Source organism: Streptomyces incarnatus (assembly GCF_001027185.1).
Classification (GTDB): Bacteria; Actinomycetota; Actinomycetes; order Streptomycetales; family Streptomycetaceae; genus Streptomyces; species Streptomyces puniciscabiei.
In genome coordinates this window covers 5,369,278-5,425,538 of sequence record NZ_CP011497.1, presented here as the reverse complement: position 1 = coordinate 5,425,538, position 56,261 = coordinate 5,369,278, and the positions used below count along the sequence as shown (strand labels likewise).

Annotated in this window: 50 protein-coding genes and 2 tRNA genes (1 of these 52 running past the window's edge); 31 read left to right on the top strand and 21 right to left on the bottom strand. The window is 71.3% G+C overall.

Going from position 1 to position 56,261, the window contains the following annotated elements:
* Positions 1 to 1,186 carry the 5' portion of a purple acid phosphatase family protein gene (locus tag ABB07_RS24465; protein ID WP_208900717.1) on the bottom strand. 380 nt of this gene lie to the left of the window's left edge, so the window shows 1,186 of its 1,566 coding nt (coding positions 1-1,186); the start codon lies at positions 1,184 to 1,186; the stop codon falls past the left edge of the window.
* 165 nt (positions 1,187 to 1,351) lie between these two features.
* Between ABB07_RS24465 and ABB07_RS24460 the strand changes: the two genes are divergently transcribed.
* Together ABB07_RS24460 and glmS are read left to right on the top strand one after the other, a co-directional pair.
* Positions 1,352 to 1,609 (top strand): hypothetical protein, encoded by a 258-nt coding sequence (locus tag ABB07_RS24460; protein WP_208900716.1) that lies wholly within the window; start codon positions 1,352 to 1,354, stop codon positions 1,607 to 1,609.
* A gap of 12 nt (positions 1,610 to 1,621) precedes the next feature.
* Positions 1,622 to 3,439 (top strand): glutamine--fructose-6-phosphate transaminase (isomerizing), encoded by a 1,818-nt coding sequence (gene glmS, locus ABB07_RS24455; RefSeq protein WP_208900715.1) that lies wholly within the window; start codon positions 1,622 to 1,624, stop codon positions 3,437 to 3,439.
* 70 nt (positions 3,440 to 3,509) lie between these two features.
* Here the strand turns inward: glmS and ABB07_RS24450 are convergent, their stop codons facing one another.
* Together ABB07_RS24450 and ABB07_RS24445 are read right to left on the bottom strand one after the other, a co-directional pair.
* Positions 3,510 to 4,052, bottom strand: a complete 543-nt coding sequence (locus ABB07_RS24450; RefSeq protein WP_208900714.1) for a GPR1/FUN34/YaaH family transporter — start codon at positions 4,050 to 4,052, stop codon at positions 3,510 to 3,512.
* Between the two features lie 129 nt (positions 4,053 to 4,181).
* Entirely contained in the window at positions 4,182 to 4,709 is a 528-nt protein-coding gene (locus ABB07_RS24445; protein WP_208900713.1) for a universal stress protein, read from the bottom strand.
* Positions 4,710 to 5,037: 328 nt separating this feature from the next.
* Here ABB07_RS24445 and ABB07_RS24440 point away from each other — a divergent pair, with 328 nt between their 5' ends.
* The 7 genes from ABB07_RS24440 (at position 5,038) to ABB07_RS24410 (ending at position 10,736) form a co-directional block, all read left to right on the top strand.
* The gene (locus tag ABB07_RS24440; RefSeq protein WP_208900712.1) at positions 5,038 to 5,328 is read left to right on the top strand and encodes a hypothetical protein; all 291 of its coding nucleotides are present in this window, start codon (positions 5,038 to 5,040) and stop codon (positions 5,326 to 5,328) included.
* Positions 5,329 to 5,707: 379 nt separating this feature from the next.
* A complete protein-coding gene (locus tag ABB07_RS24435; RefSeq protein ID WP_208900711.1) occupies positions 5,708 to 6,919 on the top strand; it encodes a helix-turn-helix domain-containing protein in 1,212 nt (403 codons plus the stop codon).
* Between the two features lie 113 nt (positions 6,920 to 7,032).
* Positions 7,033 to 7,635 (top strand): oligoribonuclease, encoded by a 603-nt coding sequence (gene orn, locus ABB07_RS24430; protein ID WP_208900710.1) that lies wholly within the window; start codon positions 7,033 to 7,035, stop codon positions 7,633 to 7,635.
* 129 nt (positions 7,636 to 7,764) lie between these two features.
* Positions 7,765 to 7,837 (top strand) — tRNA-His (locus tag ABB07_RS24425).
* 63 nt (positions 7,838 to 7,900) lie between these two features.
* A complete protein-coding gene (locus ABB07_RS24420) occupies positions 7,901 to 8,119 on the top strand; it encodes a hypothetical protein (RefSeq protein WP_208900709.1) in 219 nt (72 codons plus the stop codon).
* A gap of 398 nt (positions 8,120 to 8,517) precedes the next feature.
* On the top strand, positions 8,518 to 9,120 hold the full coding sequence (locus ABB07_RS24415; RefSeq protein WP_208900708.1) for a TetR/AcrR family transcriptional regulator: 603 nt from the start codon (positions 8,518 to 8,520) through the stop codon (positions 9,118 to 9,120).
* Between the two features lie 95 nt (positions 9,121 to 9,215).
* The gene (locus tag ABB07_RS24410) at positions 9,216 to 10,736 is read left to right on the top strand and encodes an MFS transporter (protein ID WP_208900707.1); all 1,521 of its coding nucleotides are present in this window, start codon (positions 9,216 to 9,218) and stop codon (positions 10,734 to 10,736) included.
* A gap of 64 nt (positions 10,737 to 10,800) precedes the next feature.
* Here the strand turns inward: ABB07_RS24410 and ABB07_RS24405 are convergent, their stop codons facing one another.
* From ABB07_RS24405 to ABB07_RS24380, 6 genes are read right to left on the bottom strand one after another with little or no spacing between them, the layout of a single operon-like run.
* Positions 10,801 to 11,916 carry a zinc-binding dehydrogenase gene (locus ABB07_RS24405; RefSeq protein WP_208900706.1) on the bottom strand — a complete coding sequence of 372 codons (1,116 nt, stop codon included), beginning with the start codon at positions 11,914 to 11,916 and terminating at the stop codon, positions 10,801 to 10,803.
* The gene (locus tag ABB07_RS24400; protein ID WP_208900705.1) at positions 11,913 to 12,722 is read right to left on the bottom strand and encodes a phytanoyl-CoA dioxygenase family protein; all 810 of its coding nucleotides are present in this window, start codon (positions 12,720 to 12,722) and stop codon (positions 11,913 to 11,915) included. The genes ABB07_RS24405 and ABB07_RS24400 overlap by 4 nt, the downstream gene beginning before the upstream one ends.
* 46 nt (positions 12,723 to 12,768) lie before the next feature.
* Positions 12,769 to 13,509: an SDR family NAD(P)-dependent oxidoreductase gene (locus ABB07_RS24395; RefSeq protein ID WP_208900704.1), complete on the bottom strand. Its 741-nt coding sequence runs from the start codon at positions 13,507 to 13,509 to the stop codon at positions 12,769 to 12,771.
* Between the two features lies 1 nt (position 13,510).
* Positions 13,511 to 14,485 carry a TauD/TfdA dioxygenase family protein gene (locus ABB07_RS24390; protein ID WP_208900703.1) on the bottom strand — a complete coding sequence of 325 codons (975 nt, stop codon included), beginning with the start codon at positions 14,483 to 14,485 and terminating at the stop codon, positions 13,511 to 13,513.
* Positions 14,482 to 14,676: an MbtH family protein gene (locus ABB07_RS24385; RefSeq protein ID WP_208900702.1), complete on the bottom strand. Its 195-nt coding sequence runs from the start codon at positions 14,674 to 14,676 to the stop codon at positions 14,482 to 14,484. The genes ABB07_RS24390 and ABB07_RS24385 overlap by 4 nt, the downstream gene beginning before the upstream one ends.
* A 3-nt stretch (positions 14,677 to 14,679) precedes the next feature.
* The gene (locus ABB07_RS24380) at positions 14,680 to 18,594 is read right to left on the bottom strand and encodes an amino acid adenylation domain-containing protein (RefSeq protein ID WP_244189498.1); all 3,915 of its coding nucleotides are present in this window, start codon (positions 18,592 to 18,594) and stop codon (positions 14,680 to 14,682) included.
* 297 nt (positions 18,595 to 18,891) lie between these two features.
* Between ABB07_RS24380 and ABB07_RS24375 the strand changes: the two genes are divergently transcribed.
* Positions 18,892 to 19,683 (top strand): AfsR/SARP family transcriptional regulator, encoded by a 792-nt coding sequence (locus ABB07_RS24375; protein WP_208900701.1) that lies wholly within the window; start codon positions 18,892 to 18,894, stop codon positions 19,681 to 19,683.
* A gap of 32 nt (positions 19,684 to 19,715) precedes the next feature.
* Here the strand turns inward: ABB07_RS24375 and ABB07_RS24370 are convergent, their stop codons facing one another.
* Complete coding sequence (locus tag ABB07_RS24370) at positions 19,716 to 21,506, bottom strand: phosphatidylglycerol lysyltransferase domain-containing protein (RefSeq protein WP_208900700.1); 1,791 nt, start codon at positions 21,504 to 21,506, stop codon at positions 19,716 to 19,718.
* Between the two features lie 121 nt (positions 21,507 to 21,627).
* A complete protein-coding gene (locus ABB07_RS24365) occupies positions 21,628 to 23,640 on the bottom strand; it encodes an ABC transporter substrate-binding protein (protein WP_208900699.1) in 2,013 nt (670 codons plus the stop codon).
* Positions 23,641 to 23,845: 205 nt separating this feature from the next.
* Here ABB07_RS24365 and ABB07_RS24360 point away from each other — a divergent pair, with 205 nt between their 5' ends.
* The 6 genes from ABB07_RS24360 to ABB07_RS24335 all read left to right on the top strand — a co-directional run bounded on the left by ABB07_RS24360 (position 23,846) and on the right by ABB07_RS24335 (position 29,862).
* Positions 23,846 to 24,265, top strand: coding sequence for a hypothetical protein (locus ABB07_RS24360; RefSeq protein ID WP_208900698.1), 420 nt, complete (start codon positions 23,846 to 23,848; stop codon positions 24,263 to 24,265).
* Between the two features lie 116 nt (positions 24,266 to 24,381).
* Positions 24,382 to 25,071: a DUF5819 family protein gene (locus ABB07_RS24355; protein WP_208900697.1), complete on the top strand. Its 690-nt coding sequence runs from the start codon at positions 24,382 to 24,384 to the stop codon at positions 25,069 to 25,071.
* Complete coding sequence (locus tag ABB07_RS24350; protein WP_208900696.1) at positions 25,071 to 26,105, top strand: hypothetical protein; 1,035 nt, start codon at positions 25,071 to 25,073, stop codon at positions 26,103 to 26,105. The genes ABB07_RS24355 and ABB07_RS24350 overlap by 1 nt, the downstream gene beginning before the upstream one ends.
* The gene (locus ABB07_RS24345) at positions 26,098 to 26,496 is read left to right on the top strand and encodes a thiol-disulfide oxidoreductase DCC family protein (protein ID WP_208900695.1); all 399 of its coding nucleotides are present in this window, start codon (positions 26,098 to 26,100) and stop codon (positions 26,494 to 26,496) included. The genes ABB07_RS24350 and ABB07_RS24345 overlap by 8 nt, the downstream gene beginning before the upstream one ends.
* Positions 26,484 to 27,677: a M23 family metallopeptidase gene (locus tag ABB07_RS40980; RefSeq protein WP_244189497.1), complete on the top strand. Its 1,194-nt coding sequence runs from the start codon at positions 26,484 to 26,486 to the stop codon at positions 27,675 to 27,677. The genes ABB07_RS24345 and ABB07_RS40980 overlap by 13 nt, the downstream gene beginning before the upstream one ends.
* Positions 27,678 to 27,828: 151 nt before the next feature.
* Complete coding sequence (locus tag ABB07_RS24335; RefSeq protein ID WP_341845899.1) at positions 27,829 to 29,862, top strand: S53 family peptidase; 2,034 nt, start codon at positions 27,829 to 27,831, stop codon at positions 29,860 to 29,862.
* A gap of 189 nt (positions 29,863 to 30,051) precedes the next feature.
* On the opposite strand, the gene ABB07_RS24330 is transcribed toward ABB07_RS24335, so the two are convergent.
* A complete protein-coding gene (locus tag ABB07_RS24330; RefSeq protein WP_244189496.1) occupies positions 30,052 to 31,566 on the bottom strand; it encodes a DHA2 family efflux MFS transporter permease subunit in 1,515 nt (504 codons plus the stop codon).
* A gap of 98 nt (positions 31,567 to 31,664) precedes the next feature.
* On the opposite strand from ABB07_RS24330, the gene ABB07_RS24325 reads away from it, so the two are divergent.
* Complete coding sequence (locus ABB07_RS24325) at positions 31,665 to 32,282, top strand: TetR/AcrR family transcriptional regulator (protein WP_244189495.1); 618 nt, start codon at positions 31,665 to 31,667, stop codon at positions 32,280 to 32,282.
* A gap of 218 nt (positions 32,283 to 32,500) precedes the next feature.
* On the opposite strand, the gene sigJ is transcribed toward ABB07_RS24325, so the two are convergent.
* Positions 32,501 to 33,448 (bottom strand): RNA polymerase sigma factor SigJ, encoded by a 948-nt coding sequence (sigJ, locus tag ABB07_RS24320; protein WP_208900692.1) that lies wholly within the window; start codon positions 33,446 to 33,448, stop codon positions 32,501 to 32,503.
* Between the two features lie 119 nt (positions 33,449 to 33,567).
* Between sigJ and ABB07_RS24315 the strand changes: the two genes are divergently transcribed.
* Entirely contained in the window at positions 33,568 to 33,954 is a 387-nt protein-coding gene (locus ABB07_RS24315) for a DoxX family protein (protein ID WP_208900691.1), read from the top strand.
* A 29-nt stretch (positions 33,955 to 33,983) separates the two neighbouring features.
* On the opposite strand, the gene ABB07_RS24310 is transcribed toward ABB07_RS24315, so the two are convergent.
* The gene (locus ABB07_RS24310; RefSeq protein ID WP_208900690.1) at positions 33,984 to 35,039 is read right to left on the bottom strand and encodes a LacI family DNA-binding transcriptional regulator; all 1,056 of its coding nucleotides are present in this window, start codon (positions 35,037 to 35,039) and stop codon (positions 33,984 to 33,986) included.
* A 367-nt stretch (positions 35,040 to 35,406) separates the two neighbouring features.
* Here ABB07_RS24310 and ABB07_RS24305 point away from each other — a divergent pair, with 367 nt between their 5' ends.
* From ABB07_RS24305 to ABB07_RS24290, 4 genes are all read left to right on the top strand, one after another.
* Positions 35,407 to 36,741: an ABC transporter substrate-binding protein gene (locus tag ABB07_RS24305; protein ID WP_208900689.1), complete on the top strand. Its 1,335-nt coding sequence runs from the start codon at positions 35,407 to 35,409 to the stop codon at positions 36,739 to 36,741.
* Entirely contained in the window at positions 36,738 to 37,763 is a 1,026-nt protein-coding gene (locus ABB07_RS24300) for a carbohydrate ABC transporter permease (protein ID WP_208900688.1), read from the top strand. Before ABB07_RS24305 ends, ABB07_RS24300 begins: the two co-directional genes overlap by 4 nt.
* Positions 37,760 to 38,653: a carbohydrate ABC transporter permease gene (locus tag ABB07_RS24295; protein ID WP_208900687.1), complete on the top strand. Its 894-nt coding sequence runs from the start codon at positions 37,760 to 37,762 to the stop codon at positions 38,651 to 38,653. The genes ABB07_RS24300 and ABB07_RS24295 overlap by 4 nt, the downstream gene beginning before the upstream one ends.
* 93 nt (positions 38,654 to 38,746) lie before the next feature.
* Positions 38,747 to 40,177, top strand: coding sequence for a GH1 family beta-glucosidase (locus ABB07_RS24290; RefSeq protein WP_208900686.1), 1,431 nt, complete (start codon positions 38,747 to 38,749; stop codon positions 40,175 to 40,177).
* A 75-nt stretch (positions 40,178 to 40,252) separates the two neighbouring features.
* On the opposite strand, the gene ABB07_RS24285 is transcribed toward ABB07_RS24290, so the two are convergent.
* The 3 genes from ABB07_RS24285 to ABB07_RS24275 all read right to left on the bottom strand — a co-directional run bounded on the left by ABB07_RS24285 (position 40,253) and on the right by ABB07_RS24275 (position 43,956).
* Entirely contained in the window at positions 40,253 to 41,725 is a 1,473-nt protein-coding gene (locus tag ABB07_RS24285) for a glycoside hydrolase family 18 protein (protein WP_208900685.1), read from the bottom strand.
* 132 nt (positions 41,726 to 41,857) lie between these two features.
* Positions 41,858 to 43,240: a sensor histidine kinase gene (locus tag ABB07_RS24280; RefSeq protein WP_208900684.1), complete on the bottom strand. Its 1,383-nt coding sequence runs from the start codon at positions 43,238 to 43,240 to the stop codon at positions 41,858 to 41,860.
* Entirely contained in the window at positions 43,237 to 43,956 is a 720-nt protein-coding gene (locus ABB07_RS24275) for a response regulator transcription factor (RefSeq protein WP_208900683.1), read from the bottom strand. Before ABB07_RS24275 ends, ABB07_RS24280 begins: the two co-directional genes overlap by 4 nt.
* A gap of 100 nt (positions 43,957 to 44,056) precedes the next feature.
* Between ABB07_RS24275 and ABB07_RS24270 the strand changes: the two genes are divergently transcribed.
* On the top strand, positions 44,057 to 44,563 hold the full coding sequence (locus ABB07_RS24270) for a hypothetical protein (protein ID WP_208900682.1): 507 nt from the start codon (positions 44,057 to 44,059) through the stop codon (positions 44,561 to 44,563).
* Between the two features lie 24 nt (positions 44,564 to 44,587).
* On the opposite strand, the gene ABB07_RS24265 is transcribed toward ABB07_RS24270, so the two are convergent.
* Together ABB07_RS24265 and ABB07_RS24260 are read right to left on the bottom strand one after the other, a co-directional pair.
* Complete coding sequence (locus ABB07_RS24265) at positions 44,588 to 45,457, bottom strand: spermidine synthase (RefSeq protein WP_208900681.1); 870 nt, start codon at positions 45,455 to 45,457, stop codon at positions 44,588 to 44,590.
* 34 nt (positions 45,458 to 45,491) lie between these two features.
* Positions 45,492 to 45,914 (bottom strand): hypothetical protein, encoded by a 423-nt coding sequence (locus ABB07_RS24260; RefSeq protein WP_244189494.1) that lies wholly within the window; start codon positions 45,912 to 45,914, stop codon positions 45,492 to 45,494.
* Positions 45,915 to 46,179: 265 nt separating this feature from the next.
* Here ABB07_RS24260 and ABB07_RS24255 point away from each other — a divergent pair, with 265 nt between their 5' ends.
* A complete protein-coding gene (locus ABB07_RS24255; protein ID WP_208900679.1) occupies positions 46,180 to 47,640 on the top strand; it encodes an NsdA family TPR-like regulatory protein in 1,461 nt (486 codons plus the stop codon).
* Positions 47,641 to 47,679: 39 nt separating this feature from the next.
* Here ABB07_RS24255 and ABB07_RS24250 read toward each other — a convergent pair whose 3' ends face one another.
* Positions 47,680 to 48,276, bottom strand: coding sequence for a histidine phosphatase family protein (locus ABB07_RS24250; protein WP_208900678.1), 597 nt, complete (start codon positions 48,274 to 48,276; stop codon positions 47,680 to 47,682).
* A gap of 186 nt (positions 48,277 to 48,462) precedes the next feature.
* On the opposite strand from ABB07_RS24250, the gene ABB07_RS24245 reads away from it, so the two are divergent.
* The 7 genes from ABB07_RS24245 to ABB07_RS24215 all read left to right on the top strand — a co-directional run bounded on the left by ABB07_RS24245 (position 48,463) and on the right by ABB07_RS24215 (position 54,819).
* The gene (locus ABB07_RS24245) at positions 48,463 to 49,407 is read left to right on the top strand and encodes a phosphatase PAP2 family protein (protein ID WP_208900677.1); all 945 of its coding nucleotides are present in this window, start codon (positions 48,463 to 48,465) and stop codon (positions 49,405 to 49,407) included.
* On the top strand, positions 49,304 to 50,548 hold the full coding sequence (locus ABB07_RS24240; protein ID WP_425264756.1) for a hypothetical protein: 1,245 nt from the start codon (positions 49,304 to 49,306) through the stop codon (positions 50,546 to 50,548). Before ABB07_RS24245 ends, ABB07_RS24240 begins: the two co-directional genes overlap by 104 nt.
* Positions 50,539 to 52,128 carry a hypothetical protein gene (locus tag ABB07_RS24235; protein WP_208900676.1) on the top strand — a complete coding sequence of 530 codons (1,590 nt, stop codon included), beginning with the start codon at positions 50,539 to 50,541 and terminating at the stop codon, positions 52,126 to 52,128. Before ABB07_RS24240 ends, ABB07_RS24235 begins: the two co-directional genes overlap by 10 nt.
* On the top strand, positions 52,125 to 53,462 hold the full coding sequence (locus tag ABB07_RS24230; RefSeq protein ID WP_208900675.1) for an AAA domain-containing protein: 1,338 nt from the start codon (positions 52,125 to 52,127) through the stop codon (positions 53,460 to 53,462). Before ABB07_RS24235 ends, ABB07_RS24230 begins: the two co-directional genes overlap by 4 nt.
* Positions 53,463 to 53,660: 198 nt before the next feature.
* Positions 53,661 to 54,029, top strand: a complete 369-nt coding sequence (locus ABB07_RS24225) for a hypothetical protein (protein WP_208900674.1) — start codon at positions 53,661 to 53,663, stop codon at positions 54,027 to 54,029.
* Between the two features lie 156 nt (positions 54,030 to 54,185).
* The gene (locus ABB07_RS24220; protein WP_208900673.1) at positions 54,186 to 54,755 is read left to right on the top strand and encodes a bifunctional DNA primase/polymerase; all 570 of its coding nucleotides are present in this window, start codon (positions 54,186 to 54,188) and stop codon (positions 54,753 to 54,755) included.
* A tRNA-Lys gene (locus ABB07_RS24215) sits at positions 54,746 to 54,819 on the top strand. Before ABB07_RS24220 ends, ABB07_RS24215 begins: the two co-directional genes overlap by 10 nt.
* 67 nt (positions 54,820 to 54,886) lie before the next feature.
* On the opposite strand, the gene ABB07_RS24210 is transcribed toward ABB07_RS24215, so the two are convergent.
* On the bottom strand, positions 54,887 to 56,143 hold the full coding sequence (locus ABB07_RS24210) for a M6 family metalloprotease domain-containing protein (RefSeq protein WP_244189493.1): 1,257 nt from the start codon (positions 56,141 to 56,143) through the stop codon (positions 54,887 to 54,889).
* Between the last annotated feature and the right edge of the window lie 118 nt (positions 56,144 to 56,261).

Genomic DNA, 56,261 nt, shown 5'->3' with positions numbered 1-56,261 from the left:
GGTGGTTGTGGCCGTTGATGACCAGGTCCACCTGGTACTTCTCGAACAGCGGCACCCACTCCTGGCGCACGCCCCCCTCCGAGGCGTGCGCCGTGGACGTGCAGTACGCGCAGTGGTGGAAGAACACGATGACGAAGTCGATGTCGTCACGGGCCCGGAAACCCTTCAGCTGGGCCTCGAACCACTTGGTCTGCGTTCCTCCGGATATGCCCAGGTTGGCCGGGATCTCGAAGGAGACGTCGTTGGGGTCCAGCGAGATCACCGCGGTGTTGCCGTACACGAAGGAGTACACGCCCGGCAGGTTCTTCGCGTCCGGGCCGCTGTCCGGGAGGGTCCAGCGGGCCTCCTCGCCGCCGTAGCCGTTGGGCGAGTACCAGGCCTCCATGTCGTGGTTGCCGTAACTGACCATCCACGGGACCTGCTTGGCGACCGACTCGGTCTGGTACAGGAACTGGTCCCAGGTGCGCGAGTCGAAGCCCGTGTCGGTGGCCTTGCCCTGGCCGGCCGGGTCGCCGTACGCGATGTCGCCGGCGTGCAGGTGGAAGGCCGGGTTCTGGCCGAGGATCAGGGCGTTGTTGGCCAGGCCGTGGTAGCCCACACCCTCGTCGCCGAAGGCGGTGAAGGTGAACGGTGCCTTGTGGGCGGGGGCGGTGGTGAAGGTGCCCAGGGTGCCCAGCAGGTGCCGCTCGGCCGGGTCGAAGCCCTCGTGGCCGACGCCGTAGTAGTAGGTCCGGCCGGGGCGCAGGTGGGTGAGCTTCGCGTGCAGGTAGTACTGCGTGTGGTCGCCGCTCGCGCCGACACCGGCCGGGGTGTACAAGCTGCGGACCTCGGCCTCGATCCGGCGGGAGAGGTCCCAGGGGTGGGCGCCGATGCGGATGAACGGCTTCTTCACGGCGACCGGGACCTGCCAGGAGACGGTCATCTCCGTGCGCGGGTCGCTGCCGTAGGCGAGGTGGCGGCCGAAGGGGGCGACGAGGGCGCCGTCGACCGTCTCGGTGGCGGGGGCGGTGGCCTGGGTCGGCACGGCCGCCTGGGCGGTGGCGCCCGGCACGAACGCGCCACCCGCGACGGCGCCGAGCGTGACGGCGCCGCCTCTGATCATGGTGCGCCGGGAGAATCTGGCGCGCAGGTACTCGTGCTGCTCGGCCATGCTCATGCGCGCGGCCAGCTTCTCCGGTACTCCCATACGAGGAATGTCCATGGCGTCCGAAACTCGTGGGTCCGGGCAACGAGACGCAGGACGCAGCATGGACGCCGTACGAACAGAGATCCAACAGCCCTGCTCCGGGCCTCTGCCCGAAATCGGGCACGATTCTTGCGAAACCGGCTGTCGTACTCCAGGATCTACCGGGTGCACGACGAACTCGTTGATCATCTGACGCGGTCCTCGCCCCTGAGCAGGGGCGAGGCGCTGCGGGTGATCCAGGACGTGCTCGCCTTCTTCGACGAGTCGACGGAGGAATACGTCCGGCGCCGCCACCGCGAGCTCCAGGCCCAGGGCCTGGTGAACGCGGAGATCTTCGAACAGATCGCGGCGGACCTCAGGTACCGAGCGGTGGCACCGCCCGAGCTGACGCTCAGGCAGCTGCGCCGCATCGTCTACGGCTAGGAATACCTATATATGTGCGGAATTGTCGGATACATCGGGAAGCGTGACGTCGCCCCCCTCCTCCTGGAGGGCCTGCAGCGGCTGGAGTACCGCGGCTACGACTCCGCGGGCATCGTCGTCACCTCCCCGAAGACGCCCAGCCTGAAGATGGTCAAGGCCAAGGGCCGGGTGCGCGACCTGGAGGCCAAGGTCCCGGCGCGCTTCAAGGGCACGACCGGCATCGCCCACACGCGCTGGGCCACCCACGGCGCCCCCTCCGACGTCAACGCCCACCCGCACATGTCGGGCGACAACAAGGTCGCCGTCGTGCACAACGGCATCATCGACAACGCCGCCGACCTGCGCCGCAAGCTGGAGGCGGACGGCGTCGAGTTCCTCTCCGAGACCGACACCGAGGTCCTCACCCACCTGATCGCCCGCTCCCCCGCCGAGAAGCTGGAGGACAAGGTCCGCCAGGCGGTCCGCGTGATCGAGGGCACCTACGGCATCGCCGTGCTGCACGCCGACTTCCCCGACCGGATCGTGGTGGCCCGCAACGGCTCCCCGGTCGTCCTCGGCATCGGCGACAAGGAGATGTTCGTCGCCTCCGACATCGCCGCCCTGGTCGCCCACACCCGCCAGATAGTGACCCTCGACGACGGCGAGATGGCCACCCTCAAGGCCGACGACTTCCGCACCTACACCACCGAGGGCACGCGCACCACCGCCGAGCCCACCACGGTGGAGTGGGAGGCCGAGTCGTACGACATGGGCGGCCACGACACCTACATGCACAAGGAGATCTTCGAGCAGGCCGACGCCGTGGACCGCGTGCTGCGCGGCCGCATCGACGACCGCTTCTCCACCGTGCACCTCGGCGGCCTCAACCTGGACGCCCGCGAGGCCCGGCAGATCCGCCGCGTGAAGATCCTCGGCTGCGGCACCTCGTACCACGCGGGCATGATCGGCGCCCAGATGATCGAGGAGCTGGCCCGCATCCCGGCGGACGCCGAGCCGGCCTCCGAGTTCCGCTACCGCAACGCGGTCGTCGACCCGGACACCCTGTACGTCGCCGTCTCCCAGTCCGGTGAGACGTACGACGTACTCGCCGCCGTCCAGGAGCTCAAGCGCAAGGGCGCGAGGGTCTTCGGCGTCGTCAACGTCGTGGGCTCGGCGATCGCCCGCGAGGCGGACGCCGGCATCTACGTCCACGCGGGCCCGGAGGTCTGCGTGGTCTCCACGAAGTGCTTCACGAACACGACCGTGGCCTTCGCGCTGCTGGCCCTCCACCTCGGCCGCACCCGCGACCTCTCGGTCCGCGACGGCAAGCGGATCATCGAGGGCCTGCGCAAGCTGCCCGAGCAGATCACCGAGATCCTCAAGCAGGAGGAGCAGATCAAGGAGCTGGCGGAGCTGTACGCCGACGCCCGCTCGATGCTCTTCATCGGCCGCGTGCGGGGCTACCCGGTGGCCCGCGAGGCCTCCCTGAAGCTCAAGGAGGTCTCCTACATCCACGCCGAGGCCTACCCCGCCTCCGAGCTGAAGCACGGCCCGCTGGCCCTGATCGAGCCGGCCCTGCCCACGGTCGCGATCGTCCCCGACGACGACCTGCTGGAGAAGAACCGCGCGGCCCTGGAGGAGATCAAGGCCCGCAGCGGCAAGATCGTCGCGGTGGCCCACCAGCACCAGGAGAAGGCCGACCAGACGATCGTCGTCCCGAAGAACGAGGACGAACTGGACCCGATCCTGATGGGCATCCCGCTGCAGCTCCTCGCCTACCACACGGCGAAGGCCCTGGGCCGGGACATCGACAAGCCCCGCAACCTCGCGAAGTCGGTGACGGTCGAGTAGACCGAGTCGGAAACAGAACGGACCCCCACGTAGCCACCTTTACGTGGGGGTCCCTTCAGTGCTGCCCGGATCAGCCGGCGGCCGTCACCCCCCGGCCCGCAGCACGACCAGGAAGCGCCGTCGGCCAGTGCGCCAGCGCGGCCGTGGCGGCGTACCAGGCCACCGCACCCGAGACGGCTGCCACCCAGCCCCCGGCCTTGGCCAGGGAAGAGCTGTCGGCGAAGGCCGCGACGGCCAGCACCAGCATCGCCAGGAACAGCAGCCCGTGCATGACCTGACCGAGGCTGTCCCCGCCGGCGACGGTCAGGGTGAGCGCCACCAGGGCGAACAGGAGCAGGAAGAGCCCGGCCGCGTTGGCGGAGGAATGGCCGCCCACCGCCCAGGTGAACCACAGCGCGCCGAGGGCCGCGAAGCCCGTGCCGGAAACGCCGTCGCCGCCGCGGAAGGCCAGCAGGCCGACCAGGAACAGAGCAACTCCGCCCACGTAGTGGGCCACTGACACGGCATCGGACGCGGCCACACCGTGGATCACGCCTGTCGTACCGAGGCCGAACGCCAACAGGGTGATTCCCAGGGCGAGTCGGCCGACCACCGTAGTACTTCCGTTGTCCACGGCGGGCTCCCTTCATACTGTGCTGTTGCGCGGGTGACCGATATATGCCCTTCACAAGGGCACAAACCACCTCTACGCGCGAGTAGTTTCGCGCTGCACAAAGGGAGTTGGGATACGCGGAGCCGACGGTCAGGGAATGACGATCACGGGCCGCTGCGCCCGCTTGGCGAGCCGTCCCGCGACGGAGCCGAAGATGCGGCCGACGATGCCGTGCGTGGAGCCGACGACGATCGCGTCCGCCTCGTACTCCCGCCCCACCTCTTCGAGTTCGTGGCAGATGTCACCGCCACGCTCGACCAGGATCCACGGCACCTCGGCCAGATAGTCCGCGCACGCCAGCTCCAGGCCGAGGACCTCGGTGCGGTGGTCCGGCACGTCCACGAAGACGGGCGGCTCGCAGCCGGCCCACACGGTGGTGGGCAGCCGGTTGGCGACATGGACGATGATCAGGCCGGAGTGCGAGCCGTGGGCCATGCCGATGGCGTAGGCGAGGGCGCGCTCACTGGAGGTGGAGCCGTCGAAGCCGACGACGACTCCGTGCCGGAAGGCTGGGTCGCAGACGGGGCGTGGCTCTTCCGCCGCCAGGGGATCGGCCGCCGTGGGGTCGGCGACCGGCCGCTTGCGGTCCGCGGGTTCGAAGAATTCGTGACCGGCCATGGCTGTCTCGGCGTTGTGATCCTTTACGGGTGGGACGACAGTGTGCGCGGAACGGTGTCACGGAGCTGTGTCCGGGAAACATCTTCCCAACCCCATACCCCCAAGGGTACGGCGGCACGCCTTCCGAGCCCAGATCCCGCGCACGCTCCGTAAGCGGTCCCCCGACGTCCGTAGGGGTTCACCGGAGCATGCACGAGCGGCGCCCGTAACGCAATGGTTGCTGCCACGTACAGGCTGTTTGCACAGGATGAACAGTTGTGACGGCCGGTGACCGACCGGTCGAACACGCGTTGATCCCCGTGAGCCACCGCCACAGGGAGTACGAGTGATGTCCGGACGCCGATCCGCCCCCGAGCCGCACCGCGCGCCGGACACCGTGAGCGATCTGATCCGCTGGGCCGCCTTCAGCTGCGTACTCGTCCCCCTGGTCCTGGTCTGGTACGGCACCTCGCTGGCCGGCGCGGCGGGCGCGGCGCTGAGCCTGGCCGCCGTCACGGCCGTGTGCCAGTTCCTGCTGCGCCGGTCGGAGTGGTGCGCCCAGCGGTACGGGTGGGACGGCGAGCGTTGCCCGAAGCAAAGAGGTGGGCGTCACACCCGTCGGCGGACACCGGTCGACTGACCTGTTTTCGCACCCCCGAACGCTTCTTTTCAGCCAACTTCTGAATATCACCGAAGAGGGGCCCCAACCACCCTCCAACCCCCGTTCGACCTGCACGGAAAGGGTCCACGAGCGGATGCGCACCCTACGCGGTTTGGCCACTGCGACAAGGCGCACTTCCCTGCACGCTCCCCGAGTGCAACGCTTCGTGATCGAATGCTTCACGCCAAGTTGTCATGTCGACAATCTCGGGCGTGTGGAACTGGTCACCGTCAGACCGCGGGAACCAGTAGATTCGATCTTGACTGTCTTTACGGCGGGGGACTCGTGCAGGACCGAGGGGAAACGTGCAGGAGCGACACAACCGAGGAGCCGCGACCACCGAGGGGGGCTTAGCAGGATGAGCCACGACTCCACTGCCGCGCCGGAAGCCGCGGCCCGGAAACTCTCCGGGCGACGCCGCAAGGAGATCGTCGCGGTGCTGCTGTTCAGCGGCGGCCCCATCTTCGAGAGTTCCATACCGCTGTCGGTGTTCGGGATAGACCGCCAGGACGCCGGCGTGCCGCGCTACCGACTGCTGGTCTGCGCCGGCGAAGAGGGCCCGCTGCGGACCACGGGGGGCCTGGAACTCACCGCGCCACATGGACTGGAGGCGATCTCCCGCGCCGGGACGGTCGTCGTACCGGCCTGGCGCTCGATCACCGCGCCACCACCGGAGGAGGCGCTCGACGCACTGCGCCGGGCGCACGAGGAGGGTGCCCGCATCGTCGGCCTGTGCACCGGCGCCTTCGTCCTCGCGGCGGCGGGCCTGCTGGACGGCCGCCCGGCGACGACCCACTGGATGTACGCGCCGACGCTGGCCAAGCGCTATCCGTCGGTCCACGTCGATCCACGCGAACTCTTCGTGGACGACGGCGACGTCCTGACGTCGGCCGGTACGGCGGCCGGAATCGATCTCTGTCTCCACATCGTGCGGACGGACCACGGCAACGAGGCGGCCGGCGCGCTGGCCCGCCGCCTGGTGGTCCCCCCGCGCCGGTCGGGCGGCCAGGAGCGCTACCTCGACCGGTCTTTACCGGAGGAGATCGGCGCCGACCCGCTCGCCGAGGTCGTCGCCTGGGCGCTGGAACACCTCCACGAGCAGTTCGACGTGGAGACCCTGGCGGCACGCGCCTACATGAGCCGCCGTACGTTCGACCGCCGGTTCCGCTCGCTGACCGGCAGCGCGCCCCTGCAGTGGCTGATCACCCAGCGGGTGCTGCAGGCACAGCGCCTGCTGGAGACGTCGGACTACTCGGTGGACGAGGTGGCGGGCCGCTGCGGCTTCCGCTCCCCGGTGGCCCTCCGCGGCCACTTCCGCCGCCAGCTCGGCTCGTCCCCCGCCGCCTACCGGGCCGCCTACCGCGCCCGCAGGCCGCAGGGCGACAGGCCGGCCGACGCGGAGCCGCCACTGCTGCCCTCCGGCCAGCCGGTCACGGGCCTGGCGGGCGCGGGCCCGGTGGGGCACGCCCCGGTACTGCACCCGGACCGCGACAGCGGGGTACCGATGCAGAGCCGCCGCACGGCGGCGGGCGCGGTGGGGCTGCTGCCGGGGCCGAGGAGCGGTAGCTGAGCGAGCAGAGGGGGCGAGCACACGCTCGCCCCCTTTCCTTCGCCGGGGCACCCCCGGTGGCCGGCGCCGGCACAGGGGACCACAAAAGCTCAGGGCCGCCTTAGGGTGGTCGCATGAACGATCGCATGGTGTGGATCGACTGCGAGATGACCGGCCTCTCGCTGTCCGACGACGCTCTCATCGAGGTGGCCGCCCTCGTCACCGACTCCGAGCTGAACGTACTCGGCGAGGGGGTGGACATCGTCATCCGGCCGCCGGACCAGGCGCTGGAGACGATGCCGGAGGTGGTGCGTCAGATGCACACCGCGTCCGGTCTGCTCGCCGAGCTCCCGAACGGCACGACCCTCCAGGACGCCGAGGAGCAGGTCCTCGCGTATGTGCGGGAGTACGTGAAGGAGCCCGGGAAGGCCCCGCTGTGCGGCAACTCCGTCGGCACCGACCGCGGCTTCCTGCTGCGGGACATGCCGACCCTGGAGGACTACCTCCACTACCGGATCGTCGACGTGTCCTCCATCAAGGAGCTGGCCCGCCGCTGGTACCCGAGGGCCTACTTCAACAGCCCGGAGAAGAACGGCAACCACCGGGCCCTGGCCGACATCCGCGAGTCGATCGCCGAGCTGCGCTACTACCGCGAGGCCATCTTCGTCCCGCAGCCCGGCCCGGACTCCGACACGGCGAAGGCGATCGCCGCCAAGCACGTCCTGCCCGCGCGGTAACGACACATCCGCCCCCTTTCGGGGTCCGCTCGGGGACCTGCGCGAAAACCTGTGCGCGAGCACCCCTTCGGACCCTGTAGACTTCTTCTCGGCCGGTCGGGGAAACGACGAGTTCAACCGCCGGTCGTGGTGGGTGTAGCTCAGCTGGTAGAGCACCTGGTTGTGGTCCAGGATGTCGCGGGTTCGAGTCCCGTCACTCACCCTCACCTAAAAGGGCCCTCTGACCTGCGGAAACGTACGTCAGGGGGCCCTTTGGTCACCCGGCTTGGCCAAACGTAGCCGGATTTTCGATCTGCTGTCCGGCCCGATCCCATGGCGAACGGCGGACGAGGTGCAGGACTGGATCCGCCGCCGGGAGGCCGGCCAGCAGGATCCGGAGCCCGGGCGGTGGATACGCCGGCCTGCCGCTCCCAAGTCCACAGCCAACCGGCACGGTCTCCTGTGGTGCGTCATCCAGGCCGCGATCGAGGCCGCCGCCCGCTGAGGACCAGGAACTGCTGCGCCGGCACCCGGCTGCCTCGAGCCGACGACGAGATCGTCGAGGAAATGGTCTTCCCGGAACGGGCGAGGCCTGGAGGCACACCAACTTCTGAACGGCACGTGAGAGACCGCAATTGCCGCTGCGGTCATCCGCACCGCTTCCCGGCGTCGCCGTGCTGCAGGCGTCAGCTCGCCCCCATCCCCATATCCCACGCGCCAGGGCGACAACACGACACCCGCATCAGAACGTTCAACAAAGATCGCCCTAACGAGCCCAGATCAGCAAGCAGTTCAGTACGTGATGTATTCAATGCAAGGTGTCTTCAATACACTGTGTATCGTGGGCTCGTGAGTACATCAGACGCCGTGCCCGGACGAGAGACACGCCCACCCCGCCGCCGGATGCACACTCGTGCGCGACTGCTCGAGTCGGCTGAGCGCGTCATCGTGGAGCGCGGCTACGCCCAGACGACGATCGAGGACCTCTGTGCCGCCGCGGGGTACACACGGGGCGCGTTCTACTCCAACTTCCGCAGCAAGGACGACCTGGTCCTCGCGCTCTTCGATCGCCACTCGGCGGACCGTCTCGGCCAGCTGGAGCGGCTGCTCGACGGGCCCGGGGCCGCCTCGGCCGAAGGGGTGGCCCGGGCGTTGCTGGAGGTCAACCCGCTGGAGCGGAACTGGATCCTGCTCTTCCTGGAGTTCCGCATCCACGCCGCCCGGGATCCGCGGCTCGCCGCCGAGCTGGATGAACACGACCGAGCCGTCCGGGACGCCCTGGCGGAGCTGCTCCAGCGGTGCTGTCCCGCGGTGGCCCGGGGGGTCGCGCCCGTCGGCGGTGTCGCGGCCACCCTGCTGGCCGTCCGTGAGGGCATCCTCGCGCGGACGGCGGGTGAGGGACCGGGGGTGCCGGAAGCGCTGGACGCCGCTGTCGCGACACTCTCGGCGATCCTGCCCGCACTCGGCATCGTGCCGACGCCCGCGGCCCCGGAGCCGGAGTCATAGCTCCACGCGGGCATCGCCCTGCACACGGATTTGCGTCAGGGGCACCGGTCACGGGCCGGCGCCCGGTTCCCCCAACTTCCGCGAGGGTTCACATCATGCAAGGCACGCCTCCCCATCCGGGCGCCCGGCGGGCAGACTCCCGGCGCTGGAAAGCGCTGATAGTCATCGCACTGGCTCAGCTGATGGTCGTTCTCGACACCACGGTCGTCAACATCTCCCTGCCGTCGGCACAGCACGACCTTGGCATCTCCGACGGCAATCGCCAGTGGGTCATCACCGCCTACTCGCTGGCCTTCGGCGGGCTGCTGCTCCTCGGCGGCCGCATCGCCGACCTGGCCGGGCGGCGCCGTATGTTCATCATCGGCCTCGTCGGCTTCGCGGGAGCCTCCGCGCTGGGCGGTGCGGCGGTCGGTACGGCGACCCTGCTGGCGGCCCGCGCGCTGCAGGGGGTGTTCGGGGCTCTGCTGGCGCCGGCCGCCCTGTCCCTGCTCGCCGTGACGTTCAGCGAACCGAAAGAGCGTGCCAAGGCGTTCGGCATCTACGGCGCCGTCTCCGGTGGCGGCGGCGCACTCGGACTGATCCTCGGCGGAGTGCTCACCCAGTATCTGAGCTGGCGCTGGGCGCTGTACGTCAACATCCCCTTCGCGGTCGCCGGGATCGTCGGCGCCGTGACGGTGGTCCGCGAACCCGATGAACGGCCCCAGCGGTCCCGGCTGGACATCCCCGGAGTCCTGCTGGCGACCAGTGGCCTGGTCCTGCTCGTCCTCGGCTTCTCACATGCCGAGACACATGGATGGCATGCACGCATCACTGTGCTGCTGCTGGTCGGCGCGGTGCTCCTGCTCGCCGTGTTCGTCCTGGTCGAGAGCAGAGTCGCGACGCCGCTGCTCCCGCTGCGGGTCGTCACCGACCGCAACCGCGGCGGGGTCTACCTCTCGCTCGGCCTGTCGGTCATCGGGATGTTCGGCCTCTTCCTCTTCCTGACCTACTACCTGCAGGTCGTGAAGGGGTACACACCGGTCGTCACCGGGCTCGCCTTCCTCCCGATGATCCTGGGCATGGTCACCGGGTCCACCCAGATCGGCTCCCGGCTGATGAACGTGCTGCCGCCCCGGGTGCTGATGGGCACCGGCTTCCTGGTCTCCGCCCTCGGCATCCTGCTGCTGACTCAGCTCAAGGTCGAAAGTTCCTACGCCGCCGTGGTGTTGCCCGCACAGGTCCTGCTCGGGCTCGGGATGGGCACGGCCTTCATGCCCGCGACGAGTCTGGCCACGCACCGCGTGCAACCGCGGGACGCCGGCGTGGCCTCCGCCATGGTCTCCACCTCGCAGCAGGTCGGTGGATCGATCGGGACCGCGCTGCTGAACACCGTCGCGAGCAGTTCGGGCCACCGCTGGGCCGCCCGGCACCTTCAGCAGGCCGGGTCACTTGGCAAGGTCGGCTACGCCAATCATGCCGCCGTCCACGGGTACACAGTCGCGAGCTGGTGCGCGGTGTCGATCCTCGGCATCGCCGCACTGGCCGCCTTCACCCTCATCCAAGCTCCCCGCCAGGACACCGGCCCATCCGCCGCGACCGACACGGAGAAGACGACAGCGCCTGCCCTGCACGGCTGAGACAGGACGAAGGGGTTCCTCCCGGTGGCCCGGGAGGAACCCCTTCAGCGTGACACTCCACCCGTCAGCCGGTGAAGACCGCCTTCATCACTGATCCGTCGGACACCCGGGCCAGCGCCTCGGCATGGTCACTCAGCGGAAACACCGTCACCAGCCGGGCGAGTTCGAACCGCGCCGTCAGCGCCGGGAGAAGCCTCACGTACTCGACCAGGTGCGCTCCGGAGAACGCCCAGGAACCGATCACGTCCAGCTGCCGGAAGACGATCTGGTGCGGGTTGAGCACCGTGTCACCGGCGTCCGTGTACTGGCCGATCACCAGGTAGGAGCCCCCGCGCCGGGCCAGGTACAGACCCTGGGCCACCGCTGCGGGCACTCCCGCACATTCGATCACCAGATCCGCACCGTGCCCACCGGTCGCCTCCAGCACCTCGGCCAGCACCTCCTGGGGCGCTGCCGCGCCGGCGATGTCGATGTGCACGTCGCCGATGCCGGCCTCGGCCGCCAGCCGCAGCCGCTCGGCGGGGCCGCCCACGATGATCACCTTGCCCGCGCCGGAGAGCTGGGCCAGTGCCGCGGCGGCGAGGCCCACCGGCCCGCTGCCCTGGACCACGACCGTCTCGCCCAGCCGGACCGGCCGGCGCTCGTGGAGCGCGTGCACCACCGTTGGACCGGCACACGCCAGAGCCATCGCGGCCACCCGATCGACCCTCGGGTCGAGTCTGACGACCGTGGTCCCCGGGCGCAGCACGATGTGCTCGGCCCAGGCTCCGGAAAGGGCCGGCTCCTCCGTCGTGGAGCGGTTCACGCCGTAGGTGCGGCGCTGCTCGCACAACGTCGGCTCCCGGTACTGCCGGCAGGGCACGCAGACGCCACAGGCGATGGAGGACGCCCACATCACCGCATCACCCACCCGCAGCGGCAGACCCGCTGCGTCCACGCTGGTGCCAGGGCCCAGCTCGTACACCAGGCCGAGACCTTCGTGGCCGAGCACCAGCGGAGTGGGCACCGCCAAGTGGCCCTTCTGAAGGTGCAGGTCGGTTCCGCACACCCCGCCGTAACCGCAAGCCACCACCAGCCCGCCCGCAGGGGCCGACGGGATGTCGAACTCCCGCAGCTTCAGGGGTTGGTCGAACTCCTCCAGGACCAGGGCGCGGGACCCCCGTACGGGTCGCGCGGTCATCGTGCGGCTCCTTCGAGGGATGCGAGGAAGGGTTCCTCGAGGGGCACCAGCGGCCGGGTTTCGCGCAGGACCACGTGCTCCGGGCGTGGTTCACCGGTCCAGCTCGGCAGGTTCGTGATGTCGTTGTAGGTCGCGATGAGCAGCCGGCGCGGAAACGGGGACATGTTCGGAGCCGAACCGTGCACGATCTCCGGGGAGAAGAAGACCAGCGATCCGGCCGGGCCCTTGGGGCTGGTCATGCCGTGCGCGGCCACCAGGTCGGCGAGCTGCTCGGCGGTGAGCGCGATGTCGTCCGGGTCGAGGTGCAGCTCGGACTTGGCGCCCTCGCGGCGGTCGTCGCGCACCAGGCCGGCGCGGTGGGAGCCGGGGACGAAGATGACCGGGCCGTTGAACTCGTCCACGTCATCGAGGAAGACGCCGACGTTGATCTGGCGCGGGGCGGGCAGGTTGTCGGCGATCCGCCAGGCGATGTAGTCCTGGTGCCACGACCAGCGTTCGCCGCCGAAGGCCGGCTTGGCGTTGATCTTGAACTGGTACGGGTAGACGTCCTCGGTCAGCAGCCGCCTGACCGGTCCCAGGACCCGGGGGTCGCGGAGCAGCGCGGCGTACTCCGGCTGACGCTGATGGGAGGCGTAGACGGCCCGCACCGCGACACCGTCGTCCTCGGTGATCCGCTGGGGCCCGGGGACCTCGCAGTCACGCTCGAACGCCGCTCGCAGGGCCGCCACTTCGGTAGTGTTCAGTGCGGACTCCACCAGGAGGAAACCCTCCTCGTGGTAGCGGTTGATCTGATCCTCGCTCAACATTCTTCGCTTCTCTCGCTGTGTTACGGATGGCCCGGCGCGGTGGCGCTCAGCCCATGAAGTTGCCGCCGTCGACGATCAGTTGTTGACCGGTGAGATAGCGGCTGTGGTCGGTCACCAGGAATTCGAGGGCGTCGGCGACGTCCGTCACCGTGCCGATCCGTCCGAGCGGGATCTGGCCCAGGACACGCCGGCGTGGCTCCGGCTCGTCCAGCCGGTACCGCTCGACGACCTCGGGTGTGTCGGTGAAGCCGGGGATCAGCGCGTTGACCCGGACCGCCGGCGCGAGTTCCAGCGCCAGACAGCGGGTGAGCTGAAGCAGCCCGGCCTTGCTGGCGCAGTAGTTGGCCCCGTTCGGCCGCGGCCGGATGGCGGTGGTCGCCCCGATGTTCACGATCGATCCGCGGCCTGCCGCCACCATCGCCGGGGCCAGTGCCCTGGCGAGGTGGAACGGCCCGGACAGGTTGGTGGCGATCACCTGGTCCCAGTCCTCGTCGGTCAGCTCCAGGAAGGGCCGGTCGCGGTTGACACCGGCGTTGTTCACCAGGACGTGTGGTGCGCCGTGGGCGGCGAGGATGCGTTCGCAGCCTGCTCGGACCTCAGCCGGACGGGTCAGGTCGATCCGTACGGCCTCGATGCCGCCCCCGCCCTGCCCGGCGGCAGCACGGGCCGCCCGCTCATCGCCCCGGTAGAGGGCGAGTACGTGGTAACCGAGGGCGCTGAGCCTCCTGGACAGCTCCAGTCCGATGCCGCGGGTGCCGCCGCTCACCACGGCTGTGCGGGCGGCCATCTCAGAACGGCCGGTCACCGGCGATGGCCGCACGGTCCACGACACGGCGGTGGGGGTAGTAGTCGGACGTGGCGTAGTGCTGCACTGCGCGGTTGTCCCAGAACACCACGTCTCCCGGCTGCCAGCGGAAACGCACCTGGTACTCGGGGTACTGGACCTGCCGGAACAGGTAACGCAGCAGTTCCTCACTCTCCGCGGGCTCCAGCCCCTCGATGTGGGTGGTGAAGATGGAAGTGACGAAAAGGCTCTTGCGTCCCGTCCGAGGGTGGGTCCGTACCACCGGATGGGCGACCGGTGGGAACAACTCCTGGAAGTGCCTGCGCTGTTCGTCCGTCAACAGGTCGCGGTAGTTCGCCGACGGTGTGAAGTCGTGCACCGCCCGCAGGCCCTCCAGGCGGCTCTTCACCTCGACGGGCAGGTTGTCGTAGGCGGCGCCGGTGTCGGCGAAGAGCGTGTCGCCCCCGGCCTCGGGCATCTCCACCATCCGCAGGACCGCACCGAGCGGCGGGTGGGGGATCCAGGGGAAGTCGTGGTGCCAGACGTTCTCGAAGCCGGGGTTGTCGGCCCCCTTCTCCAGACGGACGACGTCCTGGGAGGCACCCTTGGGCAGGAACGGATGCTGGTCGATCTCGCCCCAGTTGGCGGCGAAGGCCCGCTGCTGCTCGTGGGTGAGTTCCTGCCCTCGGAAGAACAGGACCTTCCACTCCAGCAGGGCGCGGTCCAGTTCCTCGAAGAGTTCGGGGGTCAGCGGTTCGGACAGGTCCAGCCCCTCGATCTCCGCACCCAGCAGTGGGCCGTAGGGGCGCACCGAGAAGAGCCGGTACGGTCCGCTCTGCCGGCCCTCGGCGAGCCGCCGGAGCAACCTCGGGCCGTGGTAGTCCTCGCGGCCGTCGATTCCGTGCCGCACCAGCGCGCGGACGCGTGCCAGTTCTTCCTGGACATCCTTCGCTGCTTCATCGCTCAGCTTCGTGTTCATGCGGTTTCGTGCTCCGGTCTGTCGGTCGGGTCGTGGTCGATGTGGTCCAGGCACTCCTGGCGGGTGCCGGCGTGACGGACGACGGCCCAGCCGGCGGGGACGTCGGCGAAGGCCGGCCACAGCGAGTGGTGTCCTTTCCCGTCGGCCAGGACCAGGTAGGTCCCGTTCGGGTCGTCGAAGGGGTTCGGCACGGTTCAGCTCCTCACGGAGTCACGGCCGAGGGCCGCTCTGTGCAGGTGGTCGGCGAGTACGGGCCCTAGTTGCGCGAGGGCTTCGGGCGTGGTCATGCGGTGATGGGTCACGGTCACGTCATGCGTGTGGATCTCGCCGTCCACGTGCGCCCGCCAGGCATGCGGGGAGGTGCGGCCGGCGTCATAGGGGTCGGCCGGGTCGGACAGCGCGGCGGCGAAGAAGAGCAGGTCACCCTGAAACCGGCCGGGTGTGAAGGAGGTCATCAGCCGCAGGTCGTGCAGGAAGACCTCGTGCAGACGCCTGGTCGGCACCCCATCCGGTATCGGGTCGGCACCACCGAACACGAGTCCGACGAAGGCACGTTCATCGATCTCAGGCGCCGGTCCCGTGCCGCTCGGGCAGGGGTAGGAGTCCAGGACGGCAAGCAGCGCGACCCGTTCTCCCGCCGCCTGGAGGGCGGCCGCCGCGGCATGCGCCACCAGCCCGCCGAAGGACCAGCCGAGCAGGTGGTAGGGCCCGGTGGGCTGCACGGCGCGAATCTGCTCCAGGTAGGCGGAGGCCATCTCCTGGACGCTGCCGGGCATTCGGTCGGGGTGCGTGAGCCCGTGCGCCTGGAGCCCGTACACCGGCTGGTCGGGACCGAGGTGGCGGAGCAGGCCCTGGTAGGACCAGCTGATGCCGGCGGCGGGAGGGAAGCAGAACAGCGGCGGGCGGCCCCCCTGGCGGCGCAGTGGCAGCAGGGGTGCCAGAGGCCCCTCGTCCGGTGCCGCAGCGGTCATCCGGTTGTCCAGCGCCGCCACCGTCGGGGCCTCGAACAGGTCCCGGACGCTCAGTTCCACCCGGAAGTCGGCTCGGATCCGCGCGAGCAGCCGGGCCGCCAGCATCGAGTGACCGCCGAGTTGGAAGAAGTCGTCCTCCACGCCGACCCGGGCTACTCCCAGTACCTCGGCGAAGTGCCTCGCCAGGGCCTTCTCCCGCGCGGTGCGCGGGGCCCGGGTGGGGGCGGCCGCGGTGAAGTCGGGTCGGGGCAGGGCCCGGCGGTCGAGCTTGCCGTTGGGGGTCAGCGGAAAGGTGTCGAGCACAACCACGGCGGCCGGCACCATGTGCCTGGGCAGCCTCTCTGCCACATACTCGTGGACGGCCGCCGGACTCGGTGCTTCGCCGCCCTGCGCCACCACATAGGCGACCAGGCAAGCGGCCCCCGAGGGATCGTCACGGACGACGACCTCGGCCTGGGTGACGCCCGGACAGCCCGCGACGGCGTTCCTGACCTCCCCTGGTTCGATCCGGATGCCCCTGATCTTGACCTGGTGGTCGGTACGGCCCAGGTACTCCAGATCGCCGCCGGGGAGGCGGCGGACCAGGTCGCCCGTGCGGTACATCCGGCTTCCGGGCTCCCCGAAGGGATCCGCCACGAAGCGCTCGGCCGTCAGCGCCGGGCGGTTGAGGTAACCGTGGGCGAGTGCCGAGCCGGCCAGGTACAGCTCACCCGCAACGCCTGGTGGCGTCGGACGCAGACCGCTGTCCAGGACGTAACCGGCGACGTTGGGGATGGGCCGCCCGATCGGCACGGATGCGGGCCAGTCGGCGGGGTCGGCCGCCAGGGTGTAGGAAGTGACCAGGTGGGTCTCGGAGGGGCCGTAGTGGTTGTGCAGCCGCCGGTCCGGCACCCGGCGGCAGAACGCGCGGACGGCGTTGCTCGGCACGAGGGCCTCGCCTCCTTGGGCCACCACCCGCAGCGCGGGCAGCTCCCGGTCCTGTGCACCGGCGGCCTCACAGACGGCCTCGATCACCAAGTGGGGTGCGAAGAGTTCGTTGATCTGCTGTTCGTCCAGCCACTCCACCAGGCGCTCCGGGTCGCGTCGGACGTCGTCGTCCGGGATGACCAGGGTCTTGCCGAAGAGCAGCGCCGAGGTGATCTCCTGCACCGACACGTCGAAGCTGAGTGCGGTGAACTGGGCCGTCCTGGTGCCGGGAACCTGCGGGAGGTCGTCGTCATGCCACCTGAGCAGGTTGACCAGGGAGCTGGTGGGCATCACCACGCCCTTCGGGGTCCCTGTGGTGCCCGAGGTGTAGATGACATACGCGGTGTGCCACGGCTCCAGCCGGCCGAGCCGGTCGCGGTCGTCCACTGCGGCACCGGACCGGTGACGGAGTGCCTCTGCGGTCTCGGGCCCGTCTACCACCAGGGTGCGGACGCCCGTCTCTGGCAGACCGGGGAGAACCTGTGTGGTGGTGAGCAGCAGCGCGGGCGCGGAGTCCCGCAGCATGAAGGCGATCCGCTCCGCCGGGTACTCCGGGTCGACGGGAAGGTACCCGGCTCCGGCCTTCAGGATGGCCAGCAGGGCGACGACCATGTCGGCCGACCGGGACGCCGCCAGGGCCACGATTCGGTCCGGGCCGGCGCCTTCGGCGATCAGCAGCCGGGCGAGGCGGTTCGACGCGAGGTCGAGGTCCCGGTAGGTCATGGCACGTCCGTCGCAGTCCAGCACAGCCGTCGCCGCAGGGGTGCGTGCCACCTGGGCGGCGAACAGTTCGGGCAGCGTGGTCTCGCGGTACTTGCGGTGGTTGGCGCGGGACTCGGCGAGCAGTTCCGCACGCTCCTCCTCGGTGGCCAGGTCGATCAGGCCGACCGCGCGCTCCTGGGCGTTCGGCTCGGTGAACGCCCTGAGCAGTGCCAGAAGACGGCGGTGGTGGGCGGCCAGCTCTTCAGGCCGGTACAGCTCGGGATTGCCGACCAGGTCGATCCGCAGTCCGCAGCCGTCGGAGCGGTCGTAGGCCGTGACGGAGAGGTCGTCGACCAGCCCCTGGGTGAGGTTGTACGCATGGGCCCGGTGCCCGCCGAACTCCACGTCGTAGTCGAAGGACATGATGTTGACTTGGGGGGCGGTCAGGAAGCTCTCCTGAGGATGGAGCCCGAAGGAACGAGAGAGGGACTCCCCTCGGTGGCGCTGGTGCCGGAGCAGTCGGCGGAACTCCCGGGAGACCTTGCGTACCAAGTCGAGTACCGACTCCTCCGGGCGCACTTCCACGTGCAGCGGCAGGGCGTTGGAGAGCATGACCGGCACCGTGCGGAGTTCGGCGTCGGGCCGGGCCGCCACCGGCAGGGTGAGGACCACGTGCCGCTCTCCTGTCATCTTGTGCAGGTAGGCGGCGGTGGCGGCGATCAACAGCACGGACCAGTGTGTGCGCGCCTGCCGCGCCGCGGTACGGAGCAGGGTGGTCTCCGCCGGGGCAAGCCGCCCCGTCTCGATCAGGTTGCGGTCCGGTGTGCCGGACGGGGTTCCGGCCAGCCTGGTCGGCCTGAGTTGCTCGGCGGACCGGCCGGCCCAGTGGGCCTGGTCGGCCGCGCACGCGTCGGACTGCTGGTACCGACGCTCGTTCTCCAAAAGGGTGCGTAGGCTGCCGTACGCTTCCGGCGCCGGGTCACGGCCCATGACGGCGGCACTGTAGAGCTCGGCGACCCTGAGGGAGATCAGTGCGCCGCTGTGCCCGTCAGCCACGATGTGATGAGCGCTCTGGTACCAGACGAAATGTTCGGGACCGAGCCGGAACAGGGCATACGAGAAGAGGGGCCCGGTGGACAGCGGCAGCCGGCGGGCAAGGTCTGTGCGCATCCACGCCTTGGCCGCCGCCATGGGGTCGTTCTCGGCGCTGACGTCGAGAACGGGGAAGATCCAGTCGTCGGCCAGGTCGGGGGTCTGCCAGGGCACGCCTTCGCTTTCGCCGAACCGTACCCGGAAGGGTTCGGCCTCGGCGATGGTCCGCCGGAGTGCGGCTTCGAACCTGTCCGTGTCGATAGAGCCGCGGATTTCCAGATACTCACCGATACGAGACTGGCGCCCTTCTGGATTCATCTGCTCGGCCAGCCATATCTCGTGCTGGGCAGCCGAAAGTGGCAGACGTGTGCCGTCCAACTCTTTCCCCCGTAAATCACGTTGTGCAGATGTTTCAGAGACTAGACCGCACCGCTAAACGCTCCCATGCGCTGGACCAGCCGCACTTCATACGGCTAGCAGCGCATTTTCCAGAATGATGACGTACGTCACACCCGATCAGCCCGGTCGTCCTGGGGCTCAAATCGAGGTGAGAGACGCATCAACTCTCAGCAAAAGGAACCCTGTGACCTTGCCTGGACCCCGGCACGCTGTGGAAGATCATCCGTTGGCAGGGATTGACCATCTCGCTGCCACAGGAACAACACGGGGACACAATTGAATTTTCACATACTCGGCCCGCTTGAGATTTCGGCGGCCGACGGCTCCACCTCGCCGGGCCCGGGCGCGCTCAAACAGCGGGCGCTGCTGGCACTGCTGTGCCTGAACGCCGAGCGAGTCGTCTCTGCCCAGCAGTTGACCGACCTCCTCTGGCTGGACAACCCGCCCCGCACGGCGGCCACCGCCCTGCAGGTCTACGTGTCCAGGCTGCGCAAGCATCTGTCGGCGCTGGGCGCGGAGCCGAGCGTCCTGGCCACGCGGGCCCCCGGTTACCTCCTCGACCTTGGGCAGCGGCACGAACTGGACCTGCACCATTTTGAGTCCACGGTGGCCAGGGCCCACCAGCTCAACGCCCTCGGCCGGCTGGCGGAGGCATCGGAGCTGCTGGCTTCCGCCGTCGCGCTGTGGCGCGGCCCGGCCCTCGCCGACGTCCGCGGCCTGTCCATGCTCGACGACCTGGGCCGCCAACTGGACGAGAAACGGAATTCCGCTCGCGAGCTCTGGGTGGAAACCGAACTCCGGCTCGGTCGGAATGCCTGGGTGATCAGCGAGACCTATGGGCTGGTCGCGGACCAGCCGTTGTGGGAGAACCTCTATCTCTATCTGATGGTGGCTCTCTACCGAAGTGGCCGCACCGCCGACGCACTCGGCGTCTACAAAACCCTGCGGAACAAACTCGTCGAAGGGCTGGGAATGGAACCGAGTCTGCGGCTCCGGCAGGTGCAGCGCGCCATTCTCTCCCGGGCCTCCTGGCTGGAGGACAGGGCCGCCCTTCCGCTGGTCTCGTAGATATATATGCCCGGGGCGTCTGTTCCCCCGTCTCAGACGGCGGAACGGGCGTCCTCGGTCAGGGCCGGCGTCAGGGCGGTCCGTCGCCTGGCGCGTCCGGGCCGGGGCAGTTCGAGGGTGATGAATGCCTCGGCCCGCATGATGGCGAACCCGATCCGGGGCAGATCACGCGCCCGTGGATACACCAGGAAACGCGGCTCCCAGGACGGCTGGAACTTGGCGTTGAACTTGTAAAGCGACTCGATCTGGAACCAGCGCGAGGCGAAGACCAGCAGTCCGCGCCACACGCGCAGCACCGGTCCGGCTCCGAGCCGCTCCCCCCTGGCCAGGGCCGAGCGGAACACCGCGAAGTTCAGTGACACGCGGCGCACACCCATCTGCTGTGCCGCCTGCAGTGCCGCGACGATCAGCAGTTCGTTGAGACCCGGGTCGGCGGATCGGTCGCGCCGCATCAGATCCAGCGAGATGCCCTCGGGCCCCCAGGGCACGAAGTGCAGGAGCGCCTTCAGATCGTCACCGGACAGGTCCTGCCCGGCTGCCTCGTCGGATGCCCTGTGGGCGGTGACGACGACGCACTCCCCGTCCGCGGGATCGCCGAACCGGCCCAGCGCGGTGGAGAATCCGCGCTCCACGGTGGTGCCCCGCCACCGTGCCGCAGCCTCACCGATCCGCTGCCGCTCCGTCGCGTCCAGTTCGGTGATCCGGCGTACCCGGCAGACGTAGCCGGCCCGTTCGATCCGCTTCACCATCTGCCGGACGTTGCGCATGGCCCGGCCCGACAGCGTGAAGTCGGCCGTGTCCACCACCGCCTCGTCGCCCAGCTCCAGCGCGTCGAGTCCGGTCTCCCTGGCCCAGATCTCCCCGCCGGTCTCACTGCAGCCCACGACGGCGGGCACCCAGGCGTGCTCGCGTGCCTCGGCCATGAAGGCGTGGATGGCGCCCGGCCAGGCCTCGACGTCGCCGAGCGGGTCGCCGGAGGCCAGCATGACCCCCGAGACCACCCGGTAGGCGATCGCGGCCTTCCCCGAAGGGGAGAACACCACACTCTTGTCGTGCCGCAGCGCGAAGTAGCCCAGGGAGTCGCGGGCGCCGTAGCGGTCGAGCAGCGCTCGCACCCGCGACTCGTCCTCCGCAGTCAGCTCCGGTTTCGGCGTCTCCGGGCGCAGAGCGAGCCAGGCGGTGGTCAGCGCGGTCAGCAGGCCGAGGGCGCCCAGCGAGTAGCCCACCAGGTCTGCGATCCGGGCCGAGGTGTACCGGACCGGCCCCTCGAAGCCGAACAGCCCGTACAACACGTGCTCCAGCCGCTGCGGGAAGGCGTACGGCCGGCGCTCGCTTGCCGGGTGGACGCTGACGATGAGCAGGCCGAGCAACACGCTGACACCGCCGAGGCCGAGCAGGCTGACGAGCGCCCGCAGCCGGGTGCGCGGGTCGGCCTTGGCGTAGAACTCGCGTCGGTGGACCACGATCGCCCCCAGCAGCACCAGCGCGATGACCGCCGTGACCAGCTGGTGGCGGTGCAGCAGGTGAAGCGCCGCGCTCACCGGAAGCAGCACCACCACCGCGCGCCAGGCGCGACGCTTGCGGCGGCGCAGCGCGTGGGCCAGCAGGACCAGCAGCAGGCCGCTCGTCAGCTGGCCCACTGCCGCCAGCGTGGTTGCCCCACCAGGAAGGTCACCGAGCCAGCTGTGGACCCGGGAGTGCCGGAAACCCGGGAAGAGGGCGCTCACCAAGTCCAGGACACCGATCAGCCGGCAGACGTGCCCCGCCACTGACGGCACCCATTGCCGTTCGTCCTTATAACGCTCTTTCACTCTCCGAACCATAGAGGCCGAACAGGTCTGATTCTCTTGTCCTTCCGCCCGGTTGAGGGCCGCGTAAGCGCGGGTTTAGTTTCTGGTCGAAGAACTCGTCGCAGGGTAAACGATGTCCAGCCCGGACATTGTGTTAAAGCCCCTGTGGAGACGCTGTCAGACCGGATCGCCGAAAGCCCGGCACGTTGGGGCACCAGCTCGCCGGATCACGGGCGGAGTCGCCGCACGTTCCCTCCAAGGCGGGCGGACGGCCATGGGCCACGGTCAGGATCGCGACCATCTTGCGGGCTGGTACGTGGCCCTGTCCGATCGTGATGGGCGCGCTGGCCGACCCATCGATCCGCAGGCCGCCGAGCGCCCGCGCCAGCCCGGCTCTGCTCGCCTTCGAGCCGAGGTTCTCAATCGCGGTGAGCATCGCGAGCGTCGCTTCGTAGCCGAGCGCCGCGTGCCCGTCCAGCGAACGTCCCTCGTTGTCTCCGCACTCAAAGGGGAACAAGCTGTCGAGCGTCGCGTAGAAGGTGTTGCCCGTGTCCTGCTTGCAGGTCTCCGGCGCGATGGCGAACGACGTGTAGTGGAAGGGGACCGAGCGGTACATGCCGCGGAGTCGGGGGTCGGCGACGTAGCGCGTGACGTCGTCGTCGGTCAGGATGCGGGGCGGGGTGTTCCCGCAGGTGGAGTAGATGCCGTTGAGGAAGTCACCGAAGTCCTCGGCCCGGCCCGCGTAATAGACGCTCCCGGGGTAGCCGCACGCCGACGCACCCGCCTGGTCGGCGGAGGGCGGCCCGGTGAGTCGGCTGAGCCCGGGCCTGAACGCCGACTCGTCGGCGGTCACTCCCTTGGAGGCGAGGGCTGAGCGCAGGTCGGCGGACAGGTTGTGGCTGTAGAGATCGTCGGGGTCGGCGGAGTCGTAGATCCGCACGGCCCGCGCCCCCGCCCGGGTCTGTCGGTCCTGCCCGTTCTGCGTGGTGATGAACGCGGTGTCGACCGCGGCGGCCCAGCGGTCCTGCGGCGCCACCTGGAAGTACATCGGCGACTCGGAGGCGAACTCGTCGGTGGAGAGCGCCGCCGCCATCATGGGCATGGCCTCGCGGCCGAGCGCGCGGATGGTGCGCAGGGTGTTGGTGCGGCTCTGGTCCAGGCCGACCACCCCGATCACCGGTGGGCCCGACGCGCCCGTGCCCTGGGGCCACCGGGCCAGCATCCCCGCCGCCTCGACGCCGTGGGCCATCCCCGCCGCGCCGTTGACCACCAGGACGTTCACCAGCGGCGCACCGGGCGTATCGCGCTCCAGCGACAGCCGTTGGGCCGCGGCTATCCCCTCCAAGGTCTCCCGCTCGGCGACCAGGGTGGTCGGGAAGGAGTCCCGCGAGGTGAGCGCACCCACGTAGGCGAGGGTGACGTAGGGCCGCTCGGGCTGCCGCACGTGGTCGGCGGCGCCGATCCGGTTCTGCTGGGCGATCACCTTGATGACCTCGGCGAGCGGCCGGGACGACGGGGAGAAGGACACCGCCTCGGTGCTGATGCCCCAGCATTCGCCCGTGGTGGTGTCCCTGCGCAGGTCGGCGCCCCGGCAGAAACCCGTGGACGAGTCGGTGTGCGACACGTGCTTGCGGGAGAAGAATCCCGGCACCGTCAGGATGGCCACAACCGCCATCACGGTCAGGACGGCCACCGCGGTGAGCACGCCCCGCGCCGGCAGGTCCGGGCCCGTGGCGCGCGGGAAGCGCAGCAAGCGCTGGAAGGCCCCGGTCCGCCCGCCCGCGGCCGTACCCGGTGCGGCCTTCTCCCCGGGGGCTTCATTCACCGTCTCGGGGGCTTCGTCTGTCGTCGCCTCGACCGGGCGGACGACCGCCGGTTCCTCCGGTGGTATCCACCGTTCCAGGCGTCTTCGGGCGGTGACCCAGTCGGTCACGTCCGCACCGCAGGCCCGGACGAACGCGGTCAGCAGGTCCTCGCGCGGCAGCGTCCCCCGGTTGAGCGCGGTCGCGAGGGTGCTGGCCGGAAGTACGTCCCCGTTACGGGTCGCAGCTCTCTCCAACTGCCTGTAGGACAGAGCCGATTGTTCTTTCAACTTCCTGAGCTGCGCCATGAAATCCGCCGGTGAGGCGGCGCCGAGCGGGTCGGCGGGCGGGATCCCCGTATTCATCAGTTTTCTGTCTTCTCCGCTGGTCAGACGGTGTTCAGGGGCTTTTCTACTCCCCCGTACGAGACAGCCGCAAGGCGTACGGGACACAAGTCGAACAAGGTCGAACGCGTTTGAGCTTGCTCTTGCACGACGTCTGATCGCTAGCTTCATCAAGGGCGCCCGAACCCATGAACCAGCCACATAACGGAGGAAGAAGAACGTGGCGATGAACAAGACTGTCGCTGGTCTGCTGGTGACGGCTATCGCCGCCGGCGCCGTCGGCATGACGATGGCCGGCAACGCGTCCGCGACGACCCTGCCCACGCAGAAGGCCGCCGCGGCGCAGTCCCTCGCGGCTCCGACCGTGCTGTCCGGCGGTGCTCAGCCGGAGTTCCTCAGCAACCTGGCGCACGACGCGGTCAACGTCGCCGCAACCGTCAACGCGGCCAAGGCCACGTACCACGCGACCAAGAAGGTGGCTGAGGTCAGCAAGAAGGTCTCGAGGAAGGCGGCCCCGGTCGCCGAGGAGGCGGCAGTGGTCACCGCCGAGGAGTCGTCGTCCTCGTCCAGCGGCATTCCGGCGACGAGCCCGGCGTCGAAGCACGGCGTGATCGCCGGGGATGAGCAGTTCGACGCTCAGAACTGATCACCGCATGCCGTGACCAAGCGGTTCACGGCGGTTGCCTGACGCACTCACGCCCGGCGGTGGAGACACCGCCGGGCGTTCCCCGGAGTGCGCGATCGAGTCCGAGGGACAGTCTCATGAAGGAAATACCAGGCGTGGACGGACCGCCCGCCCTCCCCTGGCGGGTGCGCCTGTTCGTCACGGCGGCATTGCTGCCGGTGGCACTGTTCACCGTGGCCTGCCTGCTGTACAACGCACCCGCCTCGCCGGTCCAGGCCCGGCTCGCCCGGCCGGTGAACGACGTGATGGCCCCGTACTTCAGCCAGGACTGGGAGCTGTTCGCCCCCACCCCGGGGACCAGCAACGACCTGCTCTACCTGGAGGTGACCATGCGCCGTGCGGGCTCCGGTACAACCGTCCAGACCAAGCCACTGGAGATCGAGGGCGCCATCGACCGCACCCCGCGCGACCGACGCTGGAACCCCACCAAACTCCCCGGCGTCGTCCTGGCGTTCCAGGAGAACGCCGCCGACTACGCCCGTCAGTTCAGCCAGATCGACGAGAACTACCCGGCCGACGAACGCGCCGCGCAGAAGAAGGCGCTGCTGAAGCGGTACACCCCGACCTTCCAGGAGTTGCAGCGATTCCTTTCGGTGCGGGCGGCCTCGCTGTACCCGGACGCGAAGATCATCGCGGTGCGTGGCACGTTCAAGCAGCAGCCGATCGTCCCGTTCTCGCAGCGCTACGAGAGGCCCGCGCCACGGCAGCCCGTCACCGGCATCCTGAAGACGGCGTGGATGGCCTACGTTCCGGGGGTGGCGAACTGATGCGCGACATGACACGCGGCCCGCGGGCCGTCACCGTACGGCTGGACCGGGCGATCGCCCGCATGGCGTGCCGCGAGCACCGGCTCATCGGCATCGCGCTCCTGCGGATCGCCATCGGCGTCGGCACGGTGATGTACTGCCTGGCCGACTACGGCAACCGGCAGTTCTTCTGGGGGCCGAACTCCTACAACTCCCCGCAGCTCGCCGCCAAGGCCATCCCCCACCTGGGATTCTCGCTCTTCCTCGTCAGCCACTCCCAGTGGTGGTTCGAGCTGCTCTTTCACGCCACCATCCTGGTCGCCGCCGCGTTCGCGGTCTTCGGCGGCCGGGCGCTCACCGTTGCCATGGCGGTCCTGATGTGGTCGTTGTACTACCGCAACCAGGACATCCTCGAAGGCGGCAACAACCTCGTCGAGATCCTCATCATCTTCATGGTGTTCACCGTCTCGAACGCCTACTTCGCCCCGGGAGCAAAGCGCCGCCGCGAGCGGCTGCGCGCAGCGGCGGGACAGCCCACGATCCGCACCGCCGCACACAACCTGGCCGCCTACCTGATCGTCTTCCAGACAGCGGTCCTCTATCTCACCGCCGGCTACTGGAAGATCGCCGGCAAGGTGTGGCAGGACGGCGTGGCGATGTACTACGTCAGCCGCATCACGGGCTTCCAGATGTCCTCCGCGTACGCGCACTGGATGAGCAACGCCACGCTGGGCACGGCGATCTGCTACTTCACCATCTTCATCGAGCTGGGCTTCCCCTTCGCGATCCTCTCCAACCGGGGCTGGGTCCGTAAGTCGATCACTCTGTCCGTCGAAGCCATGCACCTGGGGATCATGGCCTTCATGGGCCTGGTCCCCTTCGCCCTGCTGATGATCGGCGCCGACTGCGTCTGCCTGCGCGACGAGGACTACCGGGCGATGTGGATCCGCGCCCGGCGCGTGGCCAGGGCCGCGGGCGGCCGCCTGCGCGCCGTCCCGCTGCCGTTCCCGGCGGCCGCCGCCCACATCGCTGAACCGGAGGAGCAGCGTGCCTGAATTCGCCGACGTCCCTCGCGCAACCCCCGCCCCGGCGCCCGTCGTCCTCTTCGACGGTGAGTGCGGCTTCTGCCGGGCCGCGACCGGCTACCTGGTCCGGCGCCTGCGACTCCGTGGGGAGTTGCGGCCCTGGCAGTCCGTCGACCTCGCCTCCTACCGGCTGACCCGCGCCCAGGCGGAGCAGCGCCTGTGGTTCGTCACGGCCGAGCGCCGCACCGGCGGTGCGGCGGCGTTCGCAGACTGGTTCGCGACCGGCAACCGTACGGCCCGCACGGCCGGACGCCTCATCGCCCTACCCGGCGTACGGCATCTGGCACAGGCCGTCTACGGACTGGTGGCCCGCAACCGGCACCGCATACCCGGGCCTTGGGAGCACACATGCAGGATCTGAACCGGCACGGCGCCGCCGACGCGTCTCCGGCCGACGCGCTCCACCGCTTTCTGACCTCGGACCCCGGCGAGTGGGACCGCCTCGCCCCGCACGTCGTACGGAGGGTCGGCCAGGAGCGGCTGGCGGGGATCGTCACCGCCACTCGCGAGCTGACCGGTGACATCACGGGCGTCGACGACGGGCCGGACGGCCTGGTGATCCGCGGCGCGACCGGCCAGGTGCTGGCGTGGGCGAAGACCGACGACGACGGCGTGCTGATCGGGCTGCTCATCGACGGCGAGCCGTACAAGACGCCCGCCTTCCGCGTCCCGCCCCGTGTGCAACCGGTGCTGAGCACGGTGATCTGGACCGCGTTGATCGCCTGGGGCATCGCGGAGTGCTGGACGGCGGGGACGGGCTCGTCCTGGCTCACCGACCTCTTCGGCGCCGGCACTGGTTATGCCGTCTTCGAAGGATACGGCGAGCCCGCCTCGATGCGCCGCTGGGTCCGGCACTCGCTGGAAGCCGGGGCCCTGCCGATGCTGGCCGCGGGATACCACGCGGCGCGGCTGCCGTTCGGTCACTCGCTGCCGAGCGCGGCCGTCGCGGCGGCCGTGTGCGCCGGCGTCATCTGGACCCTCTTCAGGCGGCGCAGGCACCGCTGGGGCACGCCGCTGTCCGCGCCGCTGCGGTTTCCGCTCAGGGGCGGCGCCTGGTACGTGGGGCAGGGCGGCGGCAAGGGCCTCAACCACCACTTCTCCATCTCCGAGCAGCGCGGCGCGCTTGACATCGTCGCCGTCGACCGGGCGCACGGCCGCAAGCGCCCCGGCACCGGCCTGGAGTCGTACCTCGTCTACGGGGCGAAGCTGTACGCGCCGTGCGACGGCGTCGTGATCTCCGCCGCCGACGGACTGCCCGACCAGGAGCCCGGCCTCATCCGCTTCGGCCCCCTCTACGGCAACCACGTGTTCATCGACACCGGCCACGAAGTGGTCAAGATGGCCCACCTGCGGCCCGGTAGCGTGGCGGTCAGCACCGGCCAGAACGTACGGGCGGGACAACTCGTCGGCGAGGTCGGCAACTCGGGCAACACCACCGAGCCTCACCTGCACCTGCACGCCGAACGGGACGGCGTCGGGCTGGACCTGGCGTTCACCGACGTAGGCGGTTTCTTCCACCGCGGCCGTGTGATCCGTAACTGACCGCGGACCCGTCCACCCCTCACCGAACCGCCAACGCCCCCCTCGCGCCGCCGACCCGACCGGGGGCGGGACGCGGCATGCCCGCGTCCGAACCGCACCGAACTCACCTGAACCGTCAGCGACTTGAGCTGCCAGAAGACAGGCAAGCACCGTGATACCACGACGTACCGCGCTCACGGCGGCAGCCGTGACCGTAGCCGCCTCGGCCCTTCTCGCCCCCGCGGCGGCGCCCGCACTGGCGGCGGTCCCAGCTGGCACCACGACCTCGAACCGGACCCTGCTCCCGGGTTCCCGACCCGGGTACGCGGACGCCGCCGCCGACCTGGGTGCCGTCCCGTCCGATCAGACGATGTCCGCGAGGCTCTACCTCGGCTCGCGCGACCCCCGCGCACTGGCGGACTTCCTGCGGTCGGTGAGCGATCCGGCGAGCCACTCCTACCGGGACTTCCTCACCCCCGGCCAGTACCAGCGGCGCTTCGCCCTCAGCGCCGCGCAGCGTGGCGCGGTCATTCGCTGGCTCACCACGAGCGGCCTGCGCGTCACCACCGGCACACCGCACTACGTCCAGGTCAGCGGCTCGGAAGCGGCGCTGGCCAAGGCTCTGGGAACGAGTTTCCACCGCTACGAGACCGCATGGGGCCCGCTCCAGGCGCCGACCCGGGACGCCAGTGTGCCGACGGCAGTGGCAGGCGACGTGATCGGTCTCGTCGGCCCGTCGGCACCGGCCGCCGCCAGCCCGGCGTCCGTGCGCACCACCACACCTCTTCCCGTTCCCCAGCCCGACCGGACCACCGGGCCCGTCCGGGGCCCCGCCTCCGGCGGGCCGGCCGTCGGCACCCCGGCCTGCTCGGCGTACTTCGGCCAGCGGCCCGCCACCGGTCAGCCGCCGGCGTACGGCAGGCCTGTGTCGTACGCCACCTGCCCGTACGTCCCGGCGCAGTTGCGGCGTGCCTACGGTGCCGCTCGGGCCGGCGCGACGGGTCGCGGGCGAACCATAGCGATCGTCGGCGCGTACGGTTCAGCCACGATGCCCGCCGACGCCGACACGTACGCCACCGACACCGGCAGCAGGCCGTTCCGCCCGGGCCAGTACCGGCAGCTGGTCGACCGCGCCCGGTGGAACACCAGCGGCAAGGCCTGTGCCACACCCGAGTCCTGGGCCGGTGAGCAGGCGCTCGACATCGAGATGGCACACGGCTACGCACCGGATGCCGACGTGCTCTACGTGGGCGCCGACTCCTGCCTGGACGGCGACCTGATGGACGCCGAGGCGTCCGTGATCGACACCCATTCCGCGGACGTGATCTCCAACTCTTGGGCGGAGATCACCCATTCACGGCCCGTACACCTCACTCCCGGTCTGGTCGCCGCCTGGAACATGCTGTTCGAGCAAGCCGCCGCGGAGGGCATCGGCGTGTACTTCGCGTCAGGCGACTGCGGCGACTCCTCACCGGGGGCCGCGAGCCACGGACTCAACTGCGACACGGCCACCACTCAGGCGCAGGCCGACTTCCCCAGCGGTTCACCCTGGGTCACCTCGGTCGGCGCGACGACGCTGGCCACGACCCCCGCCGGCGACTACGCCTGGGAGGCCGGCATGGGCGACGCGCTGTCGGTCCGCCCCGGCGGCACCGGGGCCTGGGCGCCGATACCGGGCGTGTTCGCCTTCGGGGGCGGCGGGGGACGCAGCGACTTCCCGCAACCCTGGTACCAGAAACCGATCGTTCCGGCCCGCCTGTCCACCGTGCGCGGCACCGCCCACCGGGTCACTCCCGACGTCTCCCTGGAGGGCGACGGCGCGATGCCGGTCCTCGTCGGCTACACCACGGGCGGCGCGTTCCACCTCGTCGGCTACGGCGGCTCGTCCGCCGCCTGCCCCGGCTTCGCCGCCATGCAGGCCGACGCCGAGCAGGAGAGCGGCCACGCCTTCGGCTTCGCCAACCCTCTGCTGTATTCGCTGGCCGGGGCCGGGGTCTTCCACGACGTCACCGACCACCCGAAGCAAGCGGGCACCGGCCCGATCGCCACGGTCCGCGACATGGGCCCCAGCGGCAGCAATCTGCGGTACCTCCTCTACACCCTGGGCCAGGACTACGGGCTGAAGGCGTCCCCCGGCTACGACCCGGCTACGGGCCTGGGCTCTCCTAACACGGGGTACTTGCGCTGGTTCCGGGCTCACCGCTGAGGGGCAGCCGGCCCGGTCGTCCCGTGCGTCGCGGAGCACCAACAGCCGTGCGCTGACGCCGGCGAGCTTCTCGGCGCCGGGGCGTAGCCGATCACCTCGCCTCCGTGGTGTTGGCCGAGAGTCCTCGCAGCCGCAAAGACGCAGGTCACGATAGTGATACGACGCGGGTTCGAGTCCCGTCACTCACCCTCACCGGTCAGCCGGTGGCTCCGTCGAGAGGCGAGCCGCCGGCTGATCCGTTTTCCCGGACCCGCGCCCGGACTCGGGCCGAGCCCCCGCCCCGGCCCCGCCCCGCAGCGGCACCTCGATCACGAGCAGCGCCAGCACGAAGGCCGCCGCGCACACCCCGGCGCCGGCCAGAAAGACGTGCCGGGTGCCGGTCGCCACCGCGTGCCGGTACGGCTCTCCCGTCGCCGTGGCCGGCACCGCCCGGGTGAACAGCGAGCCGAAGACGGCCACGCCCAGGGAGCCGCCGAGGGTGCGGAACAGGTTCGTCGCCGCCATGGCCGCCCCCATGTCCCGCAGCTCCACGCTGTTCTGCGCGAGGGTGGTGGCCATCTGCAGGGTGAAGCCCATGCCCAGACCGACCAGCGCCATCCAGCAGCCGGCGGCCAGGCGCGAGGTGCCCGTGTCCATGGTGGCGAGCGTCAGCGTGCCGGCCGTCAGCAGCAGGGTGCCGAGCACCGGGAACACCTTGTACCGGCCGGTGCGGGACATCACCTTCCCGGCGATGTTGGACGCGATCACCACCGGGATCATCATCGGCAGCAGGAGCAGCCCGGAACTGGTCGCCGTGGCGCCCTGGACCGTCTGCTGGAACAGGGGCAGATAGAGCGCCGAGCCGAACATCACCACCCCGACCGCCGCCAACAGGCCGATGCCGAGCGGGAAGTTGCGGTGCCCGGTGAACACGCGGGGCGGCAGCAGGGGTTCGGGCACGCGCCGCTCCACGGCGACGAACACCGCCGCGCCGAGGACCGCCACCGCGCCCAGGGCGAGTATCCGCCAGGACGTCCAGGCGTACGTCGTACCGGCCCAGGTCGCCGCGAGGACCGCCGCGCCGATCGTGACCGTCAGCACGGCGATGCCCGCCCAGTCGATGCGCGGCCGGGCCTGCGGTGCCCGCTCCGGCAGGCGGAGCATCAGCTGGACCCAGGCCAGGGCGACGATCCCGAGCGGGAGATTGACGTAGAACGCCCAGCGCCAGCCGAGGTGGCCCGTGACCAGGCCGCCGACGAGGGGTCCGCCGACCACGCCGAGGGCCATCACGGAGGCGGTCATGCCCTGGTAGCGGCCGCGCTCCCGGGGCGGTACGAGGACGCCGATCAGCGCGAACCCCCCGGCGGCCAGCCCGCCGGCGCCGATGCCCTGCAGGGCCCGGAACTCGATCAGCTGGGCCATCGAGTGGGCGGCTCCGGCGAGCAGCGAGGCGAGCAGGAAGACCGCGACCGAGGCGAGGAAGACGCGCTTGCGGCTGTAGAGGTCACCGAGCTTGCCCCAGACGGGAGTCGACACGGCGGTGGCGAGGGCGTAGGCGGTGACGACCCAGGAGATGTGCTCCAGACCGCCCAGGTCACGGACGATCGTCGGCATCGCCGTACCGACGATGTTGTTGTCGAGCATCCCCAGCAGCATCGCGAGCATCACGCCGAGCAGGGTCCACCGGACGTTCCCGGGAGGCGGGGTGACGGGGGGTGCGGTCATGGGTGGTGTGGTCATGCGCCCCAGAAAAGCACACCGACTCACTAAGTGCAACGAGTCAACTTTTTGTCTGTGACAACCGAGCGGGTAGGCTTCGGAGCATGACGGAGACGACGGGGCCGACGGAGCCGATGGGCCGCCGCGAACGCAAGAAGGCCGCGACCCGCCAGGCACTGGCGGACGCCGCGCTGGAGCTGTTCCTGGAGCACGGCTTCGACGCGGTCAGCATCAGGGACATCGCGGAGGCGGCCGACGTCTCCACGACGACCCTGTTCAAGCACTTCCCGAGCAAGGAAGCGCTGCTGTTCGACATGGACGCCGACGTGGAAAGGGCCCTGGTCGCCGCCGTACGCGACCGGGCGCCCGGCACCCCGCTCCTCGAGTCCCTGCGCGAGCACATGCTCCGGGCCCGGGCGGTCAAGCCCGAGTACGACGAGCAGATCGCCGCTTTCCGGCGGCTGGTCACCAGCACCCCGGCGCTCGTGGAGTACCACCGGCGCATGTGGATGCGGCACGAACGCGCCCTGACCGAGGCCATCGCCGCCGACACCGGCGCCCCCGCCGACGATCCCGCCTGCGCCGCCCTCGCCCATCTGGCCCTCGAGGCCCGCGCGCTCGCCACGACGGCCCCCGACCGGGTCGCCGCCGTCAACGCGGCCTTCGATCTGCTGGAGCGGGGCTGGGAGGCCGTGTCGGACGGAAAGAGCCGTACGGCATGACGGCGGGCCCGCGGGTCACACCCCGTGGGGGCGCCGGGGGCAAGACGGCACCCTCGGACCGCTGCCGAGCGGTCCGCTCGGCAACCCTGACGGACCGTGCCCTGCGCGGCACGGCACCCCACGCCGGCCGCCGGTGATCGGCGGAGCCCTCAGGGACCGGCGAAGCCTCAGGAACCGGCGAAGCCTCAAGGACCGGCGAAGCCTCAGGGAGCGGAGCCTCAGGAACCGGCGCGGTGTCGCTCCGGCAGGCGGCCGATGTCCGACACCGGGCCGAGGTGCTCCAGCTTGTCGGGGTTGGAGACGGCGCGGATCGCCCGGACCCTGCCGTCGGCGATGTCGAGCTCGATCACACTGGCCACCCGCCCGTCGGCGTCGTGGATCACGCCACCCGGGCGGCCGTTGACCCGGGCCGCCGTGAGGAGGGCGCCGAGTCTCCCGACCTGGCGCAGACCGCCGACCAGCAGCTGGGCGACAGGGCGCGGCTCGCTGATCGACTTCGCGATCGCCCGCGCCTTGCCGCCGCCGTCCCCGCGGAAGACCACGTCCGGGGCGAGCATGTCGAGCAGCGCGGCCATGTCGCCGCCCTCGGCGGCCGCGAAGAACTTGCGGGCGAGCTCCTCGCTCTCCGCCCGCCGCGCCGGAGGCGGGCTGCCGGCCGGCTGCCCGCCGGAGCCGACGCGCTTCCTGGCGCGGGCGAAGATCTGCCGGCAGTTCGCCTCGGTCTTGCCGGTGATCCGCGCCACCTCCGGGTAGCCGTACCCGAAGACCTCGCGCAGCACGAACACCGCCCGCTCCACCGGGGAGAGGGCCTCCAGCAGCACCAGGAACGCCATCGACAGCGAGTCGGACAGCTCGGCGTGCTCGGCCGGTCCGGGCCGGTCGGCGGAGACCACGACCGGCTCGGGCAGCCAGTCGCCCACGTAGGTCTCGCGCCGTACCCGCGCCGAGCTCAGGTGGTTGATGCCCAGCCGGGTCACCGCGGTGGTCAGGTACGCCTTCAGGTTCGCGACCGGGGTCCCGGCCCGGCGCGCCCGGGTCAGGCCCAGGAAGGCGTCCTGCACGATGTCCTCCGCGTCGCCCACCGATCCGGTCATCCCGTAGGCGATGGAGAACAGCAGCGACCGGTACCCGTCCGCCTCCGTCGTCCCCACCACTGATCCCGGCACGGATTCCCCCCTCCGAAGCTCCCCAAGACGCCAGCAGCGTATCCGCTGCTGTCACGGATCACCGGGGTGCCCTGTCTCAGAGGGACGACAACGAACGACGGGACCGAAGGAGACCTCGCATGAACCTCACCCTGTGGATCGTCACCGCACTGCTCGCCGTCGCCTATCTGCTCAGCGGCGGCCTCAAGGTGGCCGTGCCGAAGGAGAAGATCGCCGCCTTCGGGCCCAGTGCGCACTGGGTCCACGACTTCAGCGCCGGCGGAGTGAAGGCCATCGGCGCCCTCGAGGTGCTGGCCGCCGTCGGTCTGGTCCTGCCCGCCGCGCTCGACATCGCACCCGTTCTGGTGCCGCTGGCAGCCCTCGGCCTGGCCCTTCTCATGACCGGTGCCGCGATCACCCGCCTGCGGCGTCACGAAGTCACGCTCATGATGGTGGACGTCGTCTACATCGTCCTGGCGGCGTTCGTGGCCTGGGGCCGACTCGGCCCGGAGTCCTTCCTCCGTTGACGGGAGGAGACTGCGGCGACGGGTCGCTGTTACGACGACGCCCGTGCCACCAGCTCCGTCGGCAGTACCGCATGCTGCCGTTCCAGCCCACGGGACGCGGGTGGGCGGCGGTCGGCGATCTCGGTGAGGAGGAGGTCGATCATGGCGCGGCCCATCTCCTCGATGGGCTGGCGGACGCTGGTGAGCGGCGGGTCCATGTGACGGGCGATGGCGGAGTCGTCGTAACCGACCAGGGCCACGTCGTCCGGGATACGGCGGCCCGCCTCGCGCAGCACCTGCCGGGCGCCGGCCGCCATCACGTCCGAACCGGCGAACACCGCGTCCAGGTCGGGGCGGCGGTCGAGCAGTACGGACATCGCCAGGCGGCCGCCCTCCTCCGTGAAGTCCCCCCGCTCGACGAGGAGTTCGTCCGCCTCCCGGCCCGCATCCCGCAGGGCGTCGCGGTAGCCGTCGACGCGGCGCTGGGCGCCGTAGACGTCGAGGCGGCCGGTGATGTGGGCGATGCGGGTGCGGCCACGGGAGAGCAGGTGCTCCACCGCCGAGCGGGCGCCGCCGTAGTTGTCGGAGTCCACCGAGGTGAGCGTCTCGCCGGCCGAGCGGGGGCCGCTGATCACGGCCGGGATCTCCAGCTGGGCCAGCAGGTCGGGCAGGGGGTCGTCGGCGTGGACGGAGACCAGCAGGACGCCGTCGACGCGGTGGGCCGCCAGGTACTGCGCGAGGCGGCGGCGTTCGCGGTCGCTGCCCGCGAAGATCAGCAGCAACTGCATCTCGGTGTCGGACAGTTCGGAGCCGACCCCGCGCAGCATGTCCGAGAAGTAGGGCTCCGCGAAGAAGCGGGTCTCCGGCTCGGGGACGACGAGGGCGATGGCGTCGGTGCGGTTGGCGGCGAGGGCGCGGGCCGCCGTGTTGGGGACATAGCCGAGTTCCGCGACGGCCGCCTCGACCGCGGCGCGGGTGGCGTCGCTGACCCGGGGCGAGCCGTTGATCACCCGCGAGACCGTGCCCCGGCCGACGCCGGCCCGGGCGGCTACCTCCTCGAGCGTGGGCCGGCCCCCGCTGCGGCCCCGCGCTCCGTGGCTTGCCATGGGCTCCGCCTCTCTCGCCGCGAAAGTTCTAGCTGGCCTGGAATCTAACAGCCCCGTTCGCCGCGGTTGCCGTCCCAGGGGCTGCCGCCCCCGGACCCCCGCTCATCGGCCTTCGGTCTCGTCCTCGAACGCCGGACGGGCTACTCGTAATTTAACGTGCTGATAACTGAACGCCGTTGCCCGTGCCCACTCCCTTGACACCCCGCCCCCGACCCGCGACCCTTCAACACATCACTCGTGGGAGCGCTCCCACGCTACCTGGCACCTACACATCCCGCACGTTCCCCGCCCGAGCCGCAGCGCGTACGAACGGGCCCATTCATGCAGTTGGCCGGGGGGTCGGCACGTCAGGCAACAGGAGGACGCAATGCGCACGAGCATCCGCCGGTCCCAGCGGCTGATGGCCCTCGCGGCCGTTGCCGCACTGACCACGGGGCTGCTGGCAGGCTGCGCCAAGGACTCGAACGACGGCTCGTCGGACGGCTCCGGCGGCGGAAACGGCAGTGGCAAGGGCAAGACCACGCTGACCATCGGCACCTTCGGCGTCTTCGGCTACAAGCAGGCCGGCCTCTACGACGAGTACATGAAGCTGCATCCGGACATCACCATCAAGGAGAACGTCACCACCCGCACCGACGTGTACTGGCCGAAGGTGCTCACCCGCCTCCAGGCCGGCTCCGGCACGGACGACATCCAGGCCATCGAGATCGGCAACATCACCGAGGCCGTGCAGACGCAGGCGAGCAAGTTCGCCGACCTCGGCAAGGAGGTCGACAAGTCCCAGTGGCTGGACTGGAAGAACGCCCAGGCCACCACCAAGGACGGCAAGCTCATCGGGCTCGGCACCGACATCGGGCCGATGGCCATCTGCTACCGCAAGGACCTGTTCCAGAAGGCCGGGCTGCCGACCGACCGGGACAAGCTCGCCCAGATGTGGAAGGGCGACTGGGCCAAGTACGTCGACGTCGGCAAGCAGTACATGAAGAAGGCGCCCAAGGGCACCAAGTTCGTGGACTCCGCGTCCTCCGTCTACAACGCGGCCCTCGGCGGCGGCGCCGAGCGGTACTACGACAAGGCGACCGGCGACGTCGTCTGGGACAAGTCCGACGGCGTGAAGAACGCCTGGAACGTCGCCATGGACGTCGCCACCAGCGATATGTCGGCGAAGCTGAAGCAGTTCGACCCGACCTGGGACCAGGGCTACGCCAACGGCACCTTCGCCACCGTCGCCTGCCCGGCCTGGATGATCGGGTACATAGAGCAGAAGTCCGGGGACGCCGGCAAGGGCAAGTGGGACGTGGCGGCGGCGCCCACCGCGGCCAACTGGGGCGGTTCCTTCCTCGGCGTGCCGGTCGCGGGCAAGCACCAGAAGGAGGCCATCGCGCTGGCCAAGTGGCTGACCGCGCCGGAGCAGCAGGCCAAGGTTTTCGCCAAGCAGGCCAGCTTCCCGTCGACCCCGTCGGCGTACGCGAGCCTGAAGCCGGCCGCGGACACCACGGCGTACTTCTCGAACGCGCCACTCACCCAGATCTTCTCCGACTCGGCGAAGACGATCCCCTCGCAGTACTTCGGCCTCAAGGACCAGCCGATCAACTCCGCGATCACCGACGTCGGCATCCTCCAGGTCGAGCAGAAGGGCAAGTCGCCGTCCCAGGGCTGGGACGCGGCGTCCAAGGAGATCAAGGACGTGCTCGGCCAGTGACCAGCCCCAAGCAGGCTCTCGCGCACCCCGCGTCGAGCGCCGACGCCGCGCCCGGCACCCCGCCGGGCGCGGCCCGGGGCGCTCACGGTCGCGGTGCGCCGGCGGGCGCCGACTCCTGGCGCAGCCGGCTGTACCGCTGGGACATGAAGGCGTCGCCGTACGCGTTCGTGTCCCCGTTCTTCATCCTGTTCGGGGCGTTCACCCTGGTCCCGCTGCTTTACACGGCCTGGTACTCGCTGCACGACGTGCAGCTGTCGGCCCTCGACCACCAGAGCTGGGCGGGCCTGGACAACTACAAGAACCTGTTGTCCTCGGACTTCTTCTGGAACGCGCTGAAGAACACCCTGACCATCGGTGTCATCTCGACCGTGCCGCAGCTGCTGGCCGCGATCGGGCTGGCGCACCTGCTGAACTACCGGCTGCGCGGCTCGACCGTCTGGCGTGTGGTGATGCTGACCCCGTACGCCACCTCGGTGGCCGCGGCGACCCTGGTGTTCACGCTGCTGTACTCGTGGGACGGCGGCATGGTCAACTGGATCCTGCACTTCTTCGGGGTCGACCCCATTAACTGGCGTGAGTCCGACTGGGGTTCGCAGTTCGCGGTGTCGTCGATCGTGATCTGGCGGTGGACGGGCTACAACGCGCTGATCTACCTCGCCGCCATGCAGGCGATCCCGGCCGATCTGTACGAGTCGGCGGCGATCGACGGCGCGAACCGCTGGCAGCAGTTCCGGCACGTCACGGTCCCGCAGCTGCGGCCGACGATCCTCTTCACGGTCGTGGTCTCGACCATCGGCGCGACCCAGCTCTTCGGCGAGCCGCTGCTGTTCGGCGGGGTCAGCGGGTCCAAGGGCGGTTCCGAGCACCAGTACCAGACGCTCGGTCTGTACATGTACGACCAGGGCTGGATCATCGGCAACCTCGGCAAGGCGTCCGCGATCGCCTGGTCGATGTTCCTGATCCTGCTGATCATCGCCGCGGTCAATCTGCTGCTCACCCGACGGCTGAGGAAGTCCCAATGACCACCAGTGAACTGACACTGCCCCAGGTGCACCGCGAGGAGCGGCGGCCCCGGGGCCGGATGGGCGCGGGCAAACAGCTGCACGCCGGCCCGGTGACGTACGTCGTGCTCACCGTCTTCGCGCTGGTCTCGCTCGCCCCGCTGGTGTGGACGGCGATCGCCGCCTCCCGCACCGACCGGCGCCTCGCCCAGACCCCGCCGCCGCTGTGGTTCGGCGGCAACCTGTTCACGAACCTGCAGACGGCCTGGGACCAGGCGGGGCTCGGCACCGCGATGTTCAACTCGGTGATCGTGGCAGGCACGATCACGGTGAGCACGGTGCTGTTCTCCACCCTGGCCGGGTTCGCCTTCGCCAAGCTGCGGTTCCGCTTCTCCGGCCTGCTCCTCCTGCTGACCATCGGCACGATGATGATCCCGCCGCAGCTGGCCGTCGTACCGCTGTATCTGTGGATGTCCGACCTCGGCTGGTCGAACCAGCTGCAGACGGTGATCCTGCCGAGCCTCGTCACCGCCTTCGGCACGTTCTTCATGCGGCAGTACCTGGTGCAGGCTCTGCCGACGGAGCTGATCGAGGCGGCCCGGGTGGACGGGGCGAGCAGCCTGCGGGTCGTCTGGCACGTGGTCTTCCCGGCGGCGCGGCCGGCGATGGCGGTACTGGGCCTGCTGACGTTCGTGTTCGCCTGGAACGACTTCCTGTGGCCCATCATCGCCCTGAACCAGCAGAACCCGACCGTGCAGGTGGCCCTGAACTCGCTCGGCACCGGGTACGTCCCCGACCAGGCGGTGATCATGGCGGGCGCGCTGCTGGGCACGCTGCCGCTGCTGATCGCGTTCGTCCTGTTCGGCAAGCAGATCGTGGGCGGGATCATGCAGGGCGCGATCAAGGGCTAACACCCCTGTGTCCGGGGGCCGGGCCACCGCCGCCCCGGCCCCTTCCCCCTCCACCACGTCAGGTCTCCTACGACCCCCAATGGGAGCGCTTCCATGCCTGAACCCGTTACGTCCGTGACCTTTCCTCCCGCCTTCCTCTGGGGCGCCGCGACCTCGGCGTACCAGATCGAGGGGGCGGTGCGGGAGGACGGCCGCACCCCCTCGATCTGGGACACCTTCAGCCATACGCCGGGCAGAACGGCCGACGGAGAGACCGGCGACATCGCCGTCGACCACTACCACCGCTTCCGCGAGGACGTGGCGCTGATGGCGGAGCTGGGCCTGACCGCGTACCGCTTCTCGGTCTCCTGGTCCCGCGTGCAGCCCACCGGCCGCGGCCCCGCGGTCCAGCGCGGCCTGGACTTCTACCGCCGGCTGGTGGACGAGCTGCTCGCCCACGGCATCAGGCCGGCGCTCACCCTCTACCACTGGGACCTGCCGCAGGAACTGGAGGACGCGGGCGGCTGGCCGCAGCGGGACACCGCGTTCCGGTTCGCCGAGTACGCGCGGCTGGTCGGTGAGGCGCTGGGCGACCGGGTCGAGCAGTGGATCACCCTCAACGAGCCCTGGTGCAGCGCCTTCCTGGGCTACGGCTCGGGCGTCCACGCCCCCGGCCGCACCGACCCGGAGGCGTCCCTGCGCGCCGCCCACCACTTGAACCTGGCGCACGGGCTGGGGGCCTCGGCCCTGCGCTCGGTGATGCCGGCCCGCAACGAGGTCGCGGTCAGCCTCAACTCCTCGGTGGTGCGGCCCCTTTCCCAGGACCCGGCCGACCTGGCCGCGGCCCGCCGGATCGACGACCTGGCCAACGGGATCTTCCACGGCCCGATGCTGAAGGGGGCCTACCCCGCGTCGCTGCTGGAGGCCACGTCGTCGGTCACCGACTGGTCGTACGTCCTGGACGGCGACACCCGCACGATCAACGCCCCGCTGGACGCGCTGGGCCTGAACTACTACACCCCGACCCTGGTCTCGGCCGCGTCCGGCGAGGTCAAGGGCCCCCGGGCGGACGGCCACGGCGCCAGCGAGCACTCCCCCTGGCCGGGCGCCGACGACGTGGTCTTCCACCAGACGCCGGGCGAGCGCACGGAGATGGGCTGGACGATCGATCCGACCGGCCTGTACGACCTGCTCCTGCGCTACACCCGCGAGGCGCCGGGCCTGCCCCTGTACGTCACCGAGAACGGCGCCGCCTACGACGACAAGCCCGACCCCGACGGCCGCGTCCACGACCCCGAGCGCATCGCCTACCTGCACGGCCACCTCTCCGCGGTCCGCCGCGCGATCACCGACGGCGCCGACGTCCGCGGCTACTACCTGTGGTCCCTGCTGGACAACTTCGAGTGGGCGTACGGCTACGGCAAGCGGTTCGGCGCGGTGTACGTCGACTACGCGACCCTGCGACGCACCCCGAAGTCGAGCGCCCGCTGGTACGGCCAGGCGGCCCGGACGGGGACACTGCCGGCGGTGGAGCCGGCGGCCTGACACATCCGTGGCCCGACACCTCGGAAGGGGCGCGGCAATCCCCCCGGAGTGCCGCGCCCCTTCGGCGTGGGTGCGTCAGTTGAAGGCGGCGAACGCCTTCGAGAAGGCGAACTTGTCCTGGGTGATCGAGCTGCAGGTGGCGTCGGCGGAGTTCTTCGGGCCGCCGGGGCACTGCTGGTCGCGGGCGGCGGACCACATCGACAGGCCGCCGAGGCCCTTGGACTTGGCGAAGTTCACCAGCTGGGTGGCGTCGTCGACCTTGAAGGTCTCGGCGGAGACGTCGTTGACGCCGATCATCGGGGTGACCGCGACGGCCTTCCAGGCGGCGGAGTCGGACAGGCCGAGGACGCTCTTGATCTGGGCCTGGGTGGCGGTGGCCGCCTGCTGGGCGTAGTCGCCCATGTCGCCGTTGTACGAGGGGCCGTAGTCCATCGCCATGATGTTGACGGTGGAGATCTTCACGCCGTTGGACTTGGCGTCGGACAGCAGGTTCACGCCGTCCTGGGTGAGGCCCTCGGGCATCACCGGGAGGGTGAAGGAGACGTCCAGGCCGGGGTGCTGCGCCTGGAGCTTGGCGATCGCCTGGGCGCGGCGGGTGTTCGCCGCCGTGTTCGGCAGCGCGCCGCCCTCGACGTCGAAGTCGACCTTGGTCAGCTTGAACGCGTCGACCGCCTTGCCGTACGCCGCCGCCAGCGCGTCCGCCGAGGAGCAGGTGGTGGCCAGTTCGGAGCCGGAGGCGCCGCCGAAGGAGACCCGCACGTCACCGCCCTTGGCGCGCAGGGAGCCGATCTGCGCGGCGACGGCGTCGCTGGTCAGGTCGGTGACACCACCGAACTTGGGGGTGCAGCCGCCGCCGTCGGTGATGAAGGCGAGGTTGTAGTTCTTCACGCCGGTCGCGTCGGCCGCGCCGACCAGGTCGAAGGCCGGGTAGAGGCTCGTGTCGACGTAGGGGGCGAAGCCGGCGGAGGCGGTGGTGCCGGATCCGGTGCCGCCGCCCGTCGTCGGAGTGGCGGTCGGGGTGGGGGTGGCGCTCTTGGTGGGGGTGGGCGTGGAGGTCGGTTTCTGGGTCGGCGACGGGGACTGGGTCTGGGTGGGACGGCCGCTCGGCTCCGGCGTGGCGCCGTCGTCGGCGGAACACTGGGCGTTGTCGATACGACAGCCGGTCGGGTCGCCCTTGCCGTCGACCACGAAGCCGACGGTCACCGACTTTCCGACGGCGAGGCCCTCGGTGTCCCACTTGGCGGGCTTCACGGTGACGTGCGAACCGCTGACGCTCGACTCGCCGTTCCACAGGGAACCCAGCCTGGCACCCGCCGGGAGGTCGAACTCCAGGGTCCAGGTCTTCTCGGTCTGGCCGCTGTTGTTGGTGACGACGTACTGCGCGGTGTAGCCGGTCGACCAGTCGCTGGTCTTGGTGTACGCGGCGTTCACTCCGGCCGCGTTGGCGGTGCCGGTGAGCAGGAGCGCGCCACCGCCGACCACGGCCGCGGCGACCAGACCGCCTATCGCCTTGTTCCTGCCACTGATCCTGCGCCGGTGCGTGGTCATGCGCGTGCCTGCCTTCGCTGTTCACGGGGGTGGGGTGTGGCAGCACGCTAGCGATCCGGAATCGGACAAATGGCTTGATCGGGGCGGCCGTTGCAGACCTTAGGGTTCGCTTAAGGAAGGGATCGGGGACGATTAATGGTCGAGACCAGTGAGGACCGGTTTGCCGGATCGGCGCCGTCTTCGCACCCGCCCCCGCGCCGGCCGCCGCCCGTCCAGCTGGAACCAGATCCGCACCTCGGTGCCGCCCAGCACCGAGGAGCCGATCCGGACGTCGCCGCCGGTGGACTCGGCGAGCCGGCGCACGATGTCGAGGCCGAGGCCGGTCGAGCCGGCGCTTCCGGAACCGCGCCCGCGGGCCATCGCCGCCTCGGGGTCGGGTATGCCGGGGCCCGCGTCGGACACCAGCACGATCACCGCGTCCTCGGCGTTGTGCACGTCGACCGCGAAGGCGGTGCCCTCGGCGGTGTGCCGGAACACATTGCCGAGCAGGGCGTCGAGCCCGGCGGCCAGATCGGCGCGGACCACGGGTATGCGCACCGGCCGCTCGACGCCGGCCACGCGCCACTTGCGGCCCTCGTCCTCGGCGAGCGCGGACCAGAACTCCATGCGCTCACGCACCACTTCGGCCACGTCGCACCCGGCGCCCGGGCCGAGGGCGGCCGTCTGCGGCTTGGCCTCCCGGGCCGTACGGATGATGGTGTCGACCTCGCGCTCCAGCTGGGCGACCGCGGCCCGGGTCTGCTCGGCGGCCGGTCCGCCGCCCAGGGAGGCGGCGTTGAGCCGCAGCACGGTCAGCGGCGTGCGCAGGCGGTGCGAGAGGTCCGCCGCCAGCTCCCGCTCGTTCGCGAGGAGTTGGACGACCTGGTCGGCCATGGAGTTGAAGGCGACGGCGGCGAGGCGGAGTTCGGTGGGCCCGTCCTCCGGCACTCTCGCCCCCAGCTTGCCGTCGCCCAGGTCGTGCGCCCCCTCGACCAGCCGCTGGGCGGGCCGCACCATGCGTACGCCGAGCCGGTCGGCGACCGCGACCGAGCCGACGATCAGCGCGAGGCCGACGGCCGCGAGGACCGCCCAGGCCGTGCCGACGCCGTTGGTCACCTCGGACTCGGGGACGTACACCTCGACGACCGCGATGTCGCCGGAGCCGAGCGCGACCGGCTGGAGCAGTGCGGAGCCGCCGGCCACCGAGGTCGTGGAGGCCCGGCCCAGTTTCCGTACCATCTGGATGTCGCGGCCGGCGGCGCGCTGCCGGCCGAGATCCAGCGCGGACCGGTGGCCGTCGGCGGGCAGATGCACGGCCATCCCGGAGTCGGCGCCGGCCGAGGCCACGACCCGCTCCAGTTTGTCCCGGTCGGTGGTGATGGACAGCGCGGGCGCGACGGCGGCGGCCTCCCGCTCGGCGTTCGAGAACGCCCGGTCGCGGGCCATCTCCTTGACGACCAGGCCGAGCGGTACCGCGAAGGCGACCACGACCATCGTGGTGACCGCCAGGCAGACCTTGACCAGGGCCCATCTCATCGGACCGGCTCCCCGTCCGCGGACGGCTCCAGCGGGGGTTCGAGCTTCACGCCGACCCCCCGGAGCGTGTGCAGATAGCGGGGCCGGGCCGCCGTCTCGCCCAGTTTCCGGCGCAGCCAGGACAGATGGACGTCGATGGTCTGGTCGTCGCCGTAGGACTGCTGCCAGACCTCGGCGAGGAGTTCCCTGCGCGGGACCACCACCCCGGGGCGGCCGGCGAGGAAGGCGAGCAGGTCGAACTCGCGGCGGGTGAGGTCGAGGCGGACCCCGTCCAGCTCGGCCTGGCGGCGCAGCGGGTCGACGGTCAGGCCGCCGACGCGCAGCACGGAGGAGGGCGCGGCCTCCGTGCCGCCGGAGCGGGCCCGGCGCAGCACGGCCGCCATCCGCGCGGAGAGGTGCTCGACGGAGAACGGCTTGGTCAGGTAGTCGTCCGCACCCGCGTTGAGCAGCCGGACGATCTCCGTCTCGTCGTCCCGGGCGGTGGCGATGATCACCGGGACGTCCGTGATGCCGCGCAGCATCTTCAGCGCCTCGGAGCCGTCCAGGTCCGGCAGTCCGAGGTCCAGGATGACCACGTCGAAGCGGAAATGGGCGACCTCGCGCAGCGCCTCCAGTGCCGTACCGACGCTGCGCACGGTGTGGGCGGCGTCGGTGAGATGCCGGATGAGCGCCGAGCGTACGAACTGGTCGTCCTCGACCACGAGCACACTTGCCATGCGCCGCACCGTACGCCATGCGGGCGGACCCGGTCCGGACCTGTGGACAACTGCGGGCCTGTGGACAACCCGTGTGGGTCCTGAGGCAGTATGGCCTGCGATGCGCAGAGGACTCGTACACGTACTGGCGTGGCTGCTCGCGACGGGAGCGGCGGTCACGCTGTCGTGGTGGGGTGTGCACACGGTGATGGCCGGGACGGCGTACGACCCGCCGCGCGCCCTGCCGGTCACGGCCGCCGACGCGACGACCCAGGGCGCGAAGGCCCTCCCCTCGCCGACGCACCGGCCGTCCCCGTCCACCGGCCCGTCGACCCGGCCGCCGGCCCCGACGCCCACACCGAGCCGCACCTCGAGCCCCTCCGCCACCGCCGCCTCGTCCGCGTCCGGCCGGGTCAAGTCGTACGACACCGACGGCGGCCGGGCCGTGTTCGACCTGGGTCCGTCCAGTGCCACGCTCGTCTCGGCGACGCCGGGGACCGGCTGGTCGATGCAGGTGTGGAAGACCGGGACGTGGATCCGGGTGGAGTTCAGCAGCGGCGCGGACCGGGTGTCGGTGATGTGCACCTGGCACGACGGGCCGCCGCATGTGGACATCGGGAACTACTGAACGCCGCTCCCGGGATGAGCCGGGTCAGCGGAACACCGACGGCGGCGGGGCCGGAGACGCGACGGCTGCCGCGTCCGTCACCGGGGCCGCGCCGCCCGTGAAGTCCCTGAGCGGTCTGCCGTGTTCGACCCGGCCCGGGTGCGGGTCGGAGGCGGCACGGCGGGTGAGTTCGGCGACCGGGAGCGGGGCGTCGGAGGCGACCAGGACGGCGTTGCCGAAGCGTTTGCCGCGCAGGACGGCCGGGTCGGCGATCAGTGCGAGTTCGGCGAACCGGGCGGCGGCGGTGGCGATCTGGCCGCGCAGATGGGCGAGTGGCGGGCCGTCGGCGAGGTTGGCGGCGTAGACCCCGGCCGGCTTCAGGGCGCGGCGGACCTCGTCCAGGAACTCGGTGGAGGTGAGGTGGGCCGGGGTGCGGGCGCCGCTGAAGACGTCCCCGATGACCAGGTCCGCCCAGCCGTCCGGCACCTTGGCGAGGCCCGCGCGGGCGTCCGTCGATCTGACCCGGATCCGGGCACCCGGGTCCAACGGCAGCTCCCGGCGGACCAGTTGGACCAGGGCCGCGTCGCGCTCGACGACCTGCTGGGTGGAGCGGGGGCGGGTGGCGGCGGTGTACCGGGCGAGGGTGAACGCGCCGCCGCCGAGATGCACGGCGTGCACGGGCTTGCCGGGCGGGGCGACGAGGTCGATGACATGGCCGAGGCGGCGCTGGTACTCGAAGGAGAGGTACGCGGGGTCGTCCAGGTCGACGTGCGACTGGGGCGCGCCGTCGATCAGCAGCGTCCAGGCGCGGCCCCGGTCGGGGTCGGGCACGAGCTGTGCGAGGCCGCCGTCGACCGCCTCCACGACGGCTTCGACGGCCGCCGACCCGCGCCGCGTGTTCCTGGACCTGCCCATCGGTCCAGTTTCGCAGGTGCCAGGGGCGGCCGCCTCACTGGCAGCGGTCGGCCGCCTCGATGAGCCGGGCCGCCTCCCCCAGGGCCCGGCGCAGCACCACCGGGTCGGTGGCGAGGTCGGCCTCGCCGGGCGGCAGCAGCCAGTCGGAGCCCTCCACCGGCGGCTCGGGGTTCAGCCTGAGTCCGCGCCCGTCGGTCTCCGTGCAGGTGCTGCCCGGCACGTCCCAGCCGGCCGCGGTGCCCGCCGGTACCAGGAAGCCGAGGGTGGCGCAGCCGCCGTCGTGCAGCACGGGCCCCATCGCCTCACCGGCGCCGCGCCGCAGGATGTCGACCGCCTCCAGGCCCTGCCGGGCCGGTACCGTCACCAGGTCGCAGGCCGCCGCCTCCGCGTCGTCCGCCGCGGCCGACGGCGGCGGCGGACAAGGTTCGTTGCTCTGGCTGGACTCCCTGGTCTCCATGCCGGCCTCCACCACACAGCCCTGTCGCGGTCCATGGGGTCCAACGCGTGAACGCGTCAACGGCTACGGCACAAGTGCGCCGCAAAGGATGGCACTTCATGGCAGATCGTGGATGAGATATCCGGTTTGTAGCCAAACACAGCGTGGCGGGTCCTTCACAGCAGGTACGTTCATGCCCGCCGGAACCAGGGCGTCACTCGGACAACTCGTCACGGATCGCCCCGGGCCCGGCATGGTTCGACGGTTCGCACGAGAGGACCCGGCCATGGCGTCGTCAACCGAGACCTCGTCACAGCCCGACCGGCCACCACGGCCGAACCTCGCCTTCCGGCACCTGCGCGGCAGGCGGTCACCGGCCGAGTTCGCGGCGCTCGTACGGCGCGCCGCGCGCGAGATCGGTGAGCGGGTGAGCTGTGACGCGCGTTACATCGGTCGGGTCGAGGCGGGCGAGATCCGCTGCCCGAACTACGCGTACGAACGGGTGTTCCTGCACATGTTCCCCGGCCGCACGCTCACCGACCTCGGCTTCGCGCCCCGCTCGTCCGTCCGCGGACGCGCGGCGCGTACGACGGCGGATCCCGGGGAACCCGGCGCCGCGCGGGCGGCCGGTGAGTCACGGGGGCCTGTCGAACCGTATGACACGCAGGACCCGTGCGGCGCACCAGAACCGTACGCGAGACACCATCTGAACCACGAGGAGAGCGACGTGCTGCGTCGCGCATTCATGACCGGCGGAGGCGCCACGGTGGCCGCCGCCACGCTGAGCCCGCTGGGGCTCACCACGGACGCCGCGGCCGCGGTGCGGACCTCGCGCCGGCCCGGGACCCCGGAGGCGCTCGCCCTGGAGGAGGCCGTCCGCCGGATCCGGCTGCTCGACGACCGGCACGGCGCGGACGGCCTCTACCGGCGCGCGGCGGCTCCGTTGCGCGCGGCCTACGCACTGCTGGACGCCGGCGCGACCCGGCAGACCACCGCCGAACGGCTGCACTCGGGCGCCGGTGAACTCGCCATCTCCGTGGGCTGGCTGGCGCACGACTCCGGCCGCTTCGACGACGCCCGCTCGCACTACGCGGAGGCGCTGGCCACGGCCCGGATGACCGGGGACCCGGCGCTGGAGGCGCACGCCTTCTGCAACACCGCTTTCCTCGCGCGGGACGCCGGCCGCCCGCGCGAGGCGGTCCGCGCCGCGCAGGCCGCGCAGCGCGCCGCCGCCCCGCTGGGTTCGGCCCGCCTGATGTCCCTGCTGGCGCTGCGGGAAGCCGGCGGCTGGGCGGGCCTCGCCGACCGCACCGGCTGCGAACAGGCACTCGTACGGGCCCAGGCCCTCTTCGCCCGGGGCCGCTCGGACGACGACCCCGAGTGGATGAGCTTCTACGGCGAGGCCGAACTGGAGGGCCTGGAGGCGCAGTGCTGGTCCATGCTGGGCGACTGGCGGCGGGCGTCACGGCACGCGTATCGCGCGGCCGAACTGCAGGATCCCCACTTCACCCGGAACATCGCGCTGTACACCGCCGAACTGGCCGACGACCTCGCCCGTGAGGGGCGGCCGGACGAGGCGGCGGCCGCCGGCATGCGCGTGCTGTCCCTGCTGGACCAGGTCCAGTCCTCGCGCATCCAGGGCATGCTGGCGGGCACCGCCAGGGTGCTGCTGCCGCACCGGCGGGCGTCGGGGGTGTCCGACTTCCTGGAGCGGCACGCCTCCATGCCGAGGACCGGGAGGGCGTGACCGCAAGGGCGTGACCCGGAGGGCGTGACGGGTAACCGGCTATCCCGCCAGGTGGCCCAGGTCGTTCCAGCTCTCGATCGCCGGTTCGCCGTAGGCCCAGCCGAGGACGGACAGCGAGGTCGGGTTCAGGCGTATCCGGGCCGCGAAGTCCAGCGGCAGGCCCAGCCACCGCGCGCCGATGGAGCGGAGGATGTGGCCGTGGGCGAAGACCAGGACGTCGCGGTCGGACGAGCGGGCCCAGGAGACCACCTCGTCCGCGCGGGCGGTCACCTCGGCGAGGCTCTCCCCCTCCGGCACCCCGTCCCGCCAGATCAGCCAGCCCGGCCGCACGGCCTGGATCTCGGCCGGCGTCAGGCCCTCGTAGGCGCCGTAGTCCCACTCCATCAGCGTGTCCCAGGTGGTGGCCCGGTCACCGAAGCCGGCCAGTTCGCAGGTCTCACGCGCGCGTGCCAGCGGACTGGTGCGCACCTCCACGCCGGGCAGCCCGTCCAGCGGGGCGCGGTGCAGTCGCTCGCCGAGCAGCTTGGCTCCCCGCCGGCCCTCCTCCAGCAGCGGCACGTCGGTCCTGCCGGTGTGCTTTCCGGACAGTGACCATTCCGTCTGTCCGTGCCGGGCCAGCAGGATGCGCGGTGCCATGGGAGACCTTTCCGGGAGCGAAGGGGACCCTCCCATCATCGCTCAACCGGTTCCGGGGCAACCCGGCGGCCGATCCCGGCGTCTTTGTGGGCCGGAGCGCCCTCATGGGCGGAGATACGGACACCGTAAAGTGGCACGGTCGCCCTCCGGGGCATGCCGCACAGTGACAAGGGGGAGGGCGATCGGATGCCGCAGACCGAGACACCGGGCACCGAGGTGGTCCCGCGTACCCGGCTGCGCTGGTGGACCGAGCTGCCGCTGATCCTCCTCGTGTACGGCTGCTACTCGGCCGGCCGCCTGCTCGCCCGCGGTGACGTCTCCTCCGCCGTCGACCACGGCCTGGCGATCCTGCGCCTCGAGAAGGCCCTGCACCTCAACGCCGAGCACCCGCTCAACCGGCTGTTCACGCGCGAGCCCTGGCTCGGGGTGCCGGCCGACTTCTGGTACGCCTCGCTGCACTACCTGGTCACGCCCGCCCTCCTCATCTGGCTGTTCCGGGCCCGCGCCGAGCACTACCGGCGGGCCCGCACCTGGCTGATGACGTCCACGTTCATCGGCCTGATCGGCTTCACGCTGCTGCCGACCTGCCCGCCGAGGCTGCTGTCCGCCGGACACGGTTTCGTGGACACCATGGCGCACTACAGCTCGTACGGCTGGTGGGGCGGCGAGGCGAGCGCGCCGCGCGGCATGGGCGGGATGACCAACCAGTACGCGGCGATGCCGAGCCTGCACGTCGGCTGGGCGCTGTGGTGCGGTGTGATGCTGTGGCGGCACGGCGGCACGCGCGTGGCGAAGATCCTGGGCGTCCTCTACCCGCTGGGCACCGCGCTCGTGGTGATGGGCACCGCCAACCACTACTTCCTCGACGCGGTCGCGGGCGTCGCCGTGATGGGCGTCGGCCTCCTGCTCGCGCCGCGCGTCATGCGGGTCCTGGACCTGGTCCGGGACCGCCTGTTCCCGCGCCGCACACCGGTCACGGACACCGCGGGTTCCCCGATTGTCAGTGCCGGATGCCAGACTTCCGCGGGTGAGCGAATTCCACGGCAGCGCGAGTCGCGGCTCGACGCCGGGGCCGAACCGGACGCCTCCCCCAGCGACGCGGGCGAAGGCGCTGCGGCACCGGCTCGCTGAGCTGCGCGGTCCCGAGGTACCGGCCAAGGCCCTGGACGCGCGCGCCCTCGCGGCGCTCGCCGCGAACCCCGGGTGCGCGCGGCGGGCGATCCTGGACGGCGCCGGGGTGGACAAGGCCCGGCTGGCGAGCGCGCTGGGCGCGCCGTCCGCGTTCGGGCAGTCGCAGTTCGCGCTGACGCGCGGGAACGCGTTCGAGGCGAAGGTGAAGGCCGACGGCGGCGCGGAACTGCTGCGGCTGGCCCACGCCCGCCTCGACCCGGGCGCCGAACCGCCGGAGGGGGCCGCCGTACCCGACCTGACCGCCCAGGGCCCCGAGGGGCGTACGGCCCGTACGGCGCTGGCGCTGCGCGAGGCCACGCGGGCGGGTGGCTGGACCCTGCTCGACCACCCGATGCTGGCCCTGGACGTGGCGGGCTCGCTCGCCTTCCTGGAGCCGGACGCGGTGGTCGTGCACCCGGACGGCAGCTGGTCGGTGGTGGAGATCAAGTCCTTCCCCATGCTGGACGGTTCGGCGGACCCGGCCAAGGTCGGCGCGGCCGCCCGGCAGGCGGCGGTGTACGTGCTGGCGCTGGAGGAGGTGGCGGGACGGCTCGGCGCGCGGCCGGAGCGGCGCGCCGATGACGGCGCTCCGGCTCCGCGCGTGCGTCACCGGGTGCTGCTGGTGTGCCCGAAGGACTTCTCCAACCTGCCCGCGGGATCCGCCGTCGACATCCGCAAGCAGCGCGCGGTCACCGCCCGCCAGCTGGCCCGGCTCACCCGGATCGAGGAGATCGCCCGGGCCCTGCCCGAGGGCAAGTGCTTCGCGCCGGACCGGAGCGCCGAGGAGCTGACGGCGGCCGTGGCGGCGGTCCCGGCGACGTACGCGCCCGAGTGCCTGTCCGCGTGCGAACTGGCCTTCCACTGCCGGGAACGCTCCCGCGAGGAGGGTGCCGTCACCCGGCTCGGCCGCCCGCTGCGGGCGGAACTGGGCGGTCTGACCACGGTCGAGGACGTCCTCGCGGCGGCCCGCGGCGAGAGCGGCGACCCCGACGACCCGGCGGTCGCGGCCCTGCGCCGGGCGGCCGCCCTGCGCGCCGAGGCACTGGCGAGCGCGCGGATGCCGGCGGACGCGCCCCACCCGGAGGTCGCCCCGTGTCCCTGATCGCCGCCCTCGCCCGGCTCGAGGCCGTCAGCAGCGGCCGCGCCCAGCCCGCCGCGACCGTCCGGCACCGCCATGTGTCCACGCGCCCGCTGGTGTTCGTGCCGCTCACCACGGCCGGTGAGGCGGGCGCCCCGCTCGGCGCGCTGGTCGGCACCGACCGGGACCAGCCGCGGCTGCTGGCCGTGCCGCAGCCCCGCGACCGCGACCTGCGCTTCACCTTCCTGGCCGACCTGGCCGACGTCGTCCTGCCGTACATCGACTCCTACGCCGGCTCCGTGGAGGCGGCCGAGCGGACCGAGACCGACCCGGAGACCGGCAAGCGGGTCAAGGTCGAGGTGGAGCTGTGCGCGGACGCTCCCCAGCTGATCGTGCCGAGCCGGGCCGGCCTGGAGTTCGTACGGCTCCTCGGCCGCTCGATGCGGTTCCGCCGTACCGCCGAGCAGGACCCGGAAGCGCCCCATCCGGCGCCACCCCGGGTGCCGCTGCTGGGCCGCTGGCTCACCCACTACGGCGAGCGGTCCCGCGTCCCCGGCTCCTCCCTGCTGCTGGCCCTGACCGACGTGCTGTCCCGGCACTGGGCGACCGGCCAGTCCGGCCTGGAGGACCAGCACCTGGGCGCGCTGCTCGCCTGGATCGACCCGCCGCGGGGCGCATCAGGCGCCGAGGCCGCGCACCGGGCCGAGCTCGCCCGGGACCCCGCCGGTCAACTGCTGTGCCCGCCGGCCGGACCCGCCACCGACCCGGCGTTCGACAACAAGCTGCTGGCCCCCGCCATCGAGCGCTACGACCGCGCGCGCACCGCGCTCGCCGCCGCCGAGGACGCCCTGGCCGCCGACGACCGGCTGGCCGCGCTCACGGCGGCCGAGCGGGAGATCCGCGACCTGGTGGCGAGCCGCACCCGGCCCACCTGGGACGCGGTGTGGCGGGGCCTGGACCTGCTGCGGGAGCTGCCGGAGGGGGCCCATGTCGAGGAGCGCTGGACCCGCGACCGGTGGTCCTTCACCGGGCACCGCGACCGGGTGCTGGCGGGCGAGCCCCCGCAGCCGCGCCGGGACGACGCGGTGACGGCGGCGAACAAGCTGGCCACGCGCGAGCGCGAGCAGGCCCGCCTCGACGCGCAGGAGGCCCTGGACGATCCGCTGGTGATGGCGGGGCGGCGGCTGGCCGGGGAGGCGTTCGCGGGCGAGGTGACCGATGTCGTCATGGCCTACAGCGAGGGCAGGCGGCCGAGCCCGCGCCCGCTGGTGACGGTCCGCACCGACGACCGGCCGCATCTGGCCGAGCGCGCGAAGGTGTACCGCTCACTGGGCGGCAGGCCGCAGTCGGCGGAGTTCGTGGGCCAGGAGGCCGACGGTGTGCTGGTCCTGCGCGTCCTGGACAAGATGGGCCGTGGCAAGGAGCCCGAGCCCGGTTCGGTGCCGGAGAAGGGCGACCGGATCTGCTTCACCCTGTTCGAGCACGAGCAGCGCGGCGGCGCGAAGCTGCCCGACCCGGAGGAGACCCCGTGGACGCACGGCGGCCCGCCGGGTGAGGCCGTGTCGGAGGCCGCCGATCCCATCACCGAGGAGGACCTGCTGTGACGACGGTCGGCTTCGACCCCGGGGCGGCCGCCGCCCGCGCCACCGACGCGATCCTCCACGACACCCTGCACGGCGGCGAGCGCGGGGTGGTCGTGGACTCCCCGCCCGGCGCCGGCAAGTCGACGCTCGTGGTCCGCGCGGCCCTCGAACTGGCCGACGCGGGCCGCCCGTTGATGGTGGTGGCACAGACGAACGCCCAGGTGGACGACCTCGTCCTCCGGCTCGCCGAGAAGAACCCGCAGCTGCCGGTCGGCCGCCTGCACAGCAGCGACACCGACCCCTACGACAAGGCGCTGGACGACCTGCCGCAGGTCCGCACGTCCGCGAAGGCGGCCGAGCTGAACGGCCTGCCGGTGGTCCTCTCCACGGCCGCGAAGTGGGCGCACGTCACGGTGGACGAGCCCTGGCCGCACGCGATCGTGGACGAGGCGTACCAGATGCGCTCCGACTCCCTGCTGGCCGTGGCGGGCCTGTTCGAGCGGGCGCTGTTCGTCGGCGACCCCGGGCAGCTGGACCCGTTCGCGATCGTCGGCAGCGAGCAGTGGGCGGGCCTGTCGTACGACCCCTCGGCCTCCGCCGTGACCACCCTGCTGGCCCACAACCCCGGTCTCCCCCAGCACCGCCTGCCGGTCTCCTGGCGCCTGCCCGCCTCCGCGGCGCCGCTGGTCTCAGACGCGTTCTACCCGTACACCCCCTTCCGCAGCGGCACCGGCCACGGCGATCGCCGCCTCGCCTTCGCCGTCCCCTCGGACGGCTCCGGCCCGGACCGGGTGATCGACGAGGCGGCGGAATCCGGCTGGGGCCTGCTGGAACTGCCCGCCCGGCACACCCCGCGCACCGACCCGGAGGCGGTGCGGGCGGTGGCGGCGGTGGTCCGCCGCCTGCTGGACAGGGGCGGCGCGGCAACGTCGGAGCGCGCGCCGGACGCCACGCCCCTGACCGCCGACCGCATCGCCGTCGGCACCGCCCACCGCGACCAGGCGGCGGCGGTCCGCGCGGCGCTCGCCGAACTGGGCGCGGCGGACGTCACGGTCGACACCGCCAACCGTCTCCAGGGCCGGGAGTACGACGTCACGGTGGTCCTGCACCCGCTCTCCGGCCGCCCCGACGCCACCGCCTTCCACCTGGAGACCGGCCGCCTGTGCGTCCTGGCCTCCCGGCACCGCCACGCCTGCATCGTCGTCTGCCGCGCGGGCGTCGGCGACCTCCTGGACACCTACCCGTCCACGGAACCGGTCCAGCTGGGCACCCTGGTGAAGTTCCCGGACGGCTGGGAGGCGAACCACGCGGTGCTGGCCCACCTGGCCGAACACAAGGTGAGCTGGCAGCCCTGACCGGCACCCCGGACGCCTGCCCGACGAGCGCCGAGCAGCCATGACCGGCGCCCGCATCCGGTCGACGGGCGCCGAGGTGCCCTGGGGGAACGCCGGGTGAGCCGGCGGGATCGAGGGCCCCTTGCGCAGGCGCGGGACAATGGACGGTGGCCCACCTGAAGGCGGTGCCGAGCGGACCGTACGAGGAGGAGACAAGACATGGCGGAGCCCACGCCGCGTCGTAACGAACCGCGGCTACGCCCCGCGCCTCTGATCTTCGAGCCCGCGGAGGCGGCCGGCGATCCCGAGCACTTCTTCGACCTGGAGTCGATCGAGGATCCGCGGGCGCTGCTGGCCAGGGCCACGGAGCTGACCCAGGCGTTCCGTGCGGCCGCCGACCGGGCCGTGGAGTTCCAGGCCATCGCGGCGGCCCAGCTCGCCGACCCGCGCCGGTTCGACCGGCTGACCCCGGGGGACATCGCCGAGCGGGCGGAGTGGACCGAGGACTACGCGAAGAAGATGGTCGAGTTCGGGCGGGACCTGATGCGGGGCGACGCCGAGGGGCGGACGTACCCCGATCCCGTGTGACTCCGGGCCGCGTCAGGCCCGGTCGTCAACACCAACCCCTTGAGTAACCCGTCTGGCATATGCCAGGCGGGCAAGATACTCCTCCCCCACCCTCTCTGTCCCGGTTTTCGGCAACTCAGAAGAACGACTCCCTCACGCCCGGTACATCTGGGTGGCATGAGCAGCGCACCGAACGTCACCCGCGTCACCGCCGCCGGCGTCGACTGGCTCGCCTCGGCGGCCACGTATCCGCGGAGCACCCTGGCCCTCTGGGAAGAGCGCCCGCACGCCCCGGTCGTCCTGCCCTGCGGCACCGTCTTCGACGTGGTGAGCGCCCCCGCGATCTTCGGCCGCCGGATGCTGGACCGGCTGTGGGACGACGGCCCGGGCTCGGGCCCGGTCGCGGTGTTCCGGGGCCGCGTGCTGCTGTTCTCCGCGCCGGGCACGGCCCAGCGGCTGCCCTCGCTGCTGGCGTGGGAGGAGTGGGGCTCGAACCGTACGGAGGCGGTGCCGCCGCTGCTGTGTCACGGCACCGGCGACGCGGTGACCGTCCCCGCGCCGGCCGCCGGCGACGCCCCCGGCGACTCCCGCTGGCTGGTCGCCCCGGACACGCGTCACCCCTGGCTGCCGGGGCCGGAGGTGGTCCTCTGGGCGGCCGTACGGGCGGCCCGCGCGGCGGTGCGGATATCGATTTTTCCTCCCGCCGACCAGGATGCTAAGGTCTACGACGTCAGCAGGCGCCGCTAGCTCAGTTGGTTAGAGCAGCTGACTCTTAATCAGCGGGTCCGGGGTTCGAGTCCCTGGCGGCGCACGCGAAGGAAACGGCGGGTCCGGTTCGAAAGAATCCGGCCCGCCGTTTTCGTGCGCGTATCAGTCCCTCATCCACCGCCCACCCCCGGTGTGATCCTCACCGTCCACGCCCCCGACGCCGTCCTGCCCTCCACCTCCACCCGTACGCCCTCGCCCGGCACGGTGAAGCTCTCGCCGAGGGCGACCGGGGCGTCGGCGAGGGCGGGGTAGACCGAGTTCTCCCAGCAGGCCTCGGTGTGCGGGTGGGCGTCGACGACCTCCACCGGGCCGCCGCCGGACTCCGCTCCGCTTCTGATCCGGTACACCAGGACGCCCTGCCGGCAGGTGGCCCGGTCGTTGCCGGCCGCACCGCGCGCCTCGAAGCCCAGGGCGCTGTCGGGCCCGGTGCGCACGATCGCCAGCTTCACCCCGTGCCCGAGGCCGAAGGCCGGGGCACCCGCCGTGCCCTGCGCCGGGATGCCGGGGCCGGCCTCCAGCGGCTCCAGGGTCAGCCGGGTCGGCCGCGCGCCCCGCACGCACACCACCTGGCGCGGGTCCAGCCAGCCGAGTTTCCACTTGTGCCAGGCGAACAGGTCCGGGGACAGCCCGAACTGGCTGCCCATCAGGTCCCAGTCGCCGACGTAGGTGTCCCAGTCGCCCTTGCCGTCGACCGGGCGGTGGTAGAGGTCGGGCAGGTCGAACACGTGGCCGGTCTCGTGGGCGAGGACCAGGCGGTCCGGCGGGTGCTTCTCGAAGACCGTGACGACCCGGCGGATGTCGGCGCCGTCCACGTGGACGGGCGTGTCGAGGTTCACGACCTTCGTGGCGTCCGAGTCGACGCCGGGCGCGTCCGGGTCGGCGACGAGGTACACCACCTGGTAGCGGGAGAAGTCGACCTCCTTGTCGGCCACCGCGAACGCGTCCCGCAGGTAGGCGGCCCGGTCCTCGGCGCCCCAGTCCCGTTTCATGGCGTACGCCGTGGACGGCCGGGGCATGCGCAGCCAGTGCCGCAGCGGATGCGGGCGGAGGGTGAACCTGCCGTAGGAGGCCTGCTGGTAGTAGCGGCTGGTGGCCGGGAAGTGGTCGGCGGCCAGCTCGGCGGGTGTGGTGCGCGGGGCGGAGTCCGGGAAGGAGAGGAAGATCATCACGGCGTCGCGCACGCCGGTCGGGCGGGTGTAGTCGGAGTTCCAGGTGTCCACCCCCTCGGAGTGGTGGGTGTCGGCCCGGTGCAGGGCACAGGGGGCCGTGGAGAAGGGCTCGGCGACCGCCGGGCCGCTGATCATCGAGGTCGCGGCGAGCGCCGACAGCGCGGTGCACACGGCGGCGGTGCTGCGCAGCTTGGGCACGGCCTTGACCTCCGGACGCGGTTCGCTGGACCCACATCCAGATTGCTGTCATTTGTCGCACTATGCCCTGTTCGCCTGCGCTACAAGGGTGAGTGCGCCCTCTGGATGCTCCGACGCG

What these genes read in the sequence shown, in the direction of transcription:
- glmS (WP_208900715.1), top strand. Translation starts at nt 1,622, where the DNA reads ATGTGCGGAATTGTCGGATACATCGGGAAGCGTGACGTCGCCCCCCTC.
- ABB07_RS24445 (WP_208900713.1), bottom strand. Translation starts at nt 4,709, where the DNA reads ATGGCCGGTCACGAATTCTTCGAACCCGCGGACCGCAAGCGGCCGGTC.
- ABB07_RS24440 (WP_208900712.1), top strand. Translation starts at nt 5,038, where the DNA reads ATGTCCGGACGCCGATCCGCCCCCGAGCCGCACCGCGCGCCGGACACC.
- ABB07_RS24435 (WP_208900711.1), top strand. Translation starts at nt 5,708, where the DNA reads ATGAGCCACGACTCCACTGCCGCGCCGGAAGCCGCGGCCCGGAAACTC.
- orn (WP_208900710.1), top strand. Translation starts at nt 7,033, where the DNA reads ATGAACGATCGCATGGTGTGGATCGACTGCGAGATGACCGGCCTCTCG.
- ABB07_RS24415 (WP_208900708.1), top strand. Translation starts at nt 8,518, where the DNA reads ATGCACACTCGTGCGCGACTGCTCGAGTCGGCTGAGCGCGTCATCGTG.
- ABB07_RS24410 (WP_208900707.1), top strand. Translation starts at nt 9,216, where the DNA reads ATGCAAGGCACGCCTCCCCATCCGGGCGCCCGGCGGGCAGACTCCCGG.
- ABB07_RS24405 (WP_208900706.1), bottom strand. Translation starts at nt 11,916, where the DNA reads ATGACCGCGCGACCCGTACGGGGGTCCCGCGCCCTGGTCCTGGAGGAG.
- ABB07_RS24400 (WP_208900705.1), bottom strand. Translation starts at nt 12,722, where the DNA reads ATGTTGAGCGAGGATCAGATCAACCGCTACCACGAGGAGGGTTTCCTC.
- ABB07_RS24395 (WP_208900704.1), bottom strand. Translation starts at nt 13,509, where the DNA reads ATGGCCGCCCGCACAGCCGTGGTGAGCGGCGGCACCCGCGGCATCGGA.
- ABB07_RS24390 (WP_208900703.1), bottom strand. Translation starts at nt 14,485, where the DNA reads ATGAACACGAAGCTGAGCGATGAAGCAGCGAAGGATGTCCAGGAAGAA.
- ABB07_RS24370 (WP_208900700.1), bottom strand. Translation starts at nt 21,506, where the DNA reads ATGGTTCGGAGAGTGAAAGAGCGTTATAAGGACGAACGGCAATGGGTG.
- ABB07_RS24365 (WP_208900699.1), bottom strand. Translation starts at nt 23,640, where the DNA reads ATGAATACGGGGATCCCGCCCGCCGACCCGCTCGGCGCCGCCTCACCG.
- ABB07_RS24360 (WP_208900698.1), top strand. Translation starts at nt 23,846, where the DNA reads ATGAACAAGACTGTCGCTGGTCTGCTGGTGACGGCTATCGCCGCCGGC.
- ABB07_RS24355 (WP_208900697.1), top strand. Translation starts at nt 24,382, where the DNA reads ATGAAGGAAATACCAGGCGTGGACGGACCGCCCGCCCTCCCCTGGCGG.
- ABB07_RS24350 (WP_208900696.1), top strand. Translation starts at nt 25,071, where the DNA reads ATGCGCGACATGACACGCGGCCCGCGGGCCGTCACCGTACGGCTGGAC.
- ABB07_RS40980 (WP_244189497.1), top strand. Translation starts at nt 26,484, where the DNA reads ATGCAGGATCTGAACCGGCACGGCGCCGCCGACGCGTCTCCGGCCGAC.
- ABB07_RS24330 (WP_244189496.1), bottom strand. Translation starts at nt 31,566, where the DNA reads ATGACCGCACCCCCCGTCACCCCGCCTCCCGGGAACGTCCGGTGGACC.
- ABB07_RS24325 (WP_244189495.1), top strand. Translation starts at nt 31,665, where the DNA reads ATGACGGAGACGACGGGGCCGACGGAGCCGATGGGCCGCCGCGAACGC.
- ABB07_RS24315 (WP_208900691.1), top strand. Translation starts at nt 33,568, where the DNA reads ATGAACCTCACCCTGTGGATCGTCACCGCACTGCTCGCCGTCGCCTAT.
- ABB07_RS24310 (WP_208900690.1), bottom strand. Translation starts at nt 35,039, where the DNA reads ATGGCAAGCCACGGAGCGCGGGGCCGCAGCGGGGGCCGGCCCACGCTC.
- ABB07_RS24305 (WP_208900689.1), top strand. Translation starts at nt 35,407, where the DNA reads ATGCGCACGAGCATCCGCCGGTCCCAGCGGCTGATGGCCCTCGCGGCC.
- ABB07_RS24295 (WP_208900687.1), top strand. Translation starts at nt 37,760, where the DNA reads ATGACCACCAGTGAACTGACACTGCCCCAGGTGCACCGCGAGGAGCGG.
- ABB07_RS24290 (WP_208900686.1), top strand. Translation starts at nt 38,747, where the DNA reads ATGCCTGAACCCGTTACGTCCGTGACCTTTCCTCCCGCCTTCCTCTGG.
- ABB07_RS24285 (WP_208900685.1), bottom strand. Translation starts at nt 41,725, where the DNA reads ATGACCACGCACCGGCGCAGGATCAGTGGCAGGAACAAGGCGATAGGC.
- ABB07_RS24280 (WP_208900684.1), bottom strand. Translation starts at nt 43,240, where the DNA reads ATGAGATGGGCCCTGGTCAAGGTCTGCCTGGCGGTCACCACGATGGTC.
- ABB07_RS24275 (WP_208900683.1), bottom strand. Translation starts at nt 43,956, where the DNA reads ATGGCAAGTGTGCTCGTGGTCGAGGACGACCAGTTCGTACGCTCGGCG.
- ABB07_RS24270 (WP_208900682.1), top strand. Translation starts at nt 44,057, where the DNA reads ATGCGCAGAGGACTCGTACACGTACTGGCGTGGCTGCTCGCGACGGGA.
- ABB07_RS24265 (WP_208900681.1), bottom strand. Translation starts at nt 45,457, where the DNA reads ATGGGCAGGTCCAGGAACACGCGGCGCGGGTCGGCGGCCGTCGAAGCC.
- ABB07_RS24260 (WP_244189494.1), bottom strand. Translation starts at nt 45,914, where the DNA reads ATGGAGACCAGGGAGTCCAGCCAGAGCAACGAACCTTGTCCGCCGCCG.
- ABB07_RS24255 (WP_208900679.1), top strand. Translation starts at nt 46,180, where the DNA reads ATGGCGTCGTCAACCGAGACCTCGTCACAGCCCGACCGGCCACCACGG.
- ABB07_RS24250 (WP_208900678.1), bottom strand. Translation starts at nt 48,276, where the DNA reads ATGGCACCGCGCATCCTGCTGGCCCGGCACGGACAGACGGAATGGTCA.
- ABB07_RS24245 (WP_208900677.1), top strand. Translation starts at nt 48,463, where the DNA reads ATGCCGCAGACCGAGACACCGGGCACCGAGGTGGTCCCGCGTACCCGG.
- ABB07_RS24225 (WP_208900674.1), top strand. Translation starts at nt 53,661, where the DNA reads ATGGCGGAGCCCACGCCGCGTCGTAACGAACCGCGGCTACGCCCCGCG.
- ABB07_RS24220 (WP_208900673.1), top strand. Translation starts at nt 54,186, where the DNA reads ATGAGCAGCGCACCGAACGTCACCCGCGTCACCGCCGCCGGCGTCGAC.